60 protein-coding genes and 1 pseudogene (1 of these 61 only partly in view) are annotated in these 57,671 nt (G+C 47.5%); 49 read left to right on the top strand and 12 right to left on the bottom strand.

Annotation, left to right across the window (positions count from 1 at the left end):
* From C7E10_RS03005 to C7E10_RS02985, 5 genes are all read right to left on the bottom strand, one after another.
* A protein-coding gene (locus C7E10_RS03005; RefSeq protein WP_105325883.1) for a hypothetical protein crosses the window boundary here: on the bottom strand, positions 1–338 show its 5' portion. It extends 313 nt beyond the left edge of the window; 338 of the gene's 651 nt are visible here — the first part of the coding sequence; its start codon is at positions 336–338; its stop codon lies off the left edge, out of view.
* A 13-nt stretch (positions 339–351) separates the two neighbouring features.
* Complete coding sequence (locus tag C7E10_RS03000; RefSeq protein WP_105325882.1) at positions 352–1,062, bottom strand: hypothetical protein; 711 nt, start codon at positions 1,060–1,062, stop codon at positions 352–354.
* A gap of 249 nt (positions 1,063–1,311) precedes the next feature.
* Positions 1,312–2,328 carry an IS3 family transposase gene (locus C7E10_RS12175; protein WP_200820170.1) on the bottom strand — a complete coding sequence of 339 codons (1,017 nt, stop codon included), beginning with the start codon at positions 2,326–2,328 and terminating at the stop codon, positions 1,312–1,314.
* Positions 2,279–2,647, bottom strand: a complete 369-nt coding sequence (locus C7E10_RS12170) for a transposase (protein ID WP_105325519.1) — start codon at positions 2,645–2,647, stop codon at positions 2,279–2,281. Before C7E10_RS12170 ends, C7E10_RS12175 begins: the two co-directional genes overlap by 50 nt.
* Positions 2,648–2,702: 55 nt before the next feature.
* On the bottom strand, positions 2,703–3,344 hold the full coding sequence (locus C7E10_RS02985; RefSeq protein ID WP_105325881.1) for a hypothetical protein: 642 nt from the start codon (positions 3,342–3,344) through the stop codon (positions 2,703–2,705).
* A 563-nt stretch (positions 3,345–3,907) separates the two neighbouring features.
* Here C7E10_RS02985 and C7E10_RS02980 point away from each other — a divergent pair.
* From C7E10_RS02980 to C7E10_RS02900, 17 genes and pseudogenes are all read left to right on the top strand, one after another.
* On the top strand, positions 3,908–4,522 hold the full coding sequence (locus C7E10_RS02980; RefSeq protein ID WP_105325880.1) for an RNA polymerase sigma factor: 615 nt from the start codon (positions 3,908–3,910) through the stop codon (positions 4,520–4,522).
* A gap of 63 nt (positions 4,523–4,585) precedes the next feature.
* The gene (locus tag C7E10_RS02975) at positions 4,586–5,383 is read left to right on the top strand and encodes a phage antirepressor (RefSeq protein ID WP_105325879.1); all 798 of its coding nucleotides are present in this window, start codon (positions 4,586–4,588) and stop codon (positions 5,381–5,383) included.
* Positions 5,370–5,789, top strand: a complete 420-nt coding sequence (locus tag C7E10_RS02970; protein ID WP_105325878.1) for a DUF7768 domain-containing protein — start codon at positions 5,370–5,372, stop codon at positions 5,787–5,789. Before C7E10_RS02975 ends, C7E10_RS02970 begins: the two co-directional genes overlap by 14 nt.
* On the top strand, positions 5,786–8,053 hold the full coding sequence (locus C7E10_RS02965) for a DUF3987 domain-containing protein (protein ID WP_105325877.1): 2,268 nt from the start codon (positions 5,786–5,788) through the stop codon (positions 8,051–8,053). The genes C7E10_RS02970 and C7E10_RS02965 overlap by 4 nt, the downstream gene beginning before the upstream one ends.
* Before the next feature lie 238 nt (positions 8,054–8,291).
* The gene (locus C7E10_RS02960; protein WP_200820189.1) at positions 8,292–8,855 is read left to right on the top strand and encodes a hypothetical protein; all 564 of its coding nucleotides are present in this window, start codon (positions 8,292–8,294) and stop codon (positions 8,853–8,855) included.
* Positions 8,845–9,141, top strand: a complete 297-nt coding sequence (locus C7E10_RS02955; RefSeq protein ID WP_105325876.1) for a VRR-NUC domain-containing protein — start codon at positions 8,845–8,847, stop codon at positions 9,139–9,141. Before C7E10_RS02960 ends, C7E10_RS02955 begins: the two co-directional genes overlap by 11 nt.
* Positions 9,138–10,492: pseudogene (locus C7E10_RS02950) on the top strand (SNF2-related protein). Before C7E10_RS02955 ends, C7E10_RS02950 begins: the two are co-directional and overlap by 4 nt.
* Positions 10,489–10,941, top strand: coding sequence for a hypothetical protein (locus tag C7E10_RS02945; protein WP_105325875.1), 453 nt, complete (start codon positions 10,489–10,491; stop codon positions 10,939–10,941). The pseudogene C7E10_RS02950 and the gene C7E10_RS02945 overlap by 4 nt, the downstream one beginning before the upstream one ends.
* Positions 10,942–11,051: 110 nt before the next feature.
* Positions 11,052–11,420, top strand: a complete 369-nt coding sequence (locus C7E10_RS02940; protein WP_105325975.1) for an HNH endonuclease — start codon at positions 11,052–11,054, stop codon at positions 11,418–11,420.
* A gap of 162 nt (positions 11,421–11,582) precedes the next feature.
* The gene (locus C7E10_RS02935) at positions 11,583–12,110 is read left to right on the top strand and encodes a P27 family phage terminase small subunit (protein WP_420837393.1); all 528 of its coding nucleotides are present in this window, start codon (positions 11,583–11,585) and stop codon (positions 12,108–12,110) included.
* Positions 12,111–12,254: 144 nt separating this feature from the next.
* Complete coding sequence (locus C7E10_RS02930) at positions 12,255–13,511, top strand: site-specific DNA-methyltransferase (RefSeq protein WP_105325873.1); 1,257 nt, start codon at positions 12,255–12,257, stop codon at positions 13,509–13,511.
* 235 nt (positions 13,512–13,746) lie between these two features.
* Entirely contained in the window at positions 13,747–14,406 is a 660-nt protein-coding gene (locus C7E10_RS02925) for a virulence (protein ID WP_234997672.1), read from the top strand.
* Positions 14,390–14,623, top strand: a complete 234-nt coding sequence (locus C7E10_RS02920) for a DUF4314 domain-containing protein (RefSeq protein WP_105325872.1) — start codon at positions 14,390–14,392, stop codon at positions 14,621–14,623. The genes C7E10_RS02925 and C7E10_RS02920 overlap by 17 nt, the downstream gene beginning before the upstream one ends.
* 100 nt (positions 14,624–14,723) lie before the next feature.
* On the top strand, positions 14,724–15,620 hold the full coding sequence (locus C7E10_RS02915) for an amidoligase family protein (protein ID WP_105325871.1): 897 nt from the start codon (positions 14,724–14,726) through the stop codon (positions 15,618–15,620).
* Positions 15,621–15,792: 172 nt separating this feature from the next.
* Complete coding sequence (locus tag C7E10_RS02910; RefSeq protein ID WP_105325870.1) at positions 15,793–15,972, top strand: hypothetical protein; 180 nt, start codon at positions 15,793–15,795, stop codon at positions 15,970–15,972.
* A 146-nt stretch (positions 15,973–16,118) separates the two neighbouring features.
* Positions 16,119–16,562: a DUF7698 family protein gene (locus C7E10_RS02905; RefSeq protein ID WP_045172480.1), complete on the top strand. Its 444-nt coding sequence runs from the start codon at positions 16,119–16,121 to the stop codon at positions 16,560–16,562.
* A 77-nt stretch (positions 16,563–16,639) separates the two neighbouring features.
* On the top strand, positions 16,640–18,241 hold the full coding sequence (locus C7E10_RS02900; RefSeq protein WP_105325869.1) for a terminase large subunit: 1,602 nt from the start codon (positions 16,640–16,642) through the stop codon (positions 18,239–18,241).
* Positions 18,242–18,397: 156 nt separating this feature from the next.
* Here C7E10_RS02900 and istB (C7E10_RS02895) read toward each other — a convergent pair whose 3' ends face one another.
* Both istB (C7E10_RS02895) and istA (C7E10_RS02890) read right to left on the bottom strand, forming a co-directional pair.
* On the bottom strand, positions 18,398–19,201 hold the full coding sequence (gene istB, locus C7E10_RS02895; protein ID WP_105325850.1) for an IS21-like element helper ATPase IstB: 804 nt from the start codon (positions 19,199–19,201) through the stop codon (positions 18,398–18,400).
* Positions 19,194–20,390: an IS21 family transposase gene (gene istA, locus C7E10_RS02890; protein ID WP_200820187.1), complete on the bottom strand. Its 1,197-nt coding sequence runs from the start codon at positions 20,388–20,390 to the stop codon at positions 19,194–19,196. The genes istB (C7E10_RS02895) and istA (C7E10_RS02890) overlap by 8 nt, the downstream gene beginning before the upstream one ends.
* Before the next feature lie 326 nt (positions 20,391–20,716).
* Between istA (C7E10_RS02890) and C7E10_RS02885 the strand changes: the two genes are divergently transcribed.
* Positions 20,717–21,142 carry a hypothetical protein gene (locus tag C7E10_RS02885; RefSeq protein WP_146109040.1) on the top strand — a complete coding sequence of 142 codons (426 nt, stop codon included), beginning with the start codon at positions 20,717–20,719 and terminating at the stop codon, positions 21,140–21,142.
* Positions 21,143–21,461: 319 nt separating this feature from the next.
* Here C7E10_RS02885 and C7E10_RS02880 read toward each other — a convergent pair whose 3' ends face one another.
* Positions 21,462–21,902 (bottom strand): hypothetical protein, encoded by a 441-nt coding sequence (locus C7E10_RS02880; RefSeq protein WP_143038025.1) that lies wholly within the window; start codon positions 21,900–21,902, stop codon positions 21,462–21,464.
* A gap of 185 nt (positions 21,903–22,087) precedes the next feature.
* The gene (locus C7E10_RS12395) at positions 22,088–22,216 is read right to left on the bottom strand and encodes a hypothetical protein (RefSeq protein ID WP_268802579.1); all 129 of its coding nucleotides are present in this window, start codon (positions 22,214–22,216) and stop codon (positions 22,088–22,090) included.
* A gap of 555 nt (positions 22,217–22,771) precedes the next feature.
* On the opposite strand from C7E10_RS12395, the gene C7E10_RS02875 reads away from it, so the two are divergent.
* From C7E10_RS02875 to C7E10_RS12010, 4 genes are read left to right on the top strand one after another with little or no spacing between them, the layout of a single operon-like run.
* Positions 22,772–24,070, top strand: coding sequence for an AAA family ATPase (locus C7E10_RS02875; RefSeq protein ID WP_105325867.1), 1,299 nt, complete (start codon positions 22,772–22,774; stop codon positions 24,068–24,070).
* Positions 24,064–24,729 (top strand): RloB family protein, encoded by a 666-nt coding sequence (locus C7E10_RS02870; protein ID WP_105325866.1) that lies wholly within the window; start codon positions 24,064–24,066, stop codon positions 24,727–24,729. The genes C7E10_RS02875 and C7E10_RS02870 overlap by 7 nt, the downstream gene beginning before the upstream one ends.
* 16 nt (positions 24,730–24,745) lie before the next feature.
* Positions 24,746–25,429: a hypothetical protein gene (locus C7E10_RS02865; RefSeq protein WP_105325865.1), complete on the top strand. Its 684-nt coding sequence runs from the start codon at positions 24,746–24,748 to the stop codon at positions 25,427–25,429.
* A gap of 1 nt (position 25,430) precedes the next feature.
* A complete protein-coding gene (locus tag C7E10_RS12010) occupies positions 25,431–25,598 on the top strand; it encodes a hypothetical protein (protein ID WP_160101801.1) in 168 nt (55 codons plus the stop codon).
* 60 nt (positions 25,599–25,658) lie between these two features.
* On the opposite strand, the gene C7E10_RS12165 is transcribed toward C7E10_RS12010, so the two are convergent.
* The gene (locus C7E10_RS12165; protein WP_200820170.1) at positions 25,659–26,675 is read right to left on the bottom strand and encodes an IS3 family transposase; all 1,017 of its coding nucleotides are present in this window, start codon (positions 26,673–26,675) and stop codon (positions 25,659–25,661) included.
* A complete protein-coding gene (locus C7E10_RS12160; RefSeq protein ID WP_105325519.1) occupies positions 26,626–26,994 on the bottom strand; it encodes a transposase in 369 nt (122 codons plus the stop codon). The genes C7E10_RS12165 and C7E10_RS12160 overlap by 50 nt, the downstream gene beginning before the upstream one ends.
* Here C7E10_RS12160 and dgt point away from each other — a divergent pair.
* From dgt to C7E10_RS02815, 8 genes are all read left to right on the top strand, one after another.
* Positions 26,972–28,297, top strand: coding sequence for a dGTP triphosphohydrolase (dgt, locus tag C7E10_RS02850; protein WP_105325864.1), 1,326 nt, complete (start codon positions 26,972–26,974; stop codon positions 28,295–28,297). The two genes, C7E10_RS12160 and dgt, sit on opposite strands and share 23 nt — an antisense overlap.
* Positions 28,298–28,605: 308 nt before the next feature.
* The gene (locus C7E10_RS02845; protein WP_105325863.1) at positions 28,606–29,448 is read left to right on the top strand and encodes a glycosyltransferase family 2 protein; all 843 of its coding nucleotides are present in this window, start codon (positions 28,606–28,608) and stop codon (positions 29,446–29,448) included.
* Positions 29,445–30,905: a B12-binding domain-containing radical SAM protein gene (locus tag C7E10_RS02840; protein ID WP_105325862.1), complete on the top strand. Its 1,461-nt coding sequence runs from the start codon at positions 29,445–29,447 to the stop codon at positions 30,903–30,905. Before C7E10_RS02845 ends, C7E10_RS02840 begins: the two co-directional genes overlap by 4 nt.
* Positions 30,906–30,915: 10 nt before the next feature.
* Entirely contained in the window at positions 30,916–31,884 is a 969-nt protein-coding gene (locus tag C7E10_RS02835) for a glycosyltransferase (protein ID WP_160101798.1), read from the top strand.
* A 64-nt stretch (positions 31,885–31,948) separates the two neighbouring features.
* Positions 31,949–32,872, top strand: coding sequence for a glycosyltransferase (locus tag C7E10_RS02830; protein WP_105325860.1), 924 nt, complete (start codon positions 31,949–31,951; stop codon positions 32,870–32,872).
* Positions 32,873–33,038: 166 nt separating this feature from the next.
* Positions 33,039–34,133 (top strand): glycosyltransferase family protein, encoded by a 1,095-nt coding sequence (locus C7E10_RS02825; RefSeq protein ID WP_105325859.1) that lies wholly within the window; start codon positions 33,039–33,041, stop codon positions 34,131–34,133.
* 25 nt (positions 34,134–34,158) lie between these two features.
* A complete protein-coding gene (locus C7E10_RS02820; RefSeq protein ID WP_160101795.1) occupies positions 34,159–35,196 on the top strand; it encodes a glycosyltransferase family 2 protein in 1,038 nt (345 codons plus the stop codon).
* 88 nt (positions 35,197–35,284) lie between these two features.
* Complete coding sequence (locus tag C7E10_RS02815; RefSeq protein ID WP_105325857.1) at positions 35,285–37,201, top strand: O-antigen ligase family protein; 1,917 nt, start codon at positions 35,285–35,287, stop codon at positions 37,199–37,201.
* A gap of 14 nt (positions 37,202–37,215) precedes the next feature.
* On the opposite strand, the gene C7E10_RS02810 is transcribed toward C7E10_RS02815, so the two are convergent.
* Positions 37,216–38,661, bottom strand: a complete 1,446-nt coding sequence (locus C7E10_RS02810) for a flippase (protein ID WP_105325856.1) — start codon at positions 38,659–38,661, stop codon at positions 37,216–37,218.
* Between the two features lie 130 nt (positions 38,662–38,791).
* Here C7E10_RS02810 and glf point away from each other — a divergent pair, with 130 nt between their 5' ends.
* The 19 genes from glf (at position 38,792) to C7E10_RS02725 (ending at position 57,561) form a co-directional block, all read left to right on the top strand.
* Complete coding sequence (gene glf / locus C7E10_RS02805; protein WP_105325855.1) at positions 38,792–39,892, top strand: UDP-galactopyranose mutase; 1,101 nt, start codon at positions 38,792–38,794, stop codon at positions 39,890–39,892.
* A gap of 91 nt (positions 39,893–39,983) precedes the next feature.
* Positions 39,984–40,868, top strand: a complete 885-nt coding sequence (gene rfbA, locus C7E10_RS02800; protein WP_105325854.1) for a glucose-1-phosphate thymidylyltransferase RfbA — start codon at positions 39,984–39,986, stop codon at positions 40,866–40,868.
* 15 nt (positions 40,869–40,883) lie between these two features.
* Positions 40,884–41,903 (top strand): dTDP-glucose 4,6-dehydratase, encoded by a 1,020-nt coding sequence (rfbB, locus tag C7E10_RS02795; RefSeq protein WP_105325853.1) that lies wholly within the window; start codon positions 40,884–40,886, stop codon positions 41,901–41,903.
* Between the two features lie 63 nt (positions 41,904–41,966).
* Complete coding sequence (gene rfbD / locus C7E10_RS02790; protein ID WP_105325852.1) at positions 41,967–42,872, top strand: dTDP-4-dehydrorhamnose reductase; 906 nt, start codon at positions 41,967–41,969, stop codon at positions 42,870–42,872.
* 23 nt (positions 42,873–42,895) lie between these two features.
* Complete coding sequence (gene rfbC / locus C7E10_RS02785) at positions 42,896–43,504, top strand: dTDP-4-dehydrorhamnose 3,5-epimerase (protein ID WP_105325974.1); 609 nt, start codon at positions 42,896–42,898, stop codon at positions 43,502–43,504.
* Between the two features lie 431 nt (positions 43,505–43,935).
* The gene (gene istA / locus C7E10_RS02780) at positions 43,936–45,132 is read left to right on the top strand and encodes an IS21 family transposase (RefSeq protein ID WP_200820187.1); all 1,197 of its coding nucleotides are present in this window, start codon (positions 43,936–43,938) and stop codon (positions 45,130–45,132) included.
* The gene (gene istB / locus C7E10_RS02775) at positions 45,125–45,928 is read left to right on the top strand and encodes an IS21-like element helper ATPase IstB (protein WP_105325850.1); all 804 of its coding nucleotides are present in this window, start codon (positions 45,125–45,127) and stop codon (positions 45,926–45,928) included. The genes istA (C7E10_RS02780) and istB (C7E10_RS02775) overlap by 8 nt, the downstream gene beginning before the upstream one ends.
* A gap of 191 nt (positions 45,929–46,119) precedes the next feature.
* Positions 46,120–46,287 carry a hypothetical protein gene (locus C7E10_RS12005; RefSeq protein WP_160101792.1) on the top strand — a complete coding sequence of 56 codons (168 nt, stop codon included), beginning with the start codon at positions 46,120–46,122 and terminating at the stop codon, positions 46,285–46,287.
* A 194-nt stretch (positions 46,288–46,481) separates the two neighbouring features.
* On the top strand, positions 46,482–46,673 hold the full coding sequence (locus C7E10_RS02770) for a hypothetical protein (RefSeq protein ID WP_105325849.1): 192 nt from the start codon (positions 46,482–46,484) through the stop codon (positions 46,671–46,673).
* Position 46,674: 1 nt separating this feature from the next.
* Positions 46,675–46,986: an rRNA biogenesis protein rrp5 gene (locus C7E10_RS02765; RefSeq protein WP_105325848.1), complete on the top strand. Its 312-nt coding sequence runs from the start codon at positions 46,675–46,677 to the stop codon at positions 46,984–46,986.
* Positions 46,976–48,106 (top strand): DUF2800 domain-containing protein, encoded by a 1,131-nt coding sequence (locus C7E10_RS02760; protein WP_105325847.1) that lies wholly within the window; start codon positions 46,976–46,978, stop codon positions 48,104–48,106. The genes C7E10_RS02765 and C7E10_RS02760 overlap by 11 nt, the downstream gene beginning before the upstream one ends.
* Before the next feature lie 13 nt (positions 48,107–48,119).
* Positions 48,120–48,683: a DUF2815 family protein gene (locus tag C7E10_RS02755; RefSeq protein ID WP_105325846.1), complete on the top strand. Its 564-nt coding sequence runs from the start codon at positions 48,120–48,122 to the stop codon at positions 48,681–48,683.
* Between the two features lie 12 nt (positions 48,684–48,695).
* Complete coding sequence (locus C7E10_RS02750; RefSeq protein WP_105325845.1) at positions 48,696–48,884, top strand: hypothetical protein; 189 nt, start codon at positions 48,696–48,698, stop codon at positions 48,882–48,884.
* A 60-nt stretch (positions 48,885–48,944) separates the two neighbouring features.
* Positions 48,945–51,860 (top strand): DNA polymerase, encoded by a 2,916-nt coding sequence (locus C7E10_RS02745; RefSeq protein WP_105325844.1) that lies wholly within the window; start codon positions 48,945–48,947, stop codon positions 51,858–51,860.
* Between the two features lie 56 nt (positions 51,861–51,916).
* The gene (locus tag C7E10_RS02740; protein ID WP_105325843.1) at positions 51,917–52,324 is read left to right on the top strand and encodes a DUF2116 family Zn-ribbon domain-containing protein; all 408 of its coding nucleotides are present in this window, start codon (positions 51,917–51,919) and stop codon (positions 52,322–52,324) included.
* Positions 52,314–52,490, top strand: coding sequence for an SHOCT domain-containing protein (locus C7E10_RS12000; protein WP_160101789.1), 177 nt, complete (start codon positions 52,314–52,316; stop codon positions 52,488–52,490). Before C7E10_RS02740 ends, C7E10_RS12000 begins: the two co-directional genes overlap by 11 nt.
* Before the next feature lie 43 nt (positions 52,491–52,533).
* The gene (locus tag C7E10_RS02735; RefSeq protein ID WP_105325842.1) at positions 52,534–54,297 is read left to right on the top strand and encodes a recombinase family protein; all 1,764 of its coding nucleotides are present in this window, start codon (positions 52,534–52,536) and stop codon (positions 54,295–54,297) included.
* A complete protein-coding gene (locus C7E10_RS02730) occupies positions 54,282–55,859 on the top strand; it encodes a recombinase family protein (RefSeq protein ID WP_105325841.1) in 1,578 nt (525 codons plus the stop codon). The genes C7E10_RS02735 and C7E10_RS02730 overlap by 16 nt, the downstream gene beginning before the upstream one ends.
* Before the next feature lie 154 nt (positions 55,860–56,013).
* The gene (locus C7E10_RS02725) at positions 56,014–57,561 is read left to right on the top strand and encodes an oligosaccharide flippase family protein (protein ID WP_105325840.1); all 1,548 of its coding nucleotides are present in this window, start codon (positions 56,014–56,016) and stop codon (positions 57,559–57,561) included.
* Positions 57,562–57,671: the final 110 nt, after the last annotated feature.

Here is a 57,671-nt window from a genome sequence, read left to right as displayed (position 1 = left end):
AGTTCGGCAATCCCTTCTTCTGACAAAGACGAACAACGGGTTAATATTTCTTCCGGAACATACCTTTGACTTAACGCACGGTCTAAGGGAAATGTGGCGTTATTATTTTCAAAGACATCTGTTTCACAGGTAACGAGGAGCTGATAATATTCTTTGCTGAAATTATTGAGTGCAATCATTTGGGCTGCACTATATGGATTCCCTTGGTTAGGTGGACACGTATTATAGATGTTAACGTTGCTGTCCTGAATGTTGTATGTCTTTATGACCTGATTCCCTATATTCGTTTGGGCTATCGGCCGCACTTGATGTGGGCCAGGAGCTGTTAAATTCTTCATACATTGTTTCTCCTTAATCATTAAATGTGACAGTGCTGTCCTTTATGTTATATGTCTTTGACACACTGTGGCCGATATTGGTCTGGTGCTCGATAATTGTAGTCCGGCTGCCGCCTTGATTATTTTCCAGAGGCGGCGTTTCTTCTACGACCTTGGCTTCAACTGGTTCAGTTTTGTTTAGATCGATATCAAAGTCTATGATATACCGACAAAGCCTTTCATGCAGACGGGTGAAAGCTTCTCTGTCCTTCATGGCCTGCTGACGAAGTTCTCCTTCTTTTTTCCAGGAATCTTTGTACGTATTTTTTAGGTGGACAAAGCAATCAGAATCATCGTTGAACCAAAGATGAGTTTCCCAGAAGTTGAAATACCCATACAATGTATTTAGAATGTCATATTTCAATTTATTCAGTTCCGGATCTTTAAAGTCCGTGTCTTGATCCTTCCATTCATTATACAGGGTATCAAAGGTATTCGGAATTTCGAAAGGCATAGGTTCTATACTGAGGTCCGTGTCTTTGGCAAACTTCAATATTTTGTTGAATCCCTTCGCCAGCCGGGGTAAAAGAGTGGTATCACGGTTGGAAAGCGGGGATTCGGGTGAAAGAATATCATTATTTTTATCTGGCTTTTCCGATGAGCATTCATCTGCAGAAGATGTACTCTCGGAATTTCTATGTTCTGCATCTTTTATCGTAATGGCTTTCTGAACTTCCAGATTCACTGACACTTCCATATCGCCGATGGTGCCACCGAGTTTACTGAGTACATCATGTTTGGGTTTCCATATAGTGGCACGTTTGTCAAGACCAAAATCGATGAATTTCTAAATGTATCAGGCAGCAGACATTGCAGCATTGAGCAGCAGTGCCGGGAAGTAGCGCTCTGCTGGCGGGACGTTCCCGATGGCTGAGTGGCAGCGCNATATAGTGGCACGTTTGTCAAGACCAAAATCGATGAATTTCTAAATGTATCAGGCAGCAGACATTGCAGCATTGAGCAGCAGTGCCGGGAAGTAGCGCTCTGCTGGCGGGACGTTCCCGATGGCTGAGTGGCAGCGCTGGAAGTTATACACGTTGATGTAGTTGCGGATGGCCTTGCGAGCCTCCCGGATGTTGCGGTACTGCGTGAGATAGGCTTCCTCATACTTGAATGTCCGGAACCACCGCTCAATCTTGATGTTGTCGGCCCAGCGGCTCTTGCCATCCATGCTCTGGCGGATCTTGTGTTCCTTGAGGAAAGCCTTGTACTCCTTGCTGGTGAACTGGCATCCTTGGTCGGAGTTGAGAATCTGCGGCTTTGCTATACGGAGCGCCTTCCTTACGGCGGCAATGACCATCCGGGTGTCCAGGGTATCGTCCACCTCCCAGCCAACAATGCAGCNGTACTCCTTGCTGGTGAACTGGCATCCTTGGTCGGAGTTGAGAATCTGCGGCTTTGCTATACGGAGCGCCTTCCTTACGGCGGCAATGACCATCCGGGTGTCCAGGGTATCGTCCACCTCCCAGCCAACAATGCAGCGGCTGTACCAGTCGATGATGGCTGTCAGATAAACGAAACCGTGCTCCAGGGGAATGTAGGTGATGTCGATGGACCATGCCTGGTTAGGCTGCTGAATATCCACATGCTTCAGCAGGTAGGGCATCACCTGCGCTTGTTGCTGCCGCTTGGAAAGGTTCATCTTCGGATAGATGACGTCGATGCCCATCTCGCGCATATAGCGAGCTGTCTTGCGTCGTCCGGCCTGATGCCCGAGGCGCTGCAGCTGCGAGGCCAGCTGCCTTGCGCCCCAGGCAGGATTGTCCGTGTGGAAACGATCGATGATGCGCTTGCATTCCAGCTCTTCATCTGATGGAGTGTTCTCTTTGGGGTGGTAGTATTGGCTTGTGCGGTTGACGCCGAGCAGCTTTGCTGCTTTCCGAAGGGAAAGCTCCTTGCACTCACTCCTCGAAAGGTTTTGGAGAATACTGTTTCTCGTAGTCCGGTCCAAGAATTTCCTCAGATTTTTTTTTCAACCAATCCACCTGCATGGTGAGTTGGCCAACTTTGCGGGCATAGGAGGCTTTCTCCTTCCGCTCGGTCTCGAGTTTTTGATTGAGGTTGTCCTCTCTGGAATCATCGAATATGATGCTTGCCTTGCTGAGAAACTCGTTCTTCCAGTTCCGCAAGAGGTTCGGCAGGATTTCGTTCTCAGCCGCCAGCGTGTTGAGGTCTTTCTCACCCTTGAGCAGCTCGATGACGAGATCGGATTTGAATTTCGACGTGAAATGACGGCGCGTGCGTGACATGATGATTATCTCCTTTTTCATTGATCGCCTCCAGTATACCACGAGATTCACATTAAGAAATAGTTTCGAAGTTGTCTTAATTCATAGTTCCATTATACCATGGCGCTTTCGGACCAACTTGGCAATACCAGGTTTCAAAGGTGGACCGCCCGGATTCGCAGTCAGGGCAATTATCGATTACGTAATGCAGTACGCTTAGGAAAAAAGGCAAAAAGTGAATGTTCTTTGCCTCATGCAGTTTTTTTACAGAAATATTTTGTCCAAAGTCTACAGCAATTTCGGCATCATCATTGATTGAAGGGTCTTTTTGCATGATTTCAATCAATGCTTTGCCAAGCCACTTGCACTTTTCAAGACTCAAATACTGTTCTATGAACCTTGCCATCCTTTCAAGGAGGGCAGGGCTTTTTTTATTGTATTCCGAATCGAAGGCTTTCCTAAAAACCTCATCAGTAAAAGGAACATATGAACCTGTGCTGTCCACGCACCTTTTATAGTTAGATACACATTTATTTTTTGTTGTCCCGTCAACATCTTTCCAGTCATTGCCAGCTACAACATTTACAAGTCCTATATATACATCCAAATCAGAAAGACCGTCTGTTCCGCCATGTGCCCTGTCACGGATTTTTCCGCGTGTTTTTCTTGTTTCCAGTAAAAGATTGAACAGGATACCACCGCATAAATGGGGAACGTGGAAGTTGTTTTGTGAGGGCATAACAGTACCTCCTGAAAAAAAGTAAGCTTAAGTATCGTTAGTAACCTTAACCACCCGGACTACGGATTGACAGTAACCTTATCAAGAATAGGATGAAATCAGAAATTGAAGACGGGAGGTGGAAGGAAGTGTGACTACTGGTTTTCTAACATTATACCATGCATGTGTGGAATTTTCTGTGTGGCTGTGAATCTGAATACCGCAAATGCAGAAATATAATCTGCAATCAGTAAGTTCGATTTCATTATGACCGACCAGCAAGCGGGTATTCCAAAAGCTGGACGGATAGTCTGAACATTGATACGGCAGCAGGCAGTCCTGCTTCCATATGAGTGCTCAGGCACCCATAACAAAAAAATCTCTGTTGTCCGAGATGCGCATGAGGACGATGGGATGCATAGACAGTTCTGAATCACCGCAGTGATGCGGTGGGCAGGACTGGAAATGCCCCCACCGTTTGTTCCCGTGCGTCATTTTGGCACTCTGGGACCTGTGGGGACTTTCCCCGCAGGTCTTTTTTGGCATCCTTTCGTCTTCTGGCACGGACGGAAAGGACGCCAAAAGTGAAAATCACAGTCAAATACTACGGATTGGATGAATCCAAAGCGCCGCTGACCACGGCAGTGGAGGTGACGGAGGAAGAATGCCAAATCATGGTCGAGAGAGATTACGAACTGAGAAAACAGGCTGCACCGGAAGGCGAACCCGTAACCCGGCGCAGTGCCCAGGAAATCATGAACGAAGACTTCAACAAACCCCTCTACAATGATTGGCACAGGGAGCACCGCAGAAGAAGTGAATTCCCGGATTATCAGGGACGGGATGAAGAAGAAAACAACCTGATGAATCCCATCGAAGATGCTTCAGACACCTGTGGCTGTGCAGTTGCCGGGAGTGGATGCAAACGGAATGGAAAGGCAATGCCGGATATGAGTCTTGTGAGCCGGGATGAAGTGGAACGGGATCGCGAAGCCAGCGATGAAGAAACCCAGCAAACCATCAGGATCGCATTGGCCAAGAAACCGGAATGGGCAGAGGCTGTCATTGCTGTCTATATCGATGGGGAATCCATCCGGGCATATGCTGCCAGAACCGGTGCCAATGAAAACAATATCACCCAGAAGCTGAAGCGGGCAAAGAAAAAATTACAGGAATTTTTTGGAAACCGTCAGATTTGACGGGTTCTCCTGGCTAATGAATAGGAAAACAATTCCAAACTTATTTTCAAGGAGGTCATCAAAATGACTACAACAAAAGACTTCATCTATAACGGGATGGATGTGCGGACGGCTGTTGTGGACGGCGAGCCATGGTTCGTAGCCGCCGATGTGTGCCGCATCCTTGGCATTGCCAACCCCAGCGATGCCCTTTCGAGGCTGGATGACGATGAAAAGAATACCCTAGTTTTAACCGAGGGTATTCCTGGCAATCCGAAAAAACGTGTTGTAAATGAGCCGGGACTCTACACCCTGATTCTCAGCAGCCGGAAACCTGAGGCCAGGGCATTTAAAAGATGGGTAACACACAAAGTCATTCCTTCTATCCGCCGATCCGGTCTGTATGCTGCGGAAGCCATCCTTGATAATCCGGACCTTGCCATTGCAGTCTTTACTAAGCTCAAGGAAGAACGGGAACGGCGTGAATCCATGGAACTTTTGGCAGCTGCTCAGAAGCAGCAGATCGCAGAACTCCAGCCGAAGGCAAGCTACTATGATCTGGTCCTCCAATGCAAAGATCTGGTTCCGACTTCGGTCATTGCAAAGGATTATGGATGGTCTGCCCGGCATATGAATAACTGGCTCCATGAACACGGAATCCAGTACAAGCAGGGAAAAATATGGCTGCTCTACCAGAAATACGCTCCCATGGGGTACACCAGCACCAAGACATACAGTGTTCCCGATAGCTATGGCATTCCCCATAACCGCACTTATATGTACTGGACCCAGAAGGGACGACTGTTTATTTATCAGCTGATGACGTCTGAAGGCAACTATCCGCTTATCGAAAAGGGGCGTGGCGACAGTGGAGAAATTTAACCAGGAGCATTATCAGGATCCTACTCCGCAGAGAGCCCTCAGTGCTGTCGAAGCCCAGCGGAAGGCACTCCGGGCTTACCGGCCTCTCGTATATATCTGTTCCCCGTATTCCGGGGCAACGGATAAAAACATCCTGGCAGCAAGGCGGTACTGCCGCTTTGCCTTCGAAGAAGGGTACTTGCCCTTGGCTCCGCATCTCCTCTTTCCTCAGTTCCTGGATGACCGGGATCCAAAGGAACGGGAGGCAGGGCTCCATTTCGGCAACATCCTGATGGGCCTTTGCCGGGAAGTGTGGGTATTCGGGGATACCATATCTCCTGGCATGGATGCGGAGATTCGGCGGGCCAGATGGAAGAACTATCGGCTGAGATTCTTTAACGAAACCCTCGAGGAGGCAGAAAAATGAGATTTACGATTTACACGGCTGACTGTACCGGCAACGAACGAAATGCCATATATCCTAATAAAGCAGTCATCACAAGCAGCAGGGAACTGGGGACGGCTGCTGCTTTCGACCACGTTTGTGCGGCCTATAAGGACAACTACCGGAGCCGGGATAACTTCCTGGCTTCCGATGTGGCAGTGATGGACTGCGACAATGATCATACGGAAAATCCGAAGGAGTGGGTGACGGGAGAAAAGCTCCTTGCCATGCTGCCAAACGTGGCTGTGGCCATCGTCCCGTCCCGGAATAGCGGGAAAGCCAAGGAAGCCCGGAAAGCCCGGCCCCGGTTCCATGTGTATTTTCCCATCACCGAAGTGCAGGACGAAAAAGCCTATACGGCCCTGAAGCAGGGGATCCGGGAAGAGTTTCCCTTCTTCGACGCCCAGGCTCTGGATGCAGCCCGGTTCCTCTATGGCACGGAAGTGGTGCCGGAAGAAATCTTCTGGCAGGAAGGGGAGAAGACTATCACAGAATTCCTGGCCGGGCTGGAACCTGCAGAACCCAGCCAGACAGAACCTCCTTTCTATACCGGGAACTCTATCCCGGAAGGCAGCCGCAACAATGCCATGTCCCACTTTGCCGGCCGGGTGCTGAAGCGGTATGGAGATACGGACAAGGCCTATAAAGCCTATCTGGAACGGGCTGAGAATTGCGAACCGCGGCTTCCGGAAAAAGAGCTGGACACCATCTGGAAAAGTGCTCTGAAGTTCTTCCGGAACAAAATCCAGCAAAGCGAAGGGTATGTCAGTCCGCAGGAATACAACAATCCCTATCCCGGATGGAGCGAGCCCCTGCCATTATCACGTTTCACAATGGCTCCCTTCCCGGTCGATGCGCTGCCGCAGCCGATTGCTGATTATGTGAGGGCCGTAGCGGAAAGCACACAGACACCTGTGGATATGGCGGGGAGCATCGTACTTTCCGTACTTTCGACCTGTCTGCAGAAGAAATACCGGATCCAGGGAAAACCTGGCTGGGTGGAGCCGCTCAACACGTATGTGATTGTGATTGCCCCGCCGTCCGAAAGAAAGTCATCCGTCCTGCATCTCATGCTGCAGCCGGTCAACGATTACGAGACCGAGTATAACAAGCAAAATGCCGCCACGGTGGAGGCCGGGAAGATGCAGAAACGTGTCCTGGAACGCAGGCAGAAGGCACTCGAAGACAAGGTCGCCAAGGGAAATGCCGAACCGGAAGAACTGAAACGTATCGCACAGGAGGCCGCTGACTTTGAGGAAGTAAGCCCCATGCAGCTTTATGTGGACGACATCACCACTGAAAAACTGGTAGCCGTCATTGCCAAAAATCACGGCCATGCAGCTCTCATTTCCAGTGAAGGAGGTATCTTCGACACCCTCTCCGGTATCTATACGAAGACGGTCAATATCGATGTCATGCTGAAGGGGTACTCCGGAGATACGATCCGAGTGGACCGTATCGGGCGCGAGAGTGAAAGCATTATGGATCCGGCGCTGACGATCCTCCTGATGGCACAGCCGAACGTGGTCTCATCCGTATTGAGCAACACCACATTCCGGGGACGCGGTCTTACGGCGAGGTTCCTGTACAGCATGCCAGTCTCGTCAGTGGGAAAAAGAAAGTATCGGAGTAAAGCTGTGACGGACGAAACCTACCGCGGCTATGAACAGCTTGTGGTGAATCTCCTGGAAGATGAGTATCCGGAAAAACCGCAGACCATCACACTCTCTCCGGAAGCGGACAGGGAGCTTGAAGCATTCGCAAACTGGCTGGAGCCGAAGCTCACAAACGACTATGCAGAAATGGCTGACTGGGCCGGAAAGCTTGTCGGCAATGTACTGCGCCTGTCCGGACTCCTTTGCAGAGCTTCCGTTTACCAAAGCCATGACTTTCTTATGGTGCAGGATGCCTTGTCCGTCACCGGGAAAACCATGTCGGATGCGATACGCCTTGGGAAATATTATCTCAATCATGCACAGGCCGCCTATTCCGTCCTGCCGGAAAATGACATGTACGAGAACGGGAACCTGATCCTCCAGAAAATCAGGGAGCAGCGTCTCACCGCCTTTGACAGGCGGGAAGCTATGCGCATGTGCCGGAGGTTTAAGACTGTGGACAGCATCCAGCCGGTTCTGGACTTCCTTGAGGATTACGGGTACATCATGCAAAAACCGCAGAAATACTCAGGCACAGGCAGACCGCCACTCCCAATATATGCCATCAACCCCTGGTTGAAGGAGCATTGACTGGGTTCTGTCCTTTTGTCCAGAGCTTGTCCTTGCTTTTCTGGGACAGCTGGAGGAAGGCAGCATGCGGGTTTAAGGGTATTGTCCTTTTTGTCCAAAACCTTATAAAAAGTAAAAAGTACTTACTTACTTACTCTATATATTATTCTACTAAAAAACATAAAAATATTTATTTAGGGACAAAACAGACAAAACGGACAAAACCCGGGAAGCCAGAAAATACGGGGGTTTTAACACTATGGGTGATGAATCAGAGGAAAAAATGGCTGATGACGGAAAGGACAAAAGTTATTTTGCCCGCTGCCAGAAAATATTACGCGAATGGGGAGCACCGCTCTCAGGATGGCATTGCCAGGAAGTTTATGATGTACGAGAAGATGACATGGAGGCGCCGCTTCACACCTGTGAGCTCTGCGGCTGCAGGAAGGTACGGTTTGTGCATGTGATGGGGCATCCTGACTACTTTGAGGATGTAGCCGTTGGCTGCATCTGCGCCGGAGTCATGGAAGGGGATATCCTTGCCGCCAGGGAACGGGAACGGTTTATGCGGAACCGTTCCAAACGGAAACGCAGTTTTCCAGGACGCAAATGGGAGCAGACCTCGCATGGCTGGCGTCTCACTTATCACGGAGAGCAGATTCTCATTGGACGCAGCCGCCGCAATCCAAAACATCTCGGCGTAAAGTGCCGCGGCCAGCTCGTCTGGAACTATAAGGAGAAGCCTATTACAAACTTCCTCTCCGCTGCCTATGCCGCATTTAATCTTGTTGACCCGATACCGGAGGTGAATCATGAAGAGTGAAAAGCAAATAGAACTGAAGCTGGTGACGGAAACGAGGAAGAAAGGCGGACTGGCTGTGAAGTTCGTTTCTCCATCGTTTTCCGGTATGCCGGATCGGCTGGTCCTCTTGCCCCATGGAGTGATGGGATTTGTGGAAGTGAAGGCACCAGGGAAGAAACCACGGCTGCTGCAGGTGAGCCGACATGCCATGCTGCGGGAGATGGGGTTCCAGGTGTTCGTCCTGGATTCTCTGGAAGACATCCCAGGGCTGCTGCAGCAAATTGCGGAAGGAGGTGATGCCCAATGAAGTTCATACCCCATGCGTACCAGAAATACGCCATCGAGTACATCAAGACCCACCCGGTGACGGCTCTCTTGCTGGATATGGGCTTAGGTTCGGCAAGACAGTGACAACCTTGACGGCTATTAATGACCTGATGTTTGACTCCTTCGAGATCCACCGGGTTTTGATCGTGGCCCCCCTCAGAGTAGCGAGAGATACATGGCCGGAAGAAATCCGGAAGTGGGACCACCTGAAGGACCTGACCTGCAGCGTGGTCGTGGGGTCCGTGGCGGAAAGGCGGCGGGCACTTCAAAAGTCGGCAGATCTTTATATCGTGAACCGGGAGAACCTGGTGTGGCTTTGTAAGAACTGCAAGCGGGATTTTGACATGGTGGTCCTGGATGAACTGTCTTCTTTCAAGAATCAGCAGGCCCAGCGGTTTAAAGCCATGAAGGCCCTGCGGCCCAAGGTGAAGCGGATTGTAGGTCTCACAGGGACTCCCAGCGGGAATGGTCTCATGGACCTGTGGGCGGAGTTCCGGCTTCTGGACATGGGAGAACGGCTCGGAAAATATATCAGCCAGTACCGGAACACCTACTTCCAGCCGGACAAGCGGAACGGGATGGTGGTGTTTTCCTACAAGCCCCTGCCGGGAGCGGAGGACGCCATTTACAAAAAGATTTCGGACATCACCGTTTCCATGAAGGCCACGGACTATCTGAAGATGCCGGATCTGGTAAGCGTCCGGACGGAAGTGAATCTTTCAGAAGCGGAACGGAAGCGGTATCAGGACTTCAAAAAATCCCTGGTAATGGAACTGCCGGGAGGAGAGGTGACCGCCGCCAATGCGGCTTCCCTGACGTTGAAGTTATCCCAGATGGCCAATGGAGCCATCTACACCGATGATGGGAAAACCATCCATCTTCACGACCGAAAGCTGGATGCCCTGGAAGACCTGGTGGAAAGCGCCAATGGCCGGCCGGTGCTAGTGGCCTACTGGTTCCGGCACGACAGAGAAAGGATCCAGGAACGGATGGAAGCCAGGGAGCTGAAGGAGAGCAGGGACTTTGCCGACTGGAACGCCGGGAAGATCCCGGTGGCCCTGATCCATCCGGCTTCTGCCGGCCACGGCCTCAACCTGCAGCAGGGCGGGTCCATCCTGATCTGGTTCGGGCTTACCTGGAGTTTGGAACTCTACCAGCAGACGGTGGCCCGGCTTTGGAGGCAAGGGCAGGAGAGCCGAACCGTCATCGTCCAGCACATTGTGACGAAAGGCACCATCGATGAACGGATCCTGAAGGCCCTGGAGAAGAAGGACAGTTCCCAGGCGGCTCTCATCGAAGCCGTCAAAGCGGATTTGGAGGGAAAAGCATGAACGCGAAAGAGTACTTGCAACAGGGATTCTACCTGGATAAGAAAATAGAGAGCAACCTGCGGGAGGTAGCTGAGCTCCGGCACTTGTGCCTGGGAATCTCCGCAGCCGGGCTGGAAGAAAGCCACAACCCCAACCGGCCTACGGAAGCTCCCTTTGTCCGGACCATCGAGAAGATCTGGGAGAGAGAGCAGGAGATCAACCAGGAAGTGGACCGGCTGGTGGACCTGAAGTATGAGATCGGCCAGGTCATCGACCGGGTGGAAGACGAAGCCCAGCGGCTGGTCCTCCGGGACCGGTACATCCACTTCGATGCCTGGGAGGACATCGCCCGGAGTATGGGCAAAGGGATCCGGTGGGTCTATGCCGTCCACAGTGATGGCGTGGCAGCCGTTGAAAAAATTTTGGAGGAGTGCAGGAAATTGCAGGAAAATACAGTAGCGGAACACTAGAATTCAACAGGCCCTTCGTGGTATGATAGAATCACGAGAAAAGGGAATAAAGACAAGCCTTGCAGAGCAATCTGCAGGGCTTTTTTCATGCCCGAAAGGAGGTGGCAGCTGTGCCGAGAAAACCCAAACGCCCCTGTTCCTTCCCAGGCTGCCCGAACCTGACGGACGGTCGGTACTGTGAGAAGCACCAGAAGATCATGGACAAGCGGTACGAAAAGTATGAGCGGAGTCCCGGTACGAAGAAACGGTACGGCAGGACCTGGAAGAAGATCCGGGATGCCTACGTGGCCAGCCATCCTCTCTGTGAACTGTGTCTCAAGAACGGCCGGTACGTGGTGGCGGAAGAGGTTCACCACAAGAAGCCTCTGGCGGAAGGCGGGACCCACGACTGGAACAACCTGATTGCTTTATGCAAAGCCTGCCATGCCCGGATCCATGCCAAACGGGGAGACAGGTGGCATAAAAAAGTGGAATTTTAAAATGTAAAATCTGAAACAAAGTTCTATACCCAGGGGGAGTATGAATCTCTGAAAGTCCGCAAACCCAGAACGGGCGAGGGGTCACGCGCGCAAAAAACGCGTTTTCAAAAAGGGTATTGACCCGGTGGAATGGGGGTGTGAAAAATAGCTAAAGACGGAACCATGCGAGGGGGATTGCGGGTGGGCCAGGGCCGGAAACCCAGAGCCCTGCTGGACAAACTGCCGGACAATCCGGGGAAACGGCCGCTGAAGGTGATGGACCTGCCAGAAGGGGCGGACCTTTCCGGAGAGGATATGCCGGAACCCAAAGCCTACATGAAGGAGAAGCAGCGGAACGGGGGAAAGCTGGAAGCGGAAGAAATCTATCGGGAAACCTGGCTGTGGCTGAAGGCAAGGCACTGCGAGAAGCTGATCAGCCCCCAGCTCATCAGCCAGTACGCTATGGCCGTGTCCCGGTGGATCCAGTGCGAACACGCCATTTCGGAATATGGCTTTCTGGCCAAGCACCCTACCACCAATGCGGCTATCGCTTCCCCATACGTAACCATGAGCCAGAACTACATGAAGCAGGTGAATCAGATCTGGTACCAGATCTACCAGGTGGTGAAGGAAAACTGCTCTGTGGAATTCTCCGGCAATACGCCCCAGGATGACGTGATGGAGCGGCTGCTGCGGTCAAGGAAGGTATAGCATGACAGCAAGAGAATTCATTTCCCGGCTGAGGGGATATTCCCTCACCAAACAGCAGATCAAAACATTACGAGGACAAGCCCTTTGTGGGGACCTGGACGGTGCCCGCAGGGGGCTTGCCGCGATTATAAGGAGAAACATGGCATGGAGAAAACAACCAAAGAGATGAAGCTCATCCCCATCGATGAGCTGATCCCCTATGTGAATAATGCCCGGACCCATTCTCCGGAACAGATCAACAAGCTCCGGGCCAGCCTCCGAGAATTCGGGTTCATCAATCCGGTGATCATCGATAAGGACAAGAACATCATCGCCGGCCACGGCCGGGTGATGGCAGCCCGGGAAGAAGGCATCAAGGAAGTACCCTGCGTTCTGGTGGATTACCTTACCGAAGCCCAGAAGAAAGCCTATATCCTGGCCGATAACCGGATGGCCCTGGATGCCGGATGGGACGAAGAAATGCTGCGGGTGGAAATCGAAGCCCTCCAGGGAGCGGACTTCGATGTGAGCCTCACGGGCTTTAGCGAGGACGAAATCGCCCACATCTTCGATGAAGAAACGGAAGCCAAGGAAGACGACTTCAACGTGGAAGAAGAACTGCAGAAGCCGGTATTCTCCAAAGCCGGGGACCTCTGGCAGCTGGGCAAGCACCGGGTCCTGTGCGGGGATTCCACCAAACCGGAATCGTACACGGAACTGCTGAGGGACACCAAACCCAATCTGGTCCTGACGGATCCCCCGTACCTGGTCAACCTTCGGAGCACCTCCGGGAAGATCAAGAACGATGACCTGAACGACCAGGAAGGGTACGAATTCCTGAAGAAAGCATTCACCTGCTTCCACGATGCCATGGCCGGGGATGCCTCTATCTATGTGTTCTACGCCACCATGAAGGCCCGGGTCTTTTATGACGCATTCGAAGATGCCGGATTCAAAGTGGGAGCCGGGCTCATCTGGAAGAAGCCCAAAGCCCCGTTCATGCGCACTGACTGGAAGTTTAACATGGAACCCATTATCTTCGGGTGGCGGAAAGACGGAAAACACAACTGGTACGGGGACCAGAAACAGAAAGCAGTCTTTGAGTTTGACGGGATCAAGAACAGCAAAGAGGACGGTTTCGGGCACCCCTCCAGTAAGCCGGTGCCCATGCTGGCCTATCTGATCAAGCTGAGCAGCCAGATCAACGGGGTGGTGCTGGACGGATTCCTGGGGTCTGCTTCCACCCTCATGGCCTGCGACCAGCTGGGCCGGATCTGTTATGGGGTGGAGCTGGAACCCAAGTTCGTAGATGTGGCGGTGAAGCGGTACCTGGCTTCTCACGAAGGGGAGCAGGACAGCGTGACCGTCCTGCGAAATGGGAAAACATACACCTACCAGGAAGTTGTGGGCGGAGAAAAATAAAGAACAAAAAGGGCTACATTTTGCTTGCTATTATTCGCCTTTAGAGTGATTAATAACAGTACCAAAATACCCTAAGGAGGTACCAATCATGAAGGTCGAATACAACAGACAAGGTGCAGCGAGAAAAGAACTGGTCCAGGCCATCAGCGCCATTACGGGAGAAAAGGCAAAGTAACTTTTTCTTCCCACCAAGGCTTACCGGATCGGCAGCATTATGGTGTGGAAAAACGGTGCCATGGAATGTGAAGACGGAGAACTGTTCCAGAAGGTGGTAAAAGAACTGGAAGCCAGAGGATTCAAGCCAGAAGAAACGGCTGCAGAACAGGCAGCAACGGAAGAAACTCCGGAACAAGAACCCGTAAAGGAAACGGCAAAACCGGATGCAAACCCGGAACCAGAACTTTCCCAGGAAACGGCTGAACTGGAAGAAGGGACGGAACCTGAAACAGCCCAGGAACCGGAAAAAACTCCTGAGAAAGTCGACACCCTCACCATTTCCTTTCCGGACGATTTCACGGAAGAAGACTTCGAGAAACTTCAGAACCTGGTGGCCTCTAAAGCCGGCCTTTTCAAAAAGGCCCTGGGGACGGATGACCTGACCATCATCCGCAGCGAAGGGAAAATCAACTTCCCCTGGTTCCACGAAGCGGACGGCGCCAAGGTCCAAGCCTACTCCAGACTGGTGAAGGGCCTGTGCCAGTTTGCCAAGAACGCCAAACGGGTCACGGCCAAAGAACATGAAGTCCCCAACGAGAAATACGCCTTCCGGTGTTTCCTCCTGCGCCTGGGCTTTATCGGGAAGGAATACAAGGACTGCCGAAAGATCCTGCTGGAAAAGCTCAGTGGGTCAGCGGCCTTCCGGAACGGAGGGAAAAAAGATGCGGTTTCCCAATAAAGAGCTGCTGGAATTTCTACAGCAGGAATACCCTCCCGGAACCCGGGTACGCCTTACCCGGATGGACGATCCCCAGGCACCGCCTTTGGGTACGAAAGGCACGGTGACCGGCGTAGATGATATAGGGTCCCTCCTGGTGGTTTGGGACAACGGATCCCACCTTAATGTGATCCATGGGGTGGATGAGGTGCAAAAACTGAATAAAGACACGAAATAATTAATAATTATTCTCAAAATTCCTTGCTATTCTGTGCGTTTAGAGTGATATATACACATGCCAAAGAACACACAAACCTAGCGAAAGGATGACGAGAAGGATGAAAACACTGCACTTCGGGATTGAAATGGAAATGACGGGGATTACGAGAGAAAAGGCTGCCAACCTGATGGCCGGTTTCTTCGGAACAGGACGGGGCACCTATGAAGGCGGAGCCTACGATACCTACACCGCCATGGATAACCAAGGACGGACCTGGAAAGCCATGAGCGACTCCAGCATCCGACCTCAGAGAAAGGTGGGCGGCCAGATCGAGGGCGCCACCCGGGACTACCGGACGGAAGTGGTAAGCCCCATCCTTTCCTACGACGACATCCCGAAGCTGCAGGAACTGGTACGGACCCTGAGAAAAGCCGGGGCCCTGGTGAACACCTCCTGCGGGATTCACATCCATGTGGGAGCCGAGAAGTTCACCCCGAAAACCCTGCGGAACCTGGTAAACCTGGTGGCCAGCAAGGAAGATATGATCTACCATGCCCTCCAGATCGACGCCCTCCGGGAAGCCAGATACTGCCAGAAGACAGATGAAACCTTCCTCTGGGAACTGAACAAGAAGCAGCCCCGAACCATGGCAGAATTTGCCGACATCTGGTACATCCAGGCACCCTTTGGTCGGGATGAACATTACAACAACAGCCGGTACCACGGGCTCAACCTCCACGCCACCTTCACCAAAGGGACGGTGGAATTCCGGCTTTTCAACGGCACCCTCCACGCCGGGGAAATCAAGGCATACATCCAGTTCTGTCTGGCGGTGGCCCATCAGGCACTGACCCAGAAGAAAGCCTCCGCCAGAAAGACGGAGACGGACAACGAGAAATACGCCTTCCGGTGCTGGATGCTCCGGCTGGGGCTTATCGGGGAAGAATTCAAGACCTGCCGGCTCCACATGCTGAAACACCTCACCGGGAATTCCGCCTGGAGAAACGCCGCCTGAAGGCGGTAGCCACAGGCAGGGGAAGGGGCCGTAAGGCCCTGTTCTTCTTTCTTGTATACTTGCATAAATACACAGAATTCGCTTGCTATTATGTGCCTTTAGAGTGATTAATAGACATGCCAAAGGGGACAGCCCCCAAAAGCAAAAAGCACATGAAAGCGAGGAAATACCCATGAGAACGATCATTACCCTGGACGCCAAGAAAATCAGTAAGAAAGCAGCCTGTGAAATGTACGGAGAGGCCGACGTGAACAAAATGATCCGGGAAGCCAAGAAAGCCTTTTTAGAAGACCCGAATGAAGAAAGTACCTGGTGGATGGGAAACGGAATGCTGACCATCGAGTTCCGGTAAAACAGGGGAAGGGCAGGGGCCAAGCAAAGGCCCCTGTTCCAGAAAAAATGAATAAATACACAGAATTTGCTTGCTATTATCTGCTTTTAGAGTGATATATGTACATGCCAAAAGGCAAAGCACACAACCACAAGGAGGAAAACAAAATGACAAAGATGGAAATGATGGAAAAACTCTACGGGCGCAGCGAGGAACTGGAAAAGAAGTTCGATGCAGCAGAAAAGGTTGGGGATGCCCAGACCATGCAGGCCTGCCGGGATGCCTACCAGGAACTGGTGAAGGAAGTCCAGGCAGAAGGGGAAGACTTCGGGAACATGATGCGGCTTTACAGCGACATGAAAAAGCACGGCAACAGCCTCCTGGACCTTTCCGGAACCTACCAGGAACCGGAAAAGATCCTCAAAGTGTTCCGGGAATTTGGGGTGAAAGAATTCACTTTTTCCTCCACCTGGTCCAGCGCCGTCCAGGTAGCCTGGCAATTTACCCAGCTGGGCTGCAAATTGAAAGGGATGACCGAAATCTACGGATCCGGCCAGAAATTCATGAGCAACGAATACGAAAGAATCCCCGCCTTCCTCTTCAGCCTTTGAGGAACGGGGGACAGCAAGAACCAAGGAGCCTCCGGGCTCCTTTTCTTATACCCAGTAAAAAGAAAGGAGGGAGCCCTATGCGGAAACTCAAAAAGTACAAGCCCACAAAATTCAAAGCCAAAACGTCCACCTACAATAAGGAACTGGCGGATTATGCGGTAGCCTTTATTGAGAGCCTGTGCCACACCAAGGGAACCTGGGCGGGCCATCCCTTCGAGCTCATCGACTGGCAGGAACAGATCATCCGGGATCTGTTCGGTACCATAAAGCCCAATGGCTACCGGCAGTTCAACACAGCCTATATCGAGATCCCCAAGAAGCAGGGGAAAAGTGAGCTGGCCGCAGCTGTGGCACTCCTGCTCTGCTGCGGGGACGGGGAAGAAGGGGCCGAAGTCTATGGCTGTGCAGCAGATCGGCAGCAGGCCTCCATCGTTTTTGAAGTGGCGGCCGACATGGTCCGGATGTGCCCGGCTCTCAGCAAGCGGGTCAAGATCCTGGCATCCCAGAAACGGATGGTGTTCCGGCCCACCAACAGCTTCTACCAGGTCCTTTCGGCAGAAGCCTATTCCAAGCATGGATTCAACATCCACGGAGTGGTCTTTGATGAACTCCATACCCAGCCCAACCGAGAGCTTTTTGATGTAATGACCAAAGGCTCCGGGGATGCCCGGATGCAGCCACTGTATTTCCTCATTACCACAGCCGGGACGGATACCCACAGCATCTGCTATGAAGTCCATCAGAAGGCCATGGACATCCTGGAAGGGCGGAAGCATGACCCCACGTTTTACCCTGTCATCTACGGGGCTGCGGAACAGGATGACTGGACCGACCCGAAAGTGTGGAAGAAGGCCAACCCATCCCTTGGAATCACGGTAGGGATCGACAAAGTGAAGGCGGCCTGTGAATCGGCCAAAGAGACACCCAGCGAAGAGAATGTGTTCCGTCAGCTGCGGCTGAACCAATGGGTGAAGCAGTCTGTTCGGTGGATGCCTATGGACAAGTGGGATGCCTGTGCTTTCCCGGTGAGGGAGGAGGATCTGGAAGGACGGATCTGCTACGGCGGCCTGGACCTTTCCAGCACCACGGACATTACCGCCTTCGTGCTGGTGTTCCCTCCTTTGGACGACCAGGACAAGTACTGCATCCTGCCGTACTTCTGGCTGCCAGAAGAAACCCTGCCCCTTCGGGTAAAGCGGGACCATGTGATGTATGACATCTGGGCCCAGCAGGGATTCATCCAGACAACCGAAGGCAATGTCATCCACTACGGGTATATTGAAAAGTTCATCGAGAAGTTGGGTGAACGGTTCAATATCCAGGAAATCGCCTTTGACCGATGGGGCGCGGTACAGATGGTTCAGAACCTGGAGGGGATGGGCTTTACCGTAGTTCCCTTCGGACAGGGATTCAAGGACATGAGCCCTCCTACCAAGGAGCTTATGAAGCTCACGCTGGAGCAGCGAATTGCTCATGGAGGGCATCCAGTCCTTCGATGGATGATGGATAACATCTACATCCGGAGGGATCCGGCCGGAAACATCAAGGCGGATAAGGAAAAGTCCACGGAAAAGATAGACGGGGCCATTGCCACCATCATGGGCCTGGATCGGGCCATTCGGTGTGGGAACAATGCTCACGAAAGCGTCTACGATTCCCGGGGACTGCTTTTTGTATAGAGAAAAGCCCTGCTCGTTGTGAGTAGGGCTTACGTTTAGAAATTGATTTCGTTCGTGTTCCAGTAATAAATCATTTGTCAAGGCCGGGTTCAATTTGACCCATTTGGCCGGTTAAAAGTGACCCAATAAAACGGTAAATTCAATGTTTCTTCTGCCTTAGGGCCGGAAGTCCTTAAAGCCGGTTTTCCCAAGGCCGGGCTGGGGGACGGCCGGATTCAAGCCTACACGCAGACGATCTTTCAAGCGGTAGCTCTCACCTCTAATATTTATCACATGAGCATGGTACAGCAATCGGTCCAGGATAGCAGTCGCAATCACTGAATCGCTCATGAGTTCACCCCAGTCACTGAAATACTTGTTGCTGGTCATAATTATAGTACCCCGCTCATAGCGGGCGCAGACAATCTGGAACAGCAATTCTGCCTGCTGCCGGCTCAGCTGCATATAGCCAACTTCATCTATCACCAGGATATCTGGCCGGGCGTAAAATTTGCAGCGCCTGGACAGCAGTCCTTTTTCCCGTCGTTTTTCCAGATCTTCAATAAGATGGGCTAGCGTAATGAAGTATGCGGTTTTGCCGTGGTGCAGGGCTTCTACCGCAAACGCGGTGGCCAGATGCGTCTTGCCGACTCCCGGCGGTCCCAGCAGGATCAGATTTTCACCTCGTTCCACAAAAGCAAGTGTACGCAGTTCCTGGAGCTGTTTCGGATTCAGGCTGGGCTGGAACGAAAAATCGAATTCCTCCAGTGTCTTCACGGTCGGGATCCGTGCAGCTTTCATCCTTTTCCGGATGGCTTTCTCAGTTCGTTCCTTCTGCTGAAAGCTCAGGAGCTGGTCGAGAAACGAAATAAAAGTCGAGTCTTTTGCAGTGGCCGTTTCCAGAAGAGCATCCAGCTGGCAGGCTGCCTCCGGCATATTGAATTCAGCCAGGAGCTTCCTGGCATGCTCCACTTCAAGCATTGGATACCACCTCCATCAGCCTGTCGTAAAGGGCCAGAGGACGCTTTACCACATCTTCTTTCATCTGGATTCCTGCCGTTCGAGGGTAAGCAATGCCCTCCTTGGCCTCCAATCCGCTGTATTGCGCCTGTTGCGGAACATAATATCCCTTTACTTCAGAGAGCGGTATATCTGCTACAGGAAGGTTATCTACGTATACCTGCACATGGTTCTGGTACAGCCGGACCTGGGCTTCTCTGCCGCTGTAGTGCCAATCCACACCATAGAGATGGCCGTCGAAGCTGACGAATCCATCCTTGGAAATCCGCCTGTCTTCCCAGCGGTAACGGTTGCGCAGCTCCTGGGGCGGGAGAGGGTTCAGATGCTCTGCAGTCAATTCCTGCAGAGGGATTTTCCCTGTAGTCCCATGCTTTTTGCCGTTCACATGCTGGCACCATTGAAGAGCCTGGCGGTTCAGGTCGTACAGATCGGTGAAACGTCTTCCGGGCAGGAAGTTTTCTTTGAGATAGCGGACAGAACGTTCTACCTTCCCTTTTGTCTGGGGCCGACGTACCTTGCAGGTGGAAGGCTTGAAGCCCATATCGGCACAGAAGCTTTCGAAAGCGGGAAGGAAGATAGTCTTCCCGGCCTCGTGCTTCAGGACAACTGTCTTCATGTTATCTGTCAGCACGACATCAGGGACTCCGCCAAAATATTCAAAAGCGTTCAGGATGCAGCGTTCCAGGCTTTTGAGGTCACAACGTTTTGTGAATTCCACGTATCGGGTCCGAGAGTATCCCAGAGTCATGACGAAAGCTGGAACTTTGTGGAATTCGCCATCTGTGCCCAAATACTGGCAGATTCCCCAATCCATCTGGGCCTGCTTTCCAGGTCTGGTTTCATACCGTGGCACAGCCGGGATGGCCTTTGGCGGACGAAAAACGTGGACATAATCCTTGATGATGGTCTTCCCACCGGTGTAACCCATCTGTTGCAAGGTCTCCAGGATGACGACGCAGTTGAATATGCCATCGTGCATCATCTGGTTGACCTGCGGCTTAAAGGGATCCAGAATGGAACCGCGCTTATGAGGTGGCTCCGGCAGAGTACCTACTTGCATATACTTCTTGGCCGTGTTCTTGGAAATATTCTGCTCTTTACCGATAGCATATGCGCTCTTGCCTTTTCTTGCACTATCGCGTATTATCATAATAAGCCCACTTCCTATCATTTTGGACTACCCCCTAACAAGTTTGCTCACTTATTATGGTAATCCATTTTGGTATGAGGTGGGTCATTTTTTTCCGGCCCTTTGGGTCAATTATAGTCCGGCCTTAACANTTATCATAATAAGCCCACTTCCTATCATTTTGGACTACCCCCTAACAAGTTTGCTCACTTATTATGGTAATCCATTTTGGTATGAGGTGGGTCATTTTTTTCCGGCCCTTTGGGTCAATTATAGTCCGGCCTTAACAAAAGCTCCTTTCCTGTCGAATGTGTCGAATGAGGGACAGTGTTGAGCCCTTACAAAAATTGAATTATGACATGGCGACGGTGATTATGGTCTGTCTGGGAGAAACGGAACGAAGGGAGAAGGACATTCTCCGGTTATTGGGAGTCCTGTTATCTCCGGAAACCCGTCCCGGTACGAAGAAAAAGATCCTGGAACAGGAATATGGGATCCCCATGACGGTGGAGATGGAGAAGGAGGCGGAAACTATGTGCGGTTATGGCAGAGGCCTTGCCAGGAAATATGCGGAAAAAGGTAGAGCAGAGGGTTTGGAACAAGGTCTGCAACAAGGTCTTGCGGAAGGCCGCAACGAAGGCATCCAGCAGGAACGCAACAGCAACATCCTCGGCATGCTGCGGGAAAAGATCCCTATGGAGACCATCGCCCGCATTACGAAAGTATCGGTGGAGCAGATCCGGGAACTGGGAAAATTGAATGGAGTGTTGTAAAGGACAAGCAGGGCTGCGGCCCTGCTTTCTTTATGCAGCTTGCGATTGCGGGCCAACCAGAAGGACGGCCCCTACGGCGTTGGAGGTCACCCCAAGTAAGATAACAGTCGTACAGTAGATCTTATCCTTTCCTTTTCTTAGGCTGCACTAAATTATTTTATTTAATCTCTTTATCCTATCCTAACCTGCGTCACCCAAAGCGACATACCAGAAAGCCGCCCAAGTGGCATACCCATTGACACCCTGCCTGCCATCCCGTTTGGCATACCGTTTTGTCATCCGGAATGACATACCAGCCTGTCAGCCAGTCATTCGCCGATCAGAAAGGGATTTCTTCCTCCTCCCACTGGTTCCTTATCTGTGCTTCCATTTTCCTTTCCAATGGTTTTTTCGGTGGGCGGTCCGGCAGCTCATATTCCTCGATGAGTTCCCAGGTTTTGGCATCCGACTCGTACACCTGGTTCTTTTCCGTGTATATCGTCGCCCGGTAGCGGTCAGCCCGGATGTGATTGTGCAGTTTCCAGTGCCGGATCAGTCCCACACCGCTGGAGAATATATAAAGGTATCGCTGCTTCACCAGTTCATTCAGATCCCGTTTGGAGGTCCGGGTAATCATGGCCACGGCCTGGGGATTGGCAATGAAGCCATCGTCATCCGCATCCATTACCAGGTGGATGTACAGGAACTGGGACTTGATGGGCAGCTTCATGAAATGGGAACTGCAGATGATATCTCTGGTCAGCATACGGCGTTGTGTCATAATCAAATACTCCTTTCGTTGATAGGGAATACCCAAAAAAGGGCATAAAAAAGCCAGGGGCTGCGGCTCCTGGTTTTCATTGAAACGGTTTCAGAAAATAAAAAACAGGATCCCAATCGCGCTGATACCCAAAAGGGTGCAGAGACAGCCTGTGCACAGGGAAGCGTTCAACTTCCTTACACAGGTTACAGTGGGCGATAGGAATCCTCGAAATGGTTGTACTTGAAGCGGGTAAAGGTGGAATGCAGAATGGAAGCAGCCACACGGGAAACATGCAGCCAGGGACGATGGTCCCGGGAGTTGATGGGCAACAAGGGTATCACTCCAATGCTAGGAATTTTTCAGTAGTTTGTAATAAGAAATATCCGATAAGAAAATTATATCAAAAAATTAGAAAAGTCAACAGAAATTGTAATATATTTAACAGTTGAAACGTATCATTCACCGTTTCTCCGTAGGGTCTACCCGTAAGGGGAGACCGTTCCCAGGTATCAGACCGCGACGGCGGGCGCAGCGCCGCGGCGCCCCTACGATAGAACACCCAACCATCGATGCAGGCATATCATCGTAGGGGTTCATCCGTTGATGAGCCCGCCCCCGAAGGTCGGATGTGTGACCGTAACGCCGGTCGACTCCGACCGTAAGCTAAATATCGTAGGGGTCGATCGTCCTGATCGACCCGCCTGCGCCGAATATATGGACCTAACTCATCTAATTGATTGAATTCAATCCCGCCGTATTCAGCACCAATTTATGAAATATAAATCGCAAAAACGAATTTAACACGCAAAATTTTAAGTTTAATTTCAAAATCTTACTTTTTGTGATATACTACAGGTAACAAAAGGAGTAAAGAGTGGTGAGGGGCTATGTTATTACAATTTAGTGTTTCCAATTACAGATCCTTTAAAAACGAGGCGGTCCTTTCTATGGAAGCGTCCAAGGATCATCAGCATGAAGAGCATGTCTATGTCTCTGGGAAGAATCGTGTGTTGCAGAATGCCTGTATTTTTGGGGCTAATGCGTCCGGCAAAACGAACCTTTTACGGGCAATGGATACTGCTATCCATCTGGTACGACAATCCAATAATCGTCAGGTGGGAGAACCTTTGATTGCAATTGAACCTTTTTTATTCTCAAAAACAACACAAGATCAACCATCTTCTTTTGAATTTGTATTTTTGCAAAATGGAATGAAATATGTCTATGGCTTTTCCGCTACTAGAGAACGCATTGTAAAAGAGTATCTCTATCATTATCGCACAAGTAGGGCAGCGGTTATCTTTGAACGTATTTATGATTCTGAAAAGAAAAAAGATCAATACCATTTTACTAATTCTGAAACTCGTAAGGAACTGAAACCTCTCATTGAAAAAAATACTGATAATAAATTATTTTTAGCAACTGCTACATCCTGGAACAGTAAATGGACTAAAGATCCATGTTTATGGTTCAATCGTATTAATATCTATGACTCTACTGATTACAATCGCTTATTACATGAAGATGGTCCCATTTTTGAAGAAAAAGAAGGCGTTTTAGAACTGCATAAGTTCATTCGTAAAATATTAAAAGAAGCGGATATTAACGTTTCTGACTACGAATTTAAAAGTAAAGATATTGATACGCTGGAAATATTAAAGAAATTACCACCTCATGTGCGAGCAGCCTTGTCTCAGGAACCATTGCCTCAAGTGAGTAAATCCTATGAAATTAATATGATCCACCAAATTCAAAATCCTGATGGCAGTGTAAAAGAATACAAACTCCCATCCTTTGAAGAATCTCAAGGGACGCAGCGCCTTTTCGTCATGAGTCCTTTGCTGAAAAAGGCTTTTGATGAGGGGAATATTCTCTGCTTCGATGAATTCGATGCCAGTTTACATACTATGCTGGTTATTTATTTGATTAAACTCTTTAATGATCCAGAAATTAATAAAAACCACGCACAATTAATTATAACAACGCAAACAACGGATCTTCTGTCCTTGAAAATCACCAGAAGAGATGAAATCTATTTTGCAGATAAAAATCAAAAGACAGGGGAATCGGAATTATATTCTCTGGATGAATTTGCTGTGCGTAATAAGGCAGATGTACGCAACGGCTATTACCTGGGAAGATATGGGGCTGTTCCGGAAATTGGGGATGGTGAAATCTTTTGGTAAGAGGATATCGTAAGAAAAATAGAAACTCAGAGAAACGGGCAACAAAACATACGCTTCTCATTGGTGCAGAAGGCAACAATAAAACAGAAACAACTTATTTTCAGAACTTTACAGGAGATAAGGTTACTGTAAGAACGATTGAGGGGAATGACACATCACCGATTCAATTGTTAGCTAATTTGGAGCAAGCCATAACTGAACATGATTTACAACCTGGTGATCTGGCCGTTTGTCTTGTAGATGCTGATTTCAATCCTTCAAAAGATACTCAACTAAAAGCAGCAGATTTGGAAGTTAAAAAGGCAAAGAGAGCAGCGAATAAAAAAGGCGTTAATATCATGTTGATTGTTTCCAATCCTTGTTTTGAAAAGTGGTTTTTATGCCACTTTTCTGCATCGACCCGAAACTATAATTCCAGCAAGGAAATCTTGGACGAGCTCAAAAAGTATTTTAAAGGATATAGCAAAAGCCAAGACGTTTATAAAGAATATTTGCAAGGCAAAACAGCCATCGCAGTTAAAAATGCCAAGATATTGGAGCAACATTGCTTGGACTCCGGCTTACGCCCACATACTGTTTCTTTTACCCCTAGTACGGAAGTGTATAAGGTGTTCGAGGAGTTTCTCTTTAAATATTTAAAGGAAAAAGAAAAAATATGAAAAGGAAGGGATATCTATGGATCAGAGAAAAATTGTTTCAATTTTGAAAAAACACGATGTAGATCAACTCTTTCATGCAGATACTGTGCTTACAAGCCTATCCTTCCTTCAAGCAAAAGGCATTTGTTCAAGACAATACCTTGACTCTTTGTCATTGAATAAGACTGATCAATATACAGATGAAACAGACAAAAGCTTTGATGTCTATGATGATTTGTTTTTTGATTCTGTCGATATTCATAAGCGCGCTCATAATAGAAATAAATATGGGCCTGTAACGTTTGTCTTTGATCTAAAGATGCTTCTTAATCAGGAACTGAAAAATAAAATCTTTATAACAAAAAGCAATGCAGCATATTGGAAAAAAGGGATGAGGCCAGAACAACGTTATTTCTTGACTGTAGAAGATTTAGCACAAGGATTTGTAAAGGGTAATTTTGGTCAAAACATTACCTTTCATCACGTTCCTTTTCAGGATTTTAGTGCTTTACAGTATATTATTTTGGAACGGTTACCCGCTCAGCATACAAATTTATTTGAAGATGCATATCATGAAATTAGAAATAAACTAAGAGAGTTAGGGTACTCCATTCCCTTAGTAATTAGAAAATGTGATGATGATTGCAAATGCTTTAATGAATACAACAAAATGTCTTACGATAAATTGCTGAAGTATTTTAAAACGAAAGGAGATCAATAACATGGAATCCTATGCCGTCTCAGATGATTCTCAGTTCTTTGCCTATAGTGGCACGTTTGTCAAGACCAAAATCGATGAATTTCTAAATGTATCAGGCAGCAGACATTGCAGCATTGAGCAGCAGTGCCGGGAAGTAGCGCTCTGCTGGCGGGACGTTCCCGATGGCTGAGTGGCAGCGCNGTATAGTGGCACGTTTGTCAAGACCAAAATCGATGAATTTCTAAATGTATCAGGCAGCAGACATTGCAGCATTGAGCAGCAGTGCCGGGAAGTAGCGCTCTGCTGGCGGGACGTTCCCGATGGCTGAGTGGCAGCGCTGGAAGTTATACACGTTGATGTAGTTGCGGATGGCCTTGCGAGCCTCCCGGATGTTGCGGTACTGCGTGAGATAGGCTTCCTCATACTTGAATGTCCGGAACCACCGCTCAATCTTGATGTTGTCGGCCCAGCGGCTCTTGCCATCCATGCTCTGGCGGATCTTGTGTTCCTTGAGGAAAGCCTTGTACTCCTTGCTGGTGAACTGGCATCCTTGGTCGGAGTTGAGAATCTGCGGCTTTGCTATACGGAGCGCCTTCCTTACGGCGGCAATGACCATCCGGGTGTCCAGGGTATCGTCCACCTCCCAGCCAACAATGCAGCNGTACTCCTTGCTGGTGAACTGGCATCCTTGGTCGGAGTTGAGAATCTGCGGCTTTGCTATACGGAGCGCCTTCCTTACGGCGGCAATGACCATCCGGGTGTCCAGGGTATCGTCCACCTCCCAGCCAACAATGCAGCGGCTGTACCAGTCGATGATGGCTGTCAGATAAACGAAACCGTGCTCCAGGGGAATGTAGGTGATGTCGATGGACCATGCCTGGTTAGGCTGCTGAATATCCACATGCTTCAGCAGGTAGGGCATCACCTGCGCTTGTTGCTGCCGCTTGGAAAGGTTCATCTTCGGATAGATGACGTCGATGCCCATCTCGCGCATATAGCGAGCTGTCTTGCGTCGTCCGGCCTGATGCCCGAGGCGCTGCAGCTGCGAGGCCAGCTGCCTTGCGCCCCAGGCAGGATTGTCCGTGTGGAAACGATCGATGATGCGCTTGCATTCCAGCTCTTCATCTGATGGAGTGTTCTCTTTGGGGTGGTAGTATTGGCTTGTGCGGTTGACGCCGAGCAGCTTTGCTGCTTTCCGAAGGGAAAGCTCCTTGCACTCACTCCTCGAAAGGTTTTGGAGAATACTGTTTCTCGTAGTCCGGTCCAAGAATTTCCTCAGATTTTTTTTTCAACCAATCCACCTGCATGGTGAGTTGGCCAACTTTGCGGGCATAGGAGGCTTTCTCCTTCCGCTCGGTCTCGAGTTTTTGATTGAGGTTGTCCTCTCTGGAATCATCGAATATGATGCTTGCCTTGCTGAGAAACTCGTTCTTCCAGTTCCGCAAGAGGTTCGGCAGGATTTCGTTCTCAGCCGCCAGCGTGTTGAGGTCTTTCTCACCCTTGAGCAGCTCGATGACGAGATCGGATTTGAATTTCGACGTGAAATGACGGCGCGTGCGTGACATGATGATTATCTCCTTTTTCATTGATCGCCTCCAGTATACCACGAGATTCACATTAAGAAATAGTTTCGAAGTTGTCTTAATTCATAGTTCCATTATAGCCAGCCGAATCCATCCGGAAAAAGATTATCCTGAAGATATAATAATTTCTCGAGCCCCTTTTCAGCGTGACCGGGACCGTATTATCCATTCCAGAGCATTTCGAAGAATGATGCACAAGACCCAGGTGTTCAATGCCAATAAAGGGGATCATTATAGGAATCGTTTAACTCATACTTTGGAAGTCTCTCAGATTGCGAGATCCATTGGAAAATACCTGGGTTTACATGATGAACTGGTTGAAGCAATTGCGTTGGGTCATGATTTGGGGCATACGCCTTTCGGTCATATTGGTGAGAGAACCTTGGATGAGATTTTGGTAAACGGGATTCCAGGTGAAGTTCGTGCTCTTCACCAAAATTTCAAACATAATTTCCAGTCAGTACGTGTGGTGGATAAGATAGAGACGCGTTGTAATGATTATTTGGGAATCAATCTGACTTTGGCAACTCGAGAAGGTATTTTAAAACATACGAAAGTCAAAGATAAAGAAGGCAATTACTATAGATACCCAGATTTGGATTTGCAACATATCAACTTGGATGAGCCTTCTTTTACCTTGGAAGGGCAAGTCGTTGGAATCGCAGATGAAATTGCGCAGTGTACTCACGATTTGGAAGATGGGGTAAGAAGCAAAGCCATTGATTTTATGGAACTGACGCAGCAATCTCTGGTCAAAAAAGGAATGGAAGCTTATGGCGTCCAGTTGAATTCTAATTCCAAAATGCCAGACTATGATACTCGCAACTTGATTATTAAACATTTGGTCGGCTTTTTGATCAATGATGTTTGTAGAAATTCAAAGGAAAATATTGAAAAATATGTTGATAAGATGAACCTAGAAAAAGTGAACGACTATATATTTAAAGAGCAGTGTATAGATTTCTCCGATGAAATTGAACCTTTGGTTAAATCCCTAAAGTCTTGGATGAATGAGAAAATCTTATATTCTGAAGAAGTGAGTATATCTGATTCCAAGTCTGAATATCTGATTAAGCAGCTATTTAAAGCCTTTTACAAGCACCCGTTACAGCTGCCGGATTATATGCTCCTGAAATACTGCAACACCAAGGGGATTACATTTTCAAGAGTGGATATCAGTAAAAAAGTAATTGAGCTGCAACAGGATGATGTCTTCGTTAGGATGATTGCGGATCATATTGGTGGAATGACGGATCAGTTCGCTTCCAGGACGTATAAGAAGCTTTACTATCCGGATTATATTTAAAATTCTAATTGTTTGTGTTAAAACAGTTAGGTCCAGAGGATTCCCTTTATTTCTAATACTCCCTCCTCATTTATTTATCTATTTACTCAACCCAGATAGCTATCTTGTGAAAAAAGATGTGCCCAATCTCTCAGAATAATGCGCCTTTCCCCATCCACCCTAATCCTTATTGCCTTTTACTGTCACGGAACGTATAATAGAAATTATACGGTGAAGGAGTAGACCTCCGTATTCTCTGTTGTTTTGCCAGCTATTGCCAGGCAATCGGAGAAAATCGTACAATACTGCAGGCTTTGGAGGAGTAGGACTTGGAAAACAAGCAATATGACCTTTCTTTTATCATTCTCACGTGGAATTCTGAGAAGTATATTGAAGATTGCCTGCAATCGATTGATACGATTACTACCCTTCGGACCCAGATCTATGTCATCGACAATGGGTCCCGGGATCATACGCTTTCCGTATTGGAACAGATGAAAAACAAATTGGCCCATACTCGGCTTGAAATCATTCCTTTATCCAGTAACCAAGGGACGACCATCAGCCGGAATATGGGCTTAAAAAAGGCCTGCGGCAATTCGAAGTATATTTGTGTGCTGGATTCTGACACCATTGTCAATGAAGCAGCCATGGTCCAGTTGGTCAAAATCCTTGCCGCAGATCATACCATTGGGATTGTCGGACCTGTCCTGAAGGGACTGGATGGCAGCATCCAGAATTCCGGACGGGCAATCCCTACGCTTTCATTGAAACTGATGAAAGTCATGCCCTGCAAGGGCTTGCGTGAAAAGGGCGCCCAAAAGGAACAGATACCGAAGCTCCAGGCTGTGACCGATGTTGGATATCTGATGTCGGCCTGCTGGGTAATGCCTTCCAGCCTGGTGGAAAAGATTGGCCTTTTGGATGAGAATATTTTTTACGCTCCCGAAGATGTGGAATACTGCATGCGTGCCTGGCAGCATGGGTACCGGGTGTGCTATGCGAAAGATGTTTCCATCATCCATGTGTGGCAGCGGCTTTCGAGAAAGAAGCTTTTCAGCAAACACAACTGGGAGCATCTGAAGGGATTGTTTTATCTCTTCCATCGCTATCATTGTTTTTTTGATAAACCGAATTACATTCACTATAAAAGTCAAGGAGAACAGGAATGAAAGTGTTTTTTGTGAACCCGCCGTTCAAAGCAGAATATGGTAAATTTTCCCGGGAAAACCGCAGTCCGGCTCTGACCCGCAGCGGGACGCTGTATTATCCTCTGTGGCTGATCTATGCAGCTGCTGTATGCCAGAAGAATGGGTTCGATGTAGAATTCCTGGATGCTCCGGCGACTCCATTGAATAACGACCAATCCATGGATTTCATCCGCAAACATGGGGAAGGCACGAAATTATTCGTTTTTGAAACCAGCACGCCGTCCCTGTATAGTGACGTAAAATTCATTGAACAGGTGAAAAAAGAATATCCGGATTCAGTGACCCTCCTGGTAGGAACCCACCCGTCTGCTCTGCCGGAAGAAACCCTGGGGCTCAGCACCAGCATTGATGCCATCTGCCGACATGAATTCGACTATATCGTGCGCGATGTGGCCAAGAGCATTCGGGATGGCAAAGATTACAAAGCTGTCCTGGGTCTGACTTATCGGGATGCTGATGGGAAAATCAAATCCAATCCAGATATGCCCTATATTGAGGATTTGGATGAAATCCCCTTTGCTTCCCGTTTCATTAAAGAATATCTGAACTATAAGGATTATTTCTTCGGGGCTTCCTATTACCCTGAAATCCAGATCTTTACCGGCAGGGGGTGCATGGCACACTGTAACTTCTGTGTGTATCCACAAACTCTGCATGGTCACAAATATCGTCTGCGCTCTCCGCAAAATGTGGTTGATGAATTCCAGTATATCGCCGACAACTTCCCTGATGTGAAAGAAATCGTTATTGAAGATGATACGTTTACCGGTAACATCCAGCGGGTACGGGATATCTGCCAGCTCTTGATTGATAAGGGCCTTTCCAAACGGATGACCTGGCTCTGCAATGCCCGGGTAAACCTGGATTATGACACCATGGTTATCATGAAAAAGGCCGGCTGCCGTCTGATCATCCCCGGTATTGAAAGCGGGAGCAACCAAATCCTTAAGAATATCAAAAAAGGGACCAATCTGGATTTGATCCGCAAATACATCAAGAACGCCAAAAAAGCGGGACTACTGGTCCATGCCTGCTATATGGTAGGGAATCAGGGCGAGACCAAAGAAACCATGCAGGAAACCCTAAAATTAGCCTTTGAATTGAATACAGATACCATGCAGTTCTATCCGCTGCTGCCGTTCCCGGGGACCGAAGCCTATGCCTGGGCCAAGAAGAATGGCTATATCAACGGGAAATACGATGAATACGTGAAAGAAGACGGGACCATCAACTGTGTGCTGAATCTTCCCGGTATCAGTGGGGAAGAGATGGTTAAATTCTGCGATGATGCCCGTAAAAAATACTACCTGCGGCCTCAATATATCATGCATCGGCTGTGGATGGGATTGAAGGATCCCCGGGATTTGAAACGGTCGTTGAAAGCATTTTTGAAAATCAAGAAGTTTTTGTTTAAATAAAATGGATGAGATGAAGAAGTTACCGAAAGTCACCATAGCGATGGCTGTCTATAAACCGAATTTGGATTTTTTTCGGCAGCAGCTGGAGTCCATCAATAAGCAGGATTATGGGAACGTAAGCCTGCTCATTTGGAATGACAGTTCCCAAGATTTCCAATGTGAAGAGATTGTTTCTCAATACATCACCAAAATTCCCTATAGAATTTTGGATAATGGGCACAACAATGGGGTAACCCAGGCTTTTGCCCATTTGACAGAAGCAGCTGAGGGAAAATACATTGCTTACTGCGACCAGGATGATATCTGGCTGAAAAACAAAATTTCGACTACGGTCGCCTTTATGGAAGACCACCCGGAATGTTCCTGCTGTCATTGTGAATGTCAGTTGATTGATGAGCATAATGACGTTGTAAAAAATAAGATTTATCCAGCAGCATTAGATATAATTAATGATATTACCTACCAAAAGAAATCTTTCTTTGTGAAATCCTGGGGTATTGGTTGTGCGATGCTAATGCCTTGTAATATTGCAAAAGCAGCACTCCCATTTCCTAACATGGTATTTCATGATCAATGGCTAGAGATGTTTGCCTTAACAAGTGGAAAGTTTTATTACATCCCTGATTTACTGTTAAAACATCGTGTTCATAGTACTAATAACAGCCAAACGTTACATGGTGTAAAAACAAAAGAAGATTATTATAAATTGAAGTTAAAAAAAGAAGAAAAACTTTTTTCTTTTTTGCAATCACGATTATCATATTGGCAAGAGTATAAAAAAGAAGAGCAATGGATTAAAGCTAGAATTAAATTTGCTGAAGAACCGAGCCTTCGTACTTTTTTTGAGTTGTTATCTTGGGTATATATTCGACCTGGCGTAACTTTGTTTGAGTTAATAATGCCATTTATACCAGATGCAATTTTTATTAACGTTTTAAAATTAATAAGAGAAGAAGTACGTAAATTTGGTATTAGATGAAAGTTATTGCTTGCTTTATATGTCTTTTGGCATTGGAATGTCAGTGTAATGTTAAGGGGATTTTATGAAAAAACTAGAAGATAGAGTACTTGTATTACTTTCAACATACAATGGCAGCAAATATTTATGTGATCTTTTAGATAGTGTCTTTCATCAAACTGATGTTGAAATCTTTTGTTTAGTTCGAGATGATGGATCAACCGATAATACAAAAAAAATACTAAAAGAATACTCGCGAAGATATAAAAACATATCGATAATAGAAGGAAAAAATATTGGTGTAATGGCTAGCTTTAATGAGCTAATTAGTAATCCTTTAACAAAGCAATTTAAATGGTTGGCTTTTTGTGATCAAGACGATGTCTGGTTACCTGAGAAGCTGAACGTTGCATTAAAAAGGTTAAATGCTTTATCTAATCAAGAATGTCCATTATTATATTGTAGCAATACGATTTTAGTTGATGAGCATTTAAAAAAAATTGGAATGTTTTATTATAAACCCTTTGAATTTAACAAGCATACGGCTATTGTTCGAAACATTGCTACTGGATGTACTGAAGTATTCAATCAAGCTGCTGCTGAAGCTTATAGAACAGGAATTGGGAGATTTAATGAATTACATGATTACTGGATGTACTTAGTCTGTATTTTTATGGGCAATGTGATTTATGATTTTAATTCTCATATTTTGTATCGACAACATAATGGTAATGTAGTGGGAATGAAACCGCATAAAAACGTAAAACAAGCTATTAAAAACCTTTTTTCTCATGAACGCGGAAATCGCGTTCGAACTCTGAAAAATTTTAGCGAGATTTATCATAGTAAGCTTTCCGCAAAGGATCTATCGCTGATATCTTCATTGATTAATTATAATTATTCGTTGTATAGGCGTTTATCTATCGTGTTTAATCCTAAATTACATGGAATTACATTCTCTGAAACAATTGGGTTTAAAATTAGGGCTTTACTAGGTCGATTGTACTAATCATATATAGAATTTCTAGATGATACAGAAATACTGTATGGTATATAAGTCTTATTTTAATGAGAATCTGTAAAATTAGATCCTTTTAAATTTCTGGGATTCTTATTGATGGAATTAATCTTTATAATCATACTCAGACTTTATGATTGATTACAAAGGGGCATATATGAATAAACGTATACTTTATATAATGAACGTTGATTGGGATTGGATTAAACAGCGGCCTCAATTTTTAGCAGAGGAATTAAGTAAAGAATTTAGTGTTGATGTTGTCCAACCTATTAATTATAGGCGGCATAATTTAGTTAAAGATCACAATAGAAAATTAAAACTGCATTATTGGTTTCAACTTCCGTTTGGAAGATTTAGCATTATTCGTAAAATAAACAAAGTGTTAATGTGGGTTTATTTTAAATTCTTCATTGATATAAAACAATATGAAGTAGTTTGGCTAACAACGCCAATTTATTATCCTGCAATTCAATCGTTAATTTCTTTGAATCAGAAAGTAATCTATGATTGTATGGATGATAATGCTGTTTTCCCAGGACTTCCTAGTGCATTGGAATTTTGTACTAGCGAAAAACAGCTAGTTAGCAGGGCAGATCATCTATTTTTTAGCTCAAATTATTTAATGGACGTCATATTAAAACGTTATCAAATTTGCGATATAGAAAAGGCCACAATAGTTAATAACGCATTAATTCCTGGTATGGTAGCATGCGAAGAACCAAAAGAGGAAAACATAAAATCAATGGATCATACTATCCATATTACCTATATTGGGACTATCGCAAGTTGGTTAGATTTTAAACTTTTAGAAAAGAGTTTAAATAAGTTTCCCAATATACAATTTGAACTATATGGACCTATTGAGAAGGGAGTTGAGTATAACCATTCACGAGTAGTTTGTCATGGTCCCATTCCGCATAATGATGTTATTAAGGTTATGCAAGAAAGCGATGCGCTTATTATGCCTTTTCAATTAATTCCTCTCGTGATGTCAGTAAATCCGGTAAAATTATATGAGTATATTTCTAGTATGAAGCCAATAATTTGTGTTTCATATAAAGAAACACAAGCATTTGAAAAATTTGTATATTCATATCATAATGATGATGAATGTTTGGCTCTTATTAACGATTTAGTTAACGGAAAGCTAAAATTTAAGAGTACAAGAGAAGAAGTCAATAAATTTTTAACCGAAAACACTTGGGATACGCGGGGAAAAGAAGTACGAAATATTTTATTAGCTTTGTAAGCCGCTTAATATGAAAGGTTATAATATGAATAAATTATTAACTATATCAATTGCTGCCTATAATGTTGAGAACACCATTGAAGAATGCTTGAATTCTTTCTTACCATGTCAACATTTTGATTTGCTTGAGCTTTTGGTGATTAATGATGGATCTCATGATCGGACTGCAGAAATTGTAGGAGAATTTGAAAAAAAATATCCGGAAAACATCAAACTGGTAAATAAAAAAAATGGAGGACATGGATCAACTTTAAATAAATCATTAGAATTAGCATCAGGAAAATTTTATAAAGTTATTGATGGTGATGACTGGGTGAATGCAAAAGAGTTAGATAAACTTATAGATTGTTTATTGACTACTCAAGCAGATTTAATTATTAATGATTATGTTGAAGTGTATCCTGATCATACACGACTTGTGTCCCATCGTAGTTTGTACCAAAACGATTTTGTATATTCATTTGATACGATTTTTCCAGATGGTAATTTTAATGGAAATCTATTTGCAATGCATGCAACTACGATATTGACACAACGGTTAAGAGATGTAGATATGAAAATTCAGGAACATTGTTTTTATGCAGATACTGAATTTATGTATTATGTTGGTCTGGCAGCTAGAACAGTACAATTTAATGTTAGCTGCGCATATCAATATCGATTAGGGGTGGCTGGGCAAAGCGTTAGTGCTGAAGGTATTTATAAGCATATTGAGGACCTTCTGAAAATTGAATATCGTTTAATTCAATTATACAACAATGATATATTGCAAATTCATAGTAGAGTAAAAAAACATTATCTTTTTGCAATTATTGATACTAGGTATCTATTAATTTTCGATTATTTTATTCGTATTATTCAGCAAGACAGCAAAGATTACCTTTTTATTGATTTTTTACGAAAAGTACAGACAGAGTATCCAGAAATTACACGTAGGTTTTATTTGCCTTTAAAATATCGTCTAGTAAAAGTATACCCGTCAGTTTTTATAAAGAGAATGAGATTCTTAGAACATACGCAAATATTTATGTTATTGCGTAGAGTAAAAAATAAATTTTGCTAAAGCATAGATGATAAATATATTTTATAGAAACATATAGGTTCATACTTCAAGTGAACATTATACTCTATTCAATGTTGGAGTGATGTGCATGGTAAAATCAAAATTAGAGATGAGAAATATATATATAATTGAATGCTTTATGCTAGGCTTAGCTACATTTTTGTTACCATTTCATATTGGGCATAGATTTTTAGCTGTTCCTTTTATTGGTACAATGGGGTCAAAGCTATCTATATATCCAATATTGTTGGGTATATGCTTATTTATATATCAAATTTTTAAGCAAAGAAGATTAGCTGTTCCAAAGATGTGTATATTGTTTTTCATATTGTTTCTGTTATGGAAGCTAATTGCATTATTGCATGGACTTATAATTTTCCCTAGGTGGCAGGAGATTTCTGCGGATCAATTTTCTAAACTTAAATCTTTAATTATAATTTTAAAAGGAAGGGGATTTTATATAGATGAAATATTAATAGGGCGTATTTGGTGGTCTATTAAACTTGTACTGAAGCATTTATTGGAATACGGGTTAACTTATGGATGCGTTCTATGGGTAATCTCATTATTTTATCAAGAGCGCAAGACACCATTTCGCTTCTTTTGTTTGGGGATTTTAAGTAGTTCAATTATTTGCTCGTTGTATTCTATAATTGAATTTGTTTATTTATTTGGGAATTTTGATGCAATGAGAATATTGACGTTAATAAATCCATTTATTTATGATGTCGGAATTAATCATGGATGGTGGCCACCTTTATTATGGGGGAACCGTGTTAGATCAGTTTTTGCAGAACCTGCTTATATGGCTCTTTTCTTGACAGTATCAATTCCTATTCTGTATTTTCAAATTCAAAAATCAACACATAATAACTGGATATGGAAAATATTACTTGCTATTCAAATATTTATGATGTGGGGAACAAACAGTAAGACAGCTATGGGAATTATGATAGCAGAAGGATTCGCTGCCTTTCTTTTTCTCATTCTACGGAGAAAAAAATTTCAAACAAAACAAGTTTCTTATCCTGTTATTGCGTTATTACTTTTATGTATAGTTGGGATGGGATTAAATCATATTTTTCAACATCGCTACGCTATTGATTATGAATTGTTATCTATAGGTTCAGATGATAGCATAGCTATTAAAGTAACTAATAAAAGTATGACTTATTGGGATGAACGAAAACAATTAGCCCTTACTGGAGCTTGGTTTACAGATGATTGGCAAGGAGAATCTGGGAGAACTGAGGTATTGTTGGGAAAAAGTTTGCGCCCAGGACAAAGCTGTCAAGTCCAAATGAAACTTCCCGAACCTATCAGTAAAATGGTTTATCCCAATATTGTTATTGAACTTGTAACAATAGATTCTTCAGGAAAGAAGACAAGGCTCGGAGGGGAAGGCGCAGGGAAATTTACATTAAAATGGGATGAGGACCATTGGTTAGATAAAGGGGAATCAAAGCCTAAGGATAACAAGATGACAGCACTAAGTTCAAAATCAGAAGGCAGTAATCAACAACGCTATGGCCTAATGCATGTCGAAACTTTAATGGGTTTAGATCATTGGTTGTTTGGTGTAGGCGGACAGGAATTGAAACAAGCTTATTTTTCTTTTTATGTTCCAGATTGGCTACTCAAAAATGATGAAGTAAAATTATGGATGAAATTCCAAAAGGAAAAAGGCTTTTTAAATTCCGGTTTTCCCATCATCAGCGATTATACCCACCAATTTGCCAGTTATGGACTTCCAGGATTTCTTCTATACTTGATGCCATCTTTCTACGGCCTTTATCTTTTGATTATGAAGCGTAAAATATGGTTGCAGGCAAAATCTATTGAATATTTACGGATTGCAGCTCTCAGCATCAGTTATTTTGGATTGATGGTGTCGTTCATTGGTGGTAATTCGACTCAGCTTTATATCTATTGGCTGTTGCTGGGTGTCCTGCTTGGGTATCTTGGTACAATCAATGAAGAATTGCCTAAAGAAAAGATAAGCTAAAACAAGACCTCGGATTATGTCCGAGGTCTCTTTATTTTGGCTTTTATCTTGTTCAGTGCAAAAAATAGCATGGGGTCATGTCTTATCAATAATGCCAATGTATAAAGCAGGATGCCAGCAGGAACAATGAGGATAGTATGCATGAACGAGGGAGAAAGTAATTTGTCCAGAAAATGAAGAGTGACAAACATCGATAGGCCGGCAATCAGATAATTTTTTGTTTGCAGAAGAATTTGAGACAATGGGAAAATATCCCGGACAATATAAAATTGAGCAAGAGTAACGACCATTTCTGCTATCAGGGATGCTACTGCTGCTCCAATCGCCCCATAGCGTGGAATCATCAATGCGTTTAAGGTAAAGTTCGTTGCGGATCCACAGACCACGGATAGTGTCAGTTTATTTTGCTGCCCGGTGGGAACCAGATATTGGATACCTGTCACATTGCTGAGTCCGATGGCAATGACCAGGCCACTGAGAATCTGCATCAGGGGAATGACTTTTTCGTAGCCGGGGCCGAAAAACCAGGGAACGAAGTTGCTGCTGACCGCAATGAAACCAAAGAACATGGGGAGTGTCAGAAACCATACAAATCGATAGGAACGCATCATATTGGTCTTGATGGTCTCGTACTCTTTGTGGGCGTAGGCATAGGCAATGCGGGGCAGCATGACGGTACCCAGGGAGGTAACTACGGTCAGGGACATTTTAACCACTTTTTCCGCCTGTTCATAGTATCCATTTTCCAGGGGAGAGCCCGTAATAACCCCAATCATGGTCTTATCCAGGACCGTATAAATCTGGATAGCAATCTGGGGAAGGAACATCTGCAGGATAGTAGTAAAGTTTCGGAAGGGATGGATTTCCCGGCGGGGAACATGGACCAGGTATTTGGGCAGGTAAAGCCAGATGGAGAGACCGGAAACGATGTTCATCAGCCCTAAAAGGGCCACATACTTATTCAAATCGGAGGGTTGATGGATCAGTGCGAAAATCAGGATGATGCTGGCTAGTTTGATAATGAAATTTCTAAAAACGATTTTACCGAATTCTTCCAGCCCCTGGAAAAACCAGGAAATATCAAAAAGGACAGCAATGATGTTCAGCGCCTGGTACCAGTAAATGAGATGATCTCCGGAAAAATGGGAGACAACAAAATAATAGGTAATCAGGCTGATTCCTACCAGCAGGAAACGGATCAGGTTGACTTCATAGAACGTCCGGCTTTGCAAATGCGGACTATCCTGGTGATAGGCGATTTCCCGCTGGGCGTAATCGGCTACCCCCAGAGAGGCCAGCAGGATGAAGTAGGAGACAATGGAATAGGTATAACTGTAGGTCCCGATGCCGGCTGGTTCCAGAACACGGGATAGATAGGGGGTGGTAATGAATGGGGTGATCAATAGCAGCAACTGATAGCTGACATTGTAGATGTAATTCTTTGAAACGCTTTTGGACATAGGAAACTCCTGAAGAAATGGTTGATTATCAATGACACTCTACTATATATATCATATTCACACCTGACGGACAAGCCTGTGATATGATATAATCAAAATAATATGCGATGAGTGCGGGAGGATTCGATTGATGGTTGATTATCTGATTGTAGGGAGCGGTTTGTTCGGAGCAGTATTTGCTCATGAAATGAAAAAAGCTGGAAAGAACTGCCTGGTCCTGGAGCGGCGTGACCATGTAGGTGGCAATGTTTACTGTGAAGAAAAAGAAGGAATTCGGATCCATAAATATGGTGCTCATATTTTCCATACGTCGGATAAAAAAGTGTGGGAGTATGTGAACCAGTTTGTGGAATTCAATAACTATATCAATTCACCGGTAGCCAATTATAAAGGAGAACTGTACAATCTTCCTTTCAATATGAATACCTTTACTAAGATGTGGGGCGTAGTGACACCCAAACAGGCGGCCGAGAAGATTGCTCAGCAGAGGAAAGAAGCGGGGATTACCGAACCGAAGAATCTGGAAGAACAGGCGATTTCTCTGATTGGGACGGATATCTATACGAAACTGATCAAGGGATATACGGAAAAGCAGTGGGGACGGAGCTGCACGGAATTGCCGGCTTTCATTATCAAACGGCTGCCGGTGCGCTATACCTTTGATAATAACTATTTCAATGACCGGTACCAGGGCATTCCCATTGGCGGCTATAATGTACTGATCAATGTCCTGCTGGACGGCATTGAAGTACGGACAAATGTTGATTACAATAAAACCCGGAAAGAATATGAGGGTGTGGCTAAAACCGTCGTTTACACAGGACCCATTGATGAATATTTTGGGTATCAGCTGGGACGGCTGGAATACCGTGGGCTTCGGTTTGAAACGGAACGACTGGAAGAAGAAAACCATCAGGGTGTGGCTGTGATGAACTACACGGATCGGGAAACGCCTTATACCCGGAGTATCGAACACAAGCATTTTGAATTCGGGACCCAGCCGGTTACCTATGTGACCAAAGAATATCCGGCCGATTGGAAACCGGGCGAAGAAGCGTATTATCCGGTAAATAATGAACGGAATCAAAAACTGTATGCGCAGTATGCAGAACTGGCCACGAAAGAGAAAAATGTGATCTTTGGCGGGCGGTTGGCAGAATATAAATATTATGATATGGATGATGTGATTGCCAGCGCTTTGAAAAAAGTAAGAGAAACAATAAACCACTAATGAAATTAAAATAGCCATGCAATCCCTTATGGTCTTGCATGGCTTTCTCTGGTATAATCAAGTGTTAGAAGTTTTGTAAGGAGTGATGTTCTTGAAAGGTATCATCTTAGCCGGGGGCTCCGGCACCCGTCTGTATCCGCTGACCATGGTTACGTCGAAGCAGCTGCTTCCCATTTATGATAAACCCATGATTTTCTATCCCCTGACTACGCTGATGCTGGCCGGGATCCGGGATATCCTGATCATTTCCACCCCCAAGGATCTGCCCAATTTTGAACGGCTGCTGGGGGATGGGAGCCGGTATGGGGTGCATTTGAGCTACAAGGTGCAACCTTCTCCGGATGGCCTGGCCCAGGCGTTTATTTTGGGTGAGAAGTTCATTGACGGGGACCGGTGTGCCATGATCCTGGGGGACAACATCTTCTACGGAGCCGGGCTGACGAAGCATTTGAAGGAAGCGGCGGCCAATGAGACGGGGGCCACGGTGTTCGGATATTATGTGGATGATCCGGAACGGTTCGGGGTCATCGAGTTTGACAAAGATGGCAAGGCCATTTCCATCGAGGAAAAGCCCCAGCAGCCCAAGAGCAATTACGCCGTGACGGGGCTGTATTTCTACGATGCCCGGGTGTGCGAGTATGCCAAAAAGGTAAAGCCGTCCGCCAGAGGCGAACTGGAAATCACGGACCTGAACAAGATGTATCTGGAAGACGGAAATTTAAAGGTGGTAACCCTGGGCAGGGGCTACGCCTGGCTGGATACCGGGACCATCAACAGCCTGTCCGAAGCGTCGGAATTCGTAAAAGCAGTGGAAACCAGAGCCGGAATCCAGATCGCGGCGCCGGAAGAAGTGGCCTTCGCAAACAATTGGATAGATAAGGAAACTTTGGCTGCCAGTGCGAAGCAATATGGAAAAAGCCCTTATGGGCAATATCTGCAAAAAGTTGTCGATGGCAAGATTTTACGTGAATCGTAATAAGGGGAAAATAGCATGAATATCATTGTTACAGGTGGCGCTGGGTTTATAGGATCCAACTTCATCTTCCATATGTTGAAAGCTCATCCTGAAGATAGAATCATTTGTCTTGATAAATTAACGTACGCAGGAAACCTTTCTACGCTCGAACCTATCATGGATAACCCTCATTTCCGCTTCGTAAAGATGGATATTTGCGATCGTGATGCCGTTTATGGTCTGTTCGAAGAGGAGCACCCCGACATCGTGGTCAACTTTGCGGCGGAATCCCATGTGGACCGGTCCATTTTGAACCCGGAGATTTTTCTGGAGACAAATATCATTGGGACTTCTGTATTGATGGACGCTTGCCGGAAGTATGGCATCAAACGGTATCATCAGGTTTCTACGGATGAGGTGTATGGGGACCTGCCTTTGGATCGGCCGGACCTGTTCTTTACGGAGACCACGCCCATCCATACGTCCAGCCCTTACAGCAGCTCCAAGGCCGGGGCGGATCTGCTTGTCTTGGCGTACCACCGGACCTACGGGCTGCCGGTGACCATCAGCCGGTGCAGCAACAACTATGGACCGTACCATTTCCCGGAGAAACTGATTCCCCTGATGATCATCAATGCCCTGCATGACAAGCCTCTGCCGGTGTATGGGGATGGGCTGAATGTGCGGGACTGGTTGTATGTGGAGGACCATTGCCGGGCCATTGATCTGATTTTGCAAAAGGGCCGGGTAGGGGAAGTCTACAACGTGGGCGGCCACAACGAAATGCGGAACATCGACATCGTAAAGCTGATTTGCCAGGAACTGGGCAAGCCGGAAAGCCTGATCACCTATGTGAAGGACCGGAAAGGCCACGACAGACGGTACGCCATCGACCCCACAAAGATCCACAACGAACTGGGCTGGCTGCCGGAAACAAAGTTCAAGGATGGGATCAAGAAGACAATCAAGTGGTATCTGGAGAACCAGGATTGGTGGGAGAATATCGTGAATGGGGAGTATCAGAAGTACTACGAGAAGATGTATGGGGGAAGGTAATCGTTCATCGTGGATCGTGAGTCGTTTATCGTTATGAACGAAACCCCAAGGAGGCTAAACCACATGAAAATCCTGGTAACGGGTGTCAATGGCCAGCTGGGCCATGATGTGATGCTGGAATTACAGAAACGGGGATATGAGGCCGTGGGGTGCGGGTCCTCGCCAGAGTATCGGGGCATGGCTGACGCTGTGGCAAAGCTGCCCTATGTGTCGCTGGATATTACTGATGATGCTGCAGTGGATAGGGTGCTGCAGGAGATCAAGCCGGACTGTGTGTGCCACTGTGCGGCCTGGACGGCCGTGGATGCTGCCGAGGAACCGGAGAACAAGGATAAGGTCTTTGCCGTGAATATGGACGGGACACGGAATCTGGCCCGGGCTTGCCAGGCTTTGGATGCCAAGTTCATGTATATCTCTACGGACTATGTGTTCAACGGCCAGGGAACCGAGCCCTGGAAGGCAGACAGCCAGGAGTTCGCACCGCTGAACGTATACGGCAAGAGCAAGCTGTACGGGGAACTGGCGGTGAAGGAGCTGCTGACGAAGTATTTCATCATCCGCATTGCGTGGGTGTTCGGGCTGAACGGCAACAACTTTGTGAAGACCATGCTGAAAGTGGGGAAGGACCACGATACCCTGCGGGTGGTCAACGACCAGATCGGTACGCCCACCTACACGGCGGATCTGGCCCGGCTGCTGGTGGATATGCTGGAGACGGAAAAATACGGAACGTACCATGCTACCAACGAGGGCGGGTACATTTCCTGGTATGATTTTGCCAGGGAGATTTTCCGCCAGGCCGGGTATTCTACGAAAGTGATCCCAGTGACTACGGAAGAGTATGGCCTGAGTAAAGCCAGGCGGCCCTTCAACTCCCGGCTGGATAAGAGCAAGCTGGGGGAGAAGGGGTTTGCTGCGTTGCCCGATTGGAAAGATGCTCTGAAGAGATATTTGGCGGCGGTGCTGTAAGGGATGGTGTAGGAGGTACTATCATCATGCAAATCAAAGTGACGAAAAACGTGGGAGGCATTGACGGCCTCTGTATCATTGAACCGGCTGTGCATGGGGATGCACGGGGATATTTTATGGAAACGTATAACAGAAAGGACATGGAGGAAGCCGGGTTCCACATTGATTTTGTCCAGGACAACCAGAGCATGTCCACCAAAGGGGTGCTGCGGGGGCTGCACTTCCAGAAGCATTTCCCCCAGTGCAAGCTGGTGCGGGCTGTACGGGGATCCGTGTTCGACGTGGCCGTGGACCTGCGGGCCGATTCCAAGACCTACGGCAAATGGTACGGCGTGGAACTGACGGCGGAAAACAAGAAGCAGTTCCTGATCCCGGAAGGGTTCGCCCATGGGTTCCTGGTGCTCAGCGATGAGGCGGAATTCTGCTATAAGGTGAATGATTACTGGCATCCCAATGACGAAGGCGGTATGGCCTGGAATGATCCGGAAATCGGGATTGAATGGCCGCAATTGGTCGGGGAATACAAAGGCAGCGCCAGCGGCGAAGGGTACCACCTGGAAGATGGTACGCCGCTGAACCTGAGCGACAAGGACCAGAAGTGGCTGGGGATCAAGGATACGTTTAAGTTTTGAGAAGCTGGGGAGGCCCCCTGGGCGACCTGGGTTCGGATGTCCCTGACGGGCCATCCCTACGCAGGGAACGGATTGTACGGCTAGGTACCGACCAATCTGATCACTAGCCACTAATCACTAACTATGTTATAATAAGTAAAACGGTGCTGTCTGGTGACGGTCAGCCCCGAAGAGTTATCTTAAAAGATTAACCGCACGTTGGCTGAGGGGCGGTTAATCTTTTTTTATGAGGATTACAAGGATGATCAACAACAAAAGTGTTACGTTGAATTCGTCCATGGGCCTCACCCCATTCCTGGGGTGTTAAGGCCGGACTATAATTGACCCAAAGGGCCGGAAAAAAATGACCCACCTCATACCAAAATGGATTACCATAATAAGTGAGCAAACTTGTTAGGGGGTAGTCCAAAATGATAGGAAGTGGGCTTATTATGATAATACGCGATAGTGCAAGAAAAGGCAAGAGCGCATATGCTATCGGTAAAGAGCAGAATATTTCCAAGAACACGGCCAAGAAGTATATGCAAGTAGGTACTCTGCCGGAGCCACCTCATAAGCGCGGTTCCATTCTGGATCCCTTTAAGCCGCAGGTCAACCAGATGATGCACGATGGCATATTCAACTGCGTCGTCATCCTGGAGACCTTGCAACAGATGGGTTACACCGGTGGGAAGACCATCATCAAGGATTATGTCCACGTTTTTCGTCCGCCAAAGGCCATCCCGGCTGTGCCACGGTATGAAACCAGACCTGGAAAGCAGGCCCAGATGGATTGGGGAATCTGCCAGTATTTGGGCACAGATGGCGAATTCCACAAAGTTCCAGCTTTCGTCATGACTCTGGGATACTCTCGGACCCGATACGTGGAATTCACAAAACGTTGTGACCTCAAAAGCCTGGAACGCTGCATCCTGAACGCTTTTGAATATTTTGGCGGAGTCCCTGATGTCGTGCTGACAGATAACATGAAGACAGTTGTCCTGAAGCACGAGGCCGGGAAGACTATCTTCCTTCCCGCTTTCGAAAGCTTCTGTGCCGATATGGGCTTCAAGCCTTCCACCTGCAAGGTACGTCGGCCCCAGACAAAAGGGAAGGTAGAACGTTCTGTCCGCTATCTCAAAGAAAACTTCCTGCCCGGAAGACGTTTCACCGATCTGTACGACCTGAACCGCCAGGCTCTTCAATGGTGCCAGCATGTGAACGGCAAAAAGCATGGGACTACAGGGAAAATCCCTCTGCAGGAATTGACTGCAGAGCATCTGAACCCTCTCCCGCCCCAGGAGCTGCGCAACCGTTACCGCTGGGAAGACAGGCGGATTTCCAAGGATGGATTCGTCAGCTTCGACGGCCATCTCTATGGTGTGGATTGGCACTACAGCGGCAGAGAAGCCCAGGTCCGGCTGTACCAGAACCATGTGCAGGTATACGTAGATAACCTTCCTGTAGCAGATATACCGCTCTCTGAAGTAAAGGGATATTATGTTCCGCAACAGGCGCAATACAGCGGATTGGAGGCCAAGGAGGGCATTGCTTACCCTCGAACGGCAGGAATCCAGATGAAAGAAGATGTGGTAAAGCGTCCTCTGGCCCTTTACGACAGGCTGATGGAGGTGGTATCCAATGCTTGAAGTGGAGCATGCCAGGAAGCTCCTGGCTGAATTCAATATGCCGGAGGCAGCCTGCCAGCTGGATGCTCTTCTGGAAACGGCCACTGCAAAAGACTCGACTTTTATTTCGTTTCTCGACCAGCTCCTGAGCTTTCAGCAGAAGGAACGAACTGAGAAAGCCATCCGGAAAAGGATGAAAGCTGCACGGATCCCGACCGTGAAGACACTGGAGGAATTCGATTTTTCGTTCCAGCCCAGCCTGAATCCGAAACAGCTCCAGGAACTGCGTACACTTGCTTTTGTGGAACGAGGTGAAAATCTGATCCTGCTGGGACCGCCGGGAGTCGGCAAGACGCATCTGGCCACCGCGTTTGCGGTAGAAGCCCTGCACCACGGCAAAACCGCATACTTCATTACGCTAGCCCATCTTATTGAAGATCTGGAAAAACGACGGGAAAAAGGACTGCTGTCCAGGCGCTGCAAATTTTACGCCCGGCCAGATATCCTGGTGATAGATGAAGTTGGCTATATGCAGCTGAGCCGGCAGCAGGCAGAATTGCTGTTCCAGATTGTCTGCGCCCGCTATGAGCGGGGTACTATAATTATGACCAGCAACAAGTATTTCAGTGACTGGGGTGAACTCATGAGCGATTCAGTGATTGCGACTGCTATCCTGGACCGATTGCTGTACCATGCTCATGTGATAAATATTAGAGGTGAGAGCTACCGCTTGAAAGATCGTCTGCGTGTAGGCTTGAATCCGGCCGTCCCCCAGCCCGGCCTTGGGAAAACCGGCTTTAAGGACTTCCGGCCCTAAGGCAGAAGAAACATTGAATTTACCGTTTTATTGGGTCACTTTTAACCGGCCAAATGGGTCAAATTGAACCCGGCCTTGACANCGGCCGTCCCCCAGCCCGGCCTTGGGAAAACCGGCTTTAAGGACTTCCGGCCCTAAGGCAGAAGAAACATTGAATTTACCGTTTTATTGGGTCACTTTTAACCGGCCAAATGGGTCAAATTGAACCCGGCCTTGACATGGTGAACCGAAAACAGATTCCCTTGGGGTATTATGACAAGTTGGAAGATGCCATTGATGCTCGGAAAGTCGGGGAAGAGAAGTATTTTCGGTCTAAACAGGAAAAGGTAGATGCTATCAAGAGAGGAACGTCCAAGTGACGGGCCTCTTTTTTTTTTTCAAACTCAATAACAAACCTTAGCCGGTATGGGAGCCATAGTAGCTTCTCATACCGGCTTTTTATATGCCAGAAAAAAATTTTAAAGTTTTTTGGAAACCGTCAGAAAATCCACTCTCCCAAGGCTAAAGAGTGGAAGGGGAAAACGATACTAACCCTCAGAAAGGAGGAAAAGCCATGAAGCAAAGAGTTAGCATCAGCGTTTCTGCGGCAAAGGGTGGTGGGCATATCGCTGCCGTACGGTCTGTGTCCGTGCGGGAACGGATTCTGCGGTTCCTGCTGGGTGGGAAGGAAAAAGTAACCATCATCGTGCCAGGCGACTCCGTAGAGGAACTGGCCATCAGGGAAATTAACGAAGGAGGAAACTAAGGTGACGAAGGACAATCTTGAAAATCTGGCGAACGAAATGGCCAATTGCACAAAGACCCTGCTGCGGATTGTAGAAGCTCTGGAAAACGAGATGAACAATAGCACAGCAGAACCGGAAAAGGTGATTCCAGAGCGGAAGGCCCTTTCTTTTGAAGAAGTCAGGAAAGCGGCGGCTGACAAGTCCCGCCAGGGATTCACAGCAGAAGTGAAAGCCCTTATTGAAAAATATGGGGCGGAAAAACTCTCCAGCGTAAAGCCGGAAGACTATGAAGCCTTTATGAAGGAACTGGAGGAGATCAGCCATGCCGGATAAGCAACATGCGGTTCTTTCCGCCTCGTCCAGCTACCGCTGGCTGGCCTGCCCGCCTTCCGCGTTGGAGTGTGCGAAGCGGCCGGATACCACAAGCGACTTTGCCCGGGAGGGTACGGATGCTCATACTCTCTGCGAATACAAGGTGAAGGAAGCCCTGGGCAGGAAGGCCCAGAACCCTACGGGGACCCTCGACTATTACAGCGAGGAAATGGCTGAATGCACGGACGACTATGCCCAATTCGTCATGGAGCGGCTTGCGGAAGCAAAGAAAGAGTGCAAGGATCCCATCGTCCTTGTAGAACAGCGGTTGGACTTCTCGAAATGGGTGCCGGATGGGTTCGGTACAGGAGACTGTGTCATTGTGGCGGATGATACCCTGACCGTCATCGACTACAAGCACGGACTTGGTGTGGAAGTCAGCGCAGAGAAAAATCCCCAGATGATGTGTTATGCCCTGGGGGCACTGGACCTCTTCGACGGGATTTACGATATCCAAAGGGTCTCCATGACCATCTTCCAGCCAAGACGGGACAATGTCAGTACCTACGAAATGACTAAAGGCGACTTGCTCCAATGGGCGGAGAAAGTCCTCAAACCCACGGCTGCTCTGGCGGCTAAAGGCGAAGGGGAGTACAAAGCCGGTGAGCACTGCCGGTTCTGCAAGATCAGGGCCACCTGCCGGAAACGGGCAGAGTATAACCTGGAACTTGCCAGGTATGACTTCGCCATGCCGTCCACTCTCTGTGACGCAGAAGTAGAAGCAGTGCTGGAAAAGGCCGATGACCTTGTAGCCTGGGTGGGTGACATTAAGGACTATGCCCTGCAGCAGGCTCTATCCGGCAAGGCATGGACTGGCTGGAAACTGGTGGAAGGGCGCTCCAATCGCCGTTATGTAGATGACGATGCGGTGGCCGCCAAAGTGGAGGAAGCCGGATACTCTCCCTACGAAAAGAAACTCATGGGCATCACAGCCCTGACCCACCTTCTGGGGAAACGGAGGTTTGATGAACTTCTGTCCGGCCTCATCGAAAAGCCCCAAGGCAAACCGGTCCTGGTACCGGAATCGGACAAACGCCCGGCTATGCATACCGCGGCAGAAGATTTTAGCAGTGAAAATTAAGGAGGAACGAACAATGAAACATTATGTAAACCCTTGCAAAGTCATTACCGGAGCAAATACCCGCTGGTCCTACGCCAACGTCTGGGAACCCAAATCCATCAACGGAGGAACCCCCAAGTACAGCGTGAGTCTCATCATCCCCAAGTCTGATACGAAGACCGTGGAAAAGGTGAAAGCGGCAATCCAGGCTGCCTACGAGGAAGGACAGGGCAAGCTCAAAGGAAACGGCCGCATTGTGCCGAAGCTGGAAACCATCAAGAACCCGCTCCGTGACGGAGATCTGGAACGGCCTGGGGATGATACCTACAAGGACAGCTACTTCATTAATGCCAATTCTGCCACAAAGCCCGGCATCGTAGATTCTTCCTGCCAGCAGATTCTGGAACGGTCTGAAGTGTACAGCGGGGTCTATGGAAGAGCCTCCATCAACTTCTACGCCTTCAACTCCAACGGCAACAAGGGCATTGCCTGCGGCCTGAACAACCTGCAGAAGATTCGTGACGGGGAGCCTCTGGGCGGAAAACCCCGGGCAGAAGACGACTTTGCTACGGCAGACGATGATGATTTCCTGGACTAAGGAGGAACAATAATGGAAAATGTTTTGAAATTGATTCTGGATTGTCTGTACTGTCTGGTTGCCCTGTGTGTTGGCGGCTTCTTTGTGGCCATGATCTACACGGATATCAAAAAGGACCAGCGGGATGAAATTGCGGCCCGGAACCGGGAGAAACGGGAAGCAGAATATCATCGCAAACAAATGGAATCCTTTCGGAAATAAGACTTGGTAAATGGTGGCGGCGGGGCCTTGTGCTTCGCCGCTTTTCTCGAGGTGAAACGTATGAAAACCATCAGTATCGATATTGAGACCTACAGCGATGTGAACCTGGCCAAGTGCGGGGTCTATAAATACGCCGAGTCCCCGGATTTTGCAATCCTCCTTTTTGGCTACGCAGTGGATGGGGGCCCAGTGCGGGTCATCGATCTGGCCCAGGGGGAAACCATCCCGGAAGAGATTCTGGAGGCCCTCACCGATGACTCCATCACCAAGTGGGCCTTCAATGCCAATTTCGAACGGGTGTGTCTGTCCCGGTATCTGACGGATTTGGGGAGGAGCCTGGATCCCTTCCATGACCATCATCCGCTTTCTCAGGACTGTGCCCGGTTCCTGAACCCGGCCGGCTGGAAGTGCTCTATGGTCTGGTCCGCCTATATGGGACTGCCCCTTTCCCTGGAAGGAGTGGGGGCCGTGCTGAATCTGGACAATCAGAAGATGAAAGAAGGCCGGGACCTGATCCGTTATTTCTGCGTTCCCTGCAAGGAGACCAAGACCAACGGGGGACGGACCCGGAACTTTCCGAACCATGCTCCAGACAAGTGGAATTTGTTCAAAAGCTACAACAAGCGGGATGTAGAAGTGGAAATGGCCATCCAGGAAAGGCTGCAAAAGTATCCTGTCCCAGACCAGGTGTGGGAGGAATACCACCAGGACCAGGAAATCAACGACCGGGGAATTGCCATTGATCTGGAACTGGCCCGGCAAGCGGTGGCCATGGATGCCAAAAGCCGGGAGAGCCTGATGGCAGCCCTGAAGGAAAAGACCGGCCTGGAGAATCCCAATTCAGTCCTCCAGATGCTGGGATGGCTCGAAGCCCGTGGCCTAAAGTCGGACTCCCTGGGGAAGAAGCAGGTGAAGGAACTATTGAAAACGGCCCAGGAGCCTCTCCGCAGTGTGTTGCAGCTCCGGCAGAAGCTGGCCAAGTCTTCTGTGAAGAAGTACCAGGCCATGGAAATAACCGCCTGTCAGGACGGCAGGGCCCGGGGCATGTTCCAGTTCTATGGGGCGAACCGTACTGGACGGTTTGCGGGGCGGCACATACAATTGCAAAATCTTCCTCAGAACCATCTGCCGGACCTTTCAGAAGCCCGGGAGCTGGTGCGCCAGGGAAACTACGAGGCTCTGGAGCTGCTCTACGATTCTGTGCCGGATGTGCTGTCCCAGCTGATTCGGACCGCCTTTGTGCCCCGTGAGGGGATGAAGTTTGTGGTCTCGGACTTCTCGGCCATTGAGGCAAGGGTCATTTCCTGGATGGCCGGGGAAAAGTGGAAAGCCGCAGCCTTTGCAGCCGGGAAGGACATCTACTGCTCAACGGCCAGCCAGATGTTTGGAGTGCCCGTGGTGAAACACGGGGTGAACGGGGATTTGCGCCAGAAGGGGAAAATCGCGGAACTGGCCTGTATCGCAGAAGGGCAGCTTGTCCTTACGGATCATGGTCTTATCCCCATTGAAAAGGTGACCACGGAAGACCGGGTTTGGGATGGAGAGAACTGGGTCCACCATGACGGGGTTGTCTACAGAGGCGAAAGAGAGGTGCTCACCTATGAAGGACTCACAGCAACTGCCGACCACATGGTCTGGGTGCAAGGGAAAGAGAAGCCAATACAGCTTGGAATCGCCGCCGCCAGCGGCGCACATCTCTTACAAACCGGAAATGGTGGGCGAGCAATACGGCTGGGTAAAAATTATCAGCCCGGAAAAACGCTGGAACGAGAAACAGAACCATTGCTATGTTTTGACCCAGTGCCAGGGCTGCGGATCCATACAATGGACTCTGCGGGATGCTCTTGTAAGCGGAAAAAGCAAGGGGTGTCAGCATTGTTCCCAAGCCAGAAAGATTCCTTTGTGGCTTTACAAGCGGTTGATGGCAGCCAAACAGCGCTGCGAAAATCCCAAAGATGCGAGCTATCGGAATTATGGAGCCAGGGGCATCCGGTTCCAGTTTCCCAGTGTGCTTGCGGCAGGACTTTATCTGCTGGAGCAGTATGGACTTCCAGATCGGGAGTACGAAATCGACAGAATCAACAACGATGGAGATTATGCTCCAGGAAATATCCGAATGGTTCCTTTAAAAGTGAACCGGGGCAACCGAAGAAAAACGGTGTTATCGGAATTCCAGCAAGAGTATTGGCCGTACTGTTATTCGACGGTGATTCGAAAGTTGTCTGGCGGGGAGACAAGGGAACAGATCATAGCAGATGCCAGGGATGCAGTAGCAAAGAAACGGAAAAACTGGTATGTCATCGACGCACGGCTCGACTTTATGACATACGAAATGCCGGACCCCATCACCGTTTTACCGTATCGGACTGCCTAGTGCATAACTGCGGATACGGCGGCTCCGTGGGCGCTTTGAAGGCCATGGGGGCCATGGATATGGGGATCACGGAAGAGGAACTGGGACCTCTGGTCCAGTCCTGGCGGGTTGCCAATCCCCACATCGTGGATTTCTGGTGGCAGGTGGATGGGGCTGTGAAAACCGCCATCAAAAAGAGGATCCCTGTCCAGGTCAACAATCTCCGGTTCCTTTGCAAGAGCGGCATGCTGTTCATCGAACTCCCCAGCGGGCGGAGGCTGTCCTATGTGAAGCCTCGGATCGGGGAGAATAAATTCGGTGGGGAATCCGTGACCTATGAAGGCATCGGAGCCACCAAGAAGTGGGAGCGGCTGGAAAGTTATGGGCCCAAGTTCGTGGAAAATATCGTCCAGGGAACGGCCAGGGATATTCTTTGCTATGCCATGCAGAACCTGCGGCACTGTGCTATTGTAGGCCACGTCCACGATGAACTGATCATCGAGTGCCGCAAGGACGTAAGCGTGGATGCCATCTGCCAGCAGATGGGAAGGACCCCACCCTGGGCGGAAGGTCTGATCCTCCGGGCGGATGGGTATGAATGTGAGTTTTATCAGAAAGATTGAACGAAACCGTCAGAAAACACCTCCTGCCGTGGCTAGTAAGCAGGAGGTGTTTATTCATGAACGATATACAGAAAGCACAGATTCGGGAACTGCGGCTCCAGGGAGTCGGGTATCGGAAAATCGCCAAAGAAACAGGCATGTCGGAGAATACCGTCAAATCCTACTGCCGCAGACACCCTTTATCCCTCAAGGAGCCGGAAACGGAACAAGCCCATCACTGCCTGCAATGCGGTCAGCCTATTGAGCAGAACGACAAACGGAAGGAGAAAAAGTTCTGCTCCGATGCCTGCCGGATGGCCTGGTGGAATAGCCATCGTGACAAGGTGAACCATAGGATTGTACGAAAGCTGGAATGCCCTTGCTGTCATGAGACATTCATTGTCTACGGGAACGGGCAGCGCAAATACTGCTCCCACACTTGCTATGTAAAAGACAGGTTCGGAGGTGGCCAGGATGGACGCTAAGCAGTTGAAGCAGGAGAAGATATACCTGGCCGCCATGCATTTCATCAGGGGAATGCTCCAGAAGGGTTTGATTACAAAAGCTGAATACGGAAAAGCCGAACGGCAGCTCCGGAATAAATATTGTCCTGTAATCGGCCCATTATTAGCAGATATCGACTTGCTATAAATCCGGTTCAGAGTGAGTAATAGTAGCAAAAGGAGTTGATACAATGAAGAAAATCACGCGGGTCAGTCGGCCCATGCCGGCCATCGTGCGGAGAAAAAAAGTGGCAGCCTATGCCCGGGTCTCCGTGGAGTCGGAACGGATGAACCATTCCTTATCGGCTCAGATCAGCTACTATAACGGCCTGATCCAGAAAAACCCGGAATGGGAATTTGCCGGAGTCTACGCAGACGACGGCATCAGTGGAACTACTATCGACAAGCGAAAAGGGTTCAAGCAGATGCTGGCGGACTGTGAAGCAGGAAAGATTGACATTATCCTTACAAAGTCCATCCAGCGCTTTGCCCGGAATACGGTAGACCTCTTAACGACGGTGCGGCATTTGAAAGACCTGGGAATAGAGGTTCAGTTCGAGAAGGAGCATATTCACTCTCTTACCGGTGACGGCGAACTGATGCTTTCCATCCTGGCATCCTTTGCCCAGGAAGAGAGCTGTTCCATCAGCGAAAATGTCAAATGGGCAACCCGGAAGCGGTTTGCAAAAGGGGTTCCCAATGGACGATTCCGAATCTATGGATACCGTTGGCAGGGAGATCAGCTTGTCCCTGAGCCCAAGGAAGCGTCTGTTGTAAAGCTCATTTATGACAACTTCTTAAAAGGCCTGTCCGCTGAGACCACGGAAAAGCAGCTGGAAGAAATGGGAATCAAATCCTTTAATGGGAAACATTTCGGGAATTCGGCCGTCCGGAGAATTTTAGAGAATATTACTTACACCGGTAATCTATTGTTCCAGAAAGCCTATTCGACAGACCCCATCACCGGAAAAACCAAAATCAATCATGGAGAACTCCCACAATATTTTGTGGAAAATACACATGAGGCCATTATCCCCATGGAAACCTATAAAAAGGTACAGGAAGAAAGGGAAAGACGGCGGGAACTGGGGGCTTTGGCAAACTGGTCCATCGATACCTGCTGTTTTACCACCAAAATCAGGTGTGGAATCTGCGGGAAGAGTTTTGTGCATATTCGCAGTAAACGGAAAAATAAGGATTGCTGGACCTGTATTTCCCATAAAGAGAGAGGAAGAACCTGCCGTTCTAAGGGAGCTATCCCACAGAAAGTCCTAGTCAAGGAATGCACAGAAGTCCTGGGGCTTTCCGAATTCGATGAAAATGTCTTCCTGAATCAGGTTGATATAATTGTGGTTCCGGAACATCATGTGATGGTGTTTCATATGAAAAATGGAGAGCAGATTACACGGCAATGGGTTTCTACTGCCCGGAAGGACGCATGGACTAGTGAACGCCGGAAGGAATGGGGAGAAAGACATAAGCTAAAAAGCACAAATCCCAACCGAAAAGCATTCAATGAGTTCACAGGCTTCATCAAATGCGGGTACTGTGGAGAAAATTACAGGAGCCAACAAACTACATATTCTGATGGAAAAAAGGAACGGTACTGGCGGTGTGCTGGTATATGTGGCAATGAAGCCATCAAAGACAGCACTATGAAAAAGCTAACTGCTTCTGTGCTGGGACTGGACACTTTCAATGAGGAAAAAATGGATGAATCCCTTGAAAAAGCAGTTGTCCTGAATAGAGAAATAACATTCCATTTTAAAGATGGCCATACGGAAACCAGGCAATATAGAGAAAGAAAACGGGGAACCCGTCATAGCGAAGCGTATCGGGCTTATATGCATGAAATCATGCAATATGCAAAACGCAAGGACCCAGAGGCTAAAAAAATAATGCTTGCGCTGAAAGAAGAATGGAAGAGAGAGGATAATCGATGGCAAAAACAGTAAGAGCGATTCCGGCAACAATCAGCCGTTATACATCATCTCCGATAAATAGTCGGAAGAAAAGGAAAGTAGCAGGGTACGCACGGGTTTCAACAGACCACGATGATCAGATTACCAGCTATGAAGCCCAGGTGGACTATTACACAAACTACATCAAAGGACGGGACGATTGGGACTTCGTGGGTATGTACACGGACGAAGGCATCTCCGCCACCAACACTCGTCATCGGGATGGGTTCAAACGGATGGTCAAAGATGCCCTGGACGGGAAAATCGACCTGATCATCACAAAGTCGGTCAGTCGGTTTGCTAGAAATACCGTCGATAGCCTTTCCACTATTCGGAAATTAAAAGAACACAAAATAGAGTGCTACTTTGAAAAGGAAAATATCTGGACTTTCGACAGCAAGGGAGAATTGCTCCTGACGATCATGAGTTCCCTGGCCCAGGAAGAAAGCCGGAGTATTTCAGAAAATGTCACCTGGGGTCATCGGAAGCGGTTTGCCGATGGCAAAGTCAGCGTTGCTTACAGCCGTTTCCTGGGATACAAGAAAGGCCCGAACGGTGGGCTAGTAGTTGTACCAGAAGAAGCAACAACGATCAAGCTCATCTACAAGCTATTCCTAGAAGGCTTGGGAACAACAACTATTGCCAAGCAACTAACAAAACGAGGACTTAAAACCCCAGGAGGAAAATCCAAATGGAGTGCACGTACGGTTTACAGTATCCTTCAAAACGAAAAGTACAAGGGAGATGCACTTCTACAAAAAAGCTATACGGTTGATTTTCTGACAAAGAAAACGAAAATCAACGAAGGGGAAGTCCCCCAATACTATGTAGAGCATGACCATGAAGCCATTATTGAACCTCAGACCTTTGAAATGGTGCAAGCGGAACTGAAACGTAGAAATAAAGCACGGAAGTACTTCAGTGGTACTAGCATCTTTTCCACCAAAATCCAGTGTGCTGAATGCGGAGGATGGTTCGGTGCGAAGGTCTGGCACTCCAATGACAAGTACCGCAGGATCATCTACCAGTGTAATAATAAGTTCCGAAACAATACAGGGTGCAGAACGCCGCATCTGACAGAAGAGGAAATCAAGATGTACTTCGTCCGGGCAATGAACAAGATGATTACAGAGAAGGATGAGATCATCCAAACCATCGAGGATGCTAGGCAGGTGATCTGTGACAACGGAGACCTTCTAGCCAAACGAGATGCCATGCAGAAGGAAATCGGCATCCTGGTGGAAATGGCCCAGAATGCTGTGGAACAGAATGCACGGGTGGCGCAGAACCAGGAAGAGTACCAAAAACAGTATGATGACATCATCAGCCGCTATGATGCAATGAAAATTGAGTACGAACAACTGTGTGAGAAGATTGAAAACCGCCAGGATCGGAATGAGCAGCTTGGACGGTTCATTCAGGAACTGAAAGGTCGGGATAGCCTGCTCACCGAATTTGACCAGTCACTCTGGTGTGCTCTGGTCGACAAGATGGTAGTGAAAGACAAAGAGAACGTCACCGTGGTCTTTCAAGACGGGACGGAAATCAAGGCATAAATAGAAACCGCTTTGCAGAAATGCAGAGCGGTTTTTTCTTTGTCCAAAACACCAGGCATGTCAATTTTAACAGCAATTGCAGGGGGCTTCTGGGGTGCACTTCACTTTGCACCCCAGGGTGCATCGTTCAAGAATTTAAGGGAATAATCGTGTAATTGTATCAAATGTTGTAAGGAAACCGAACCAAAGAAAACAAGGTATCTTTCTAAGCTACTTAAATATATTTCTCCATGCTTTTATTGGATTTTTATATGTTCCCCTTTTGCTGCATTATATTGGGAAAAATGAGTATGGATTGTATCAGCTGATAGGCTCCTTAATTGCCTACTTCAGTGTTATGGATTTTGGCCTTACAGCAGCTGTAGTCCGATTTTATGCAAAATACCGGGCACTGAAGGATCAGGAAGGCATGGAGAATATCCTGGCAATTGCCCTGCGGGGTTATGCCGTGGTAGATGCATTGGTATTAGCGGTGGGGGCATTTTGCTATTTTCACCTGGACCAGATTTTTGGCAGAAGCATGGGGCCTGCAGAACTGACGGAAGCCAGCCATATCTTTTTGCTGCTGCTGTTTAATATCGCCATTACCTTATCCACAATGGTGTTTCAGGCGGTTATCAATGCGGAAGAACGTTTCTTGTTTTTAAAAGGTACAGAAACTGTGCAGCTGGTGTTGCAGCCTATTTTGGTGGTGTTGGTACTGCAAAAATATCCCTACGCTTTTTCAGTGGCGGCAGTACAGACACTCATCAATGTGGTCTTGATTTTGGCACGCTTCTACTATTGCTTTGGCAAGCTGCATATTAGAATCAAGTACCATTACTGGAACCATGAGCTGTATGCCGAATTTTCCAAACTGGCTTTAAGTATCTTTTCCGTAGCTATCATTGATCAGGTATTTTGGAAGACCAATCAAGTCATCTTAGGCATTATTAGTGGCACAGCAGCGGTAGCAGTTTATTCTGTGGCTTCGTTAGTATATTTAAACTATATGTCTATTTCTGTTGCTATTTCTGGAGTCTATCTGCCCCATATCAGTGGGGTAGTTGCCCAGGAAAATGGAGATGAGTATCTTTCTGATCTTTTTATTCAAGTGGGCAGGGCACAGTACTATTTACTGGCATTAGTGACCACGGGATTTATTATTTTTGGCCGTCAATTTATAGCCTTTTGGGCGGGGCCAGGGTTTCAGGATGCCTATGCTATTACCCTGCTGATTATTCTTCCATTTACCATTGATTTGATCCAAAATATAGGGCTGGCTATTTTGCAAGCCAAGAACCAATATGATTTTCGTGCGAAGGTATATTCCAGTGTTGGCATCTTAAATATTGTATTGGCAATTCCTTTGGGTATTCGTTTTGGGGGCATTGGCTGCGCTTTTTCTACTGGTTTTTCCATGTTTGTGGGGAATGGTCTCATTATGAACTGGTTTTATAACAAGTACGTTGGAATTGATATACTGGAATTTTGGCGAGAGATTGGCAAGATTACGGTAGTAGTAGCAATTTGCTGTATTGCTGGATATGCTGGAAATTTGTTATTTATGACAAATTCTAAATTTATTTATGGTCTTAAAATAATTCTATATACGATTTTTTACTGCATTATTTTATATAGATATAGTTTCAATATTGCTGAAAAACGGATAATCGCAAAAGTAAAACAACGTATTATCTCAGAAATAAATGATAATGAATAAGAAATGGGAAGAAAAGAGCAAAGCGTATGTATTGCATAAGTGCATATATGTAAATATGCGTAAGATTACAATAATCATTAAATTAAATATATGCTTTGACAAATATGATA

The organism is Acidaminococcus hominis (assembly GCF_900291475.1).
Lineage (GTDB): Bacteria > Bacillota > Negativicutes > Acidaminococcales > Acidaminococcaceae > Acidaminococcus > Acidaminococcus hominis.
The sequence above is the reverse complement of the archived record's forward strand: the minus strand, read 5'-3'. Positions and strand labels throughout refer to the sequence as shown.

What these genes read in the sequence shown, in the direction of transcription:
- C7E10_RS02925 (WP_234997672.1), top strand. Translation starts at nt 13,747, where the DNA reads ATGGAATGTGAAGACGGAGAACTGTTCCAGAAGGTGGTAAAAGAACTG.
- C7E10_RS02825 (WP_105325859.1), top strand. Translation starts at nt 33,039, where the DNA reads ATGAATAAACGTATACTTTATATAATGAACGTTGATTGGGATTGGATT.
- dgt (WP_105325864.1), top strand. Translation starts at nt 26,972, where the DNA reads ATGATGATTATCTCCTTTTTCATTGATCGCCTCCAGTATACCACGAGA.
- C7E10_RS02820 (WP_160101795.1), top strand. Translation starts at nt 34,159, where the DNA reads ATGAATAAATTATTAACTATATCAATTGCTGCCTATAATGTTGAGAAC.
- rfbD (WP_105325852.1), top strand. Translation starts at nt 41,967, where the DNA reads ATGAAAATCCTGGTAACGGGTGTCAATGGCCAGCTGGGCCATGATGTG.
- C7E10_RS02985 (WP_105325881.1), bottom strand. Translation starts at nt 3,344, where the DNA reads ATGCCCTCACAAAACAACTTCCACGTTCCCCATTTATGCGGTGGTATC.
- C7E10_RS02945 (WP_105325875.1), top strand. Translation starts at nt 10,489, where the DNA reads ATGAACGCGAAAGAGTACTTGCAACAGGGATTCTACCTGGATAAGAAA.
- C7E10_RS02875 (WP_105325867.1), top strand. Translation starts at nt 22,772, where the DNA reads ATGTTATTACAATTTAGTGTTTCCAATTACAGATCCTTTAAAAACGAG.
- istA (WP_200820187.1), bottom strand. Translation starts at nt 20,390, where the DNA reads ATGATAATACGCGATAGTGCAAGAAAAGGCAAGAGCGCATATGCTATC.
- istA (WP_200820187.1), top strand. Translation starts at nt 43,936, where the DNA reads ATGATAATACGCGATAGTGCAAGAAAAGGCAAGAGCGCATATGCTATC.
- C7E10_RS02965 (WP_105325877.1), top strand. Translation starts at nt 5,786, where the DNA reads ATGAGATTTACGATTTACACGGCTGACTGTACCGGCAACGAACGAAAT.
- istB (WP_105325850.1), bottom strand. Translation starts at nt 19,201, where the DNA reads ATGCTTGAAGTGGAGCATGCCAGGAAGCTCCTGGCTGAATTCAATATG.
- C7E10_RS02910 (WP_105325870.1), top strand. Translation starts at nt 15,793, where the DNA reads ATGAGAACGATCATTACCCTGGACGCCAAGAAAATCAGTAAGAAAGCA.
- C7E10_RS02975 (WP_105325879.1), top strand. Translation starts at nt 4,586, where the DNA reads ATGACTACAACAAAAGACTTCATCTATAACGGGATGGATGTGCGGACG.
- C7E10_RS02745 (WP_105325844.1), top strand. Translation starts at nt 48,945, where the DNA reads ATGAAAACCATCAGTATCGATATTGAGACCTACAGCGATGTGAACCTG.
- C7E10_RS02905 (WP_045172480.1), top strand. Translation starts at nt 16,119, where the DNA reads ATGACAAAGATGGAAATGATGGAAAAACTCTACGGGCGCAGCGAGGAA.
- C7E10_RS02915 (WP_105325871.1), top strand. Translation starts at nt 14,724, where the DNA reads ATGAAAACACTGCACTTCGGGATTGAAATGGAAATGACGGGGATTACG.
- C7E10_RS02920 (WP_105325872.1), top strand. Translation starts at nt 14,390, where the DNA reads ATGCGGTTTCCCAATAAAGAGCTGCTGGAATTTCTACAGCAGGAATAC.
- C7E10_RS02760 (WP_105325847.1), top strand. Translation starts at nt 46,976, where the DNA reads ATGCCGGATAAGCAACATGCGGTTCTTTCCGCCTCGTCCAGCTACCGC.
- glf (WP_105325855.1), top strand. Translation starts at nt 38,792, where the DNA reads ATGGTTGATTATCTGATTGTAGGGAGCGGTTTGTTCGGAGCAGTATTT.
- C7E10_RS02900 (WP_105325869.1), top strand. Translation starts at nt 16,640, where the DNA reads ATGCGGAAACTCAAAAAGTACAAGCCCACAAAATTCAAAGCCAAAACG.
- C7E10_RS02755 (WP_105325846.1), top strand. Translation starts at nt 48,120, where the DNA reads ATGAAACATTATGTAAACCCTTGCAAAGTCATTACCGGAGCAAATACC.
- C7E10_RS12010 (WP_160101801.1), top strand. Translation starts at nt 25,431, where the DNA reads ATGGAATCCTATGCCGTCTCAGATGATTCTCAGTTCTTTGCCTATAGT.
- C7E10_RS02835 (WP_160101798.1), top strand. Translation starts at nt 30,916, where the DNA reads ATGAAGAAGTTACCGAAAGTCACCATAGCGATGGCTGTCTATAAACCG.
- C7E10_RS02730 (WP_105325841.1), top strand. Translation starts at nt 54,282, where the DNA reads ATGGCAAAAACAGTAAGAGCGATTCCGGCAACAATCAGCCGTTATACA.
- C7E10_RS12170 (WP_105325519.1), bottom strand. Translation starts at nt 2,647, where the DNA reads ATGAAAAAGGAGATAATCATCATGTCACGCACGCGCCGTCATTTCACG.
- rfbB (WP_105325853.1), top strand. Translation starts at nt 40,884, where the DNA reads ATGAATATCATTGTTACAGGTGGCGCTGGGTTTATAGGATCCAACTTC.
- C7E10_RS02840 (WP_105325862.1), top strand. Translation starts at nt 29,445, where the DNA reads ATGAAAGTGTTTTTTGTGAACCCGCCGTTCAAAGCAGAATATGGTAAA.
- C7E10_RS02750 (WP_105325845.1), top strand. Translation starts at nt 48,696, where the DNA reads ATGGAAAATGTTTTGAAATTGATTCTGGATTGTCTGTACTGTCTGGTT.
- C7E10_RS12000 (WP_160101789.1), top strand. Translation starts at nt 52,314, where the DNA reads ATGGACGCTAAGCAGTTGAAGCAGGAGAAGATATACCTGGCCGCCATG.
- C7E10_RS02815 (WP_105325857.1), top strand. Translation starts at nt 35,285, where the DNA reads ATGGTAAAATCAAAATTAGAGATGAGAAATATATATATAATTGAATGC.
- C7E10_RS02865 (WP_105325865.1), top strand. Translation starts at nt 24,746, where the DNA reads ATGGATCAGAGAAAAATTGTTTCAATTTTGAAAAAACACGATGTAGAT.
- C7E10_RS02960 (WP_200820189.1), top strand. Translation starts at nt 8,292, where the DNA reads ATGGGTGATGAATCAGAGGAAAAAATGGCTGATGACGGAAAGGACAAA.
- C7E10_RS12160 (WP_105325519.1), bottom strand. Translation starts at nt 26,994, where the DNA reads ATGAAAAAGGAGATAATCATCATGTCACGCACGCGCCGTCATTTCACG.
- C7E10_RS02810 (WP_105325856.1), bottom strand. Translation starts at nt 38,661, where the DNA reads ATGTCCAAAAGCGTTTCAAAGAATTACATCTACAATGTCAGCTATCAG.
- C7E10_RS02930 (WP_105325873.1), top strand. Translation starts at nt 12,255, where the DNA reads ATGGAGAAAACAACCAAAGAGATGAAGCTCATCCCCATCGATGAGCTG.
- C7E10_RS02770 (WP_105325849.1), top strand. Translation starts at nt 46,482, where the DNA reads ATGAAGCAAAGAGTTAGCATCAGCGTTTCTGCGGCAAAGGGTGGTGGG.
- C7E10_RS02740 (WP_105325843.1), top strand. Translation starts at nt 51,917, where the DNA reads ATGAACGATATACAGAAAGCACAGATTCGGGAACTGCGGCTCCAGGGA.
- istB (WP_105325850.1), top strand. Translation starts at nt 45,125, where the DNA reads ATGCTTGAAGTGGAGCATGCCAGGAAGCTCCTGGCTGAATTCAATATG.
- C7E10_RS12005 (WP_160101792.1), top strand. Translation starts at nt 46,120, where the DNA reads ATGGGTCAAATTGAACCCGGCCTTGACATGGTGAACCGAAAACAGATT.
- C7E10_RS02955 (WP_105325876.1), top strand. Translation starts at nt 8,845, where the DNA reads ATGAAGAGTGAAAAGCAAATAGAACTGAAGCTGGTGACGGAAACGAGG.
- C7E10_RS02830 (WP_105325860.1), top strand. Translation starts at nt 31,949, where the DNA reads ATGAAAAAACTAGAAGATAGAGTACTTGTATTACTTTCAACATACAAT.
- C7E10_RS02880 (WP_143038025.1), bottom strand. Translation starts at nt 21,902, where the DNA reads ATGACACAACGCCGTATGCTGACCAGAGATATCATCTGCAGTTCCCAT.
- C7E10_RS02735 (WP_105325842.1), top strand. Translation starts at nt 52,534, where the DNA reads ATGAAGAAAATCACGCGGGTCAGTCGGCCCATGCCGGCCATCGTGCGG.
- C7E10_RS02935 (WP_420837393.1), top strand. Translation starts at nt 11,583, where the DNA reads ATGCGAGGGGGATTGCGGGTGGGCCAGGGCCGGAAACCCAGAGCCCTG.